The sequence below is a fragment of the Geodermatophilus africanus genome, assembly GCF_900107105.1.
GTDB lineage: Bacteria > Actinomycetota > Actinomycetes > Mycobacteriales > Geodermatophilaceae > Geodermatophilus > Geodermatophilus africanus.
On sequence record NZ_FNOT01000002.1, the window covers coordinates 283,547 to 339,480 of the forward strand.

Genomic DNA, 55,934 nt, shown 5'->3' on the forward strand with positions numbered 1-55,934 from the left:
GAGTCTCTGCGGGACCCCTGACGGCCCACCCCCGGGAGCGACCATGACCTCCACCGACCCGGGCACCGGCCCCGTCGGCCCCCAGCCCGACCCGGGCGCGCCCGTCCCGGCTCCGCAGGCCGCCGTCCCGGGTCCCTGGACGCCGCCGCAGCAGCCCGGCCCGTGGGCACCGCCGCAGCAGCCGGGCGCCGGGGGCCCACAGCCGTCGGGTGGCTGGGCCCCGCAGCCCGGTGCCTGGGCCCCGTCGCAGGGCGCCGCGCCCGCGCCCGGCGGCGTGCGGCGGTGGCTGCGAGTCGGCGTGCCGGTCGCCGTGGCCGGTGTCGTCGGCCTGGGCACCCTGGGCGGCTGGCTGGGCCGGGGCGATCCCGCCGTGGGCGACTGCGTGCAGATGGTGGGGGCGACGAGCTTCGACGTCGTCGACTGCGACTCGGCCGAGTCCGAGTACCGCATCGTCGGCATCGAGGACGAGGAGATGGACCACCCCTCCTTCATGGCCGACCCCGACACCTGCCTGGCCTTCCCCTCGACGGAGGTCGCCCTGTGGATCGGCGGGCTGGAGACCGAGCCCGGCACCGTCTTCTGCGCCGAGCCGACCGGGGCCGGGCTGTAGTCCGCCCCGCGACCTCCACCCCTGCTCCCCCCCGGAAGCAGGGGTGGAGGTCGGCTCGACTCCTGCCCGCACGGGGCGCGTGAGCCGAGCGCCGGGTGCCCCGGCCACCAGGGTTCCGGGTCAGGCGGTGCCGAAGCGCTGCTCCAGCTCCTGCACCTCCGGGAGGCCGATGAGGTCGGTGAACTCCCCGAACGACGGCAGCCCCTCGAGCGAGGGGACGCCGTCGCGGCGGAGCGTCGCCAGCAGCGAGCGCATCGCCGCCGTCGCGGCCAGCAGCGTGCCGATCGGGTAGATGACCAGCGAGAAGCCCAGCTCGGTCATCCGCTCCAGCGACAGCGGGGGGGTGCGGCCGCCCTCGGCCCAGTTGAACACCAGCGGGGCCAGCCCCGCCAGCTCCGTGGCCACGCGCTCGATGTCGGCCTCCGACGTCGGCGCCTCCACGAACAGCACGTCCGCGCCGGCCTCGGCGTACGTCCGGGCGCGGCTGATCGCGTCGTCCAGGCCGTGCACCGCCACCGCGTCGGTGCGCGCGATGAGCACCAGGTCGGGGTCGCGCCGGGCGGCAGCGGCGGCGTGCATCTTGCCGGCCATCTCGTCGACGCCGATCAGCGCCTTGCCGCTCATGTGCCCGCACTTCTTGGGCATGACCTGGTCCTCGAGCTGGACGCCGGCCACGCCGGCCTGCTCGTAGAGCTGCACGGTGCGGACGACGTTGAGCGCGTTGCCGTACCCGGTGTCGGCGTCGGCGATGACCGGGACGTCGACCGCCGCGGCGATCCGGCGGGCGTTGTCGACCATCTCGGCGCCGCTGAGCAGCCCGACGTCCGGGCGGCCGATGAGCGAGGCCGTCGTCCCGAAGCCGGTCATGTAGACGGCGTCGAAGCCGGCCTGCTCCACCAGCCGGGCCGACAGCGCGTCGTAGGCGCCCGGCGCCAGGAGCGGCGCGGGAGCCGCGAGCAGTTCGCGCAGCCGGGCCCGCGGTGCGCGGCCGCCTCCCAGTAGGTCTCCCACGTCGGCCTCCTCGTTCGTGTCCAGCCCCGCGGGACGGTCAGTGCAGGACGTTGACGCCGTCGCTCATGGAGACGAAGACCCGCCGGAACCGCAGCCCCTCGAGGTAGAAGAAGTTGCAGTTCGGAAGCGTGACCTCGGTGCCCTCCACGTCGGTCAGCTCGACGGTGAACTGCGAGGCGATCCGGCTGTTCGCCGGGTCCGCCACGTGCGTGAAGTGGATGTGCCGCATGCGCGGCCGGTAGGTCGCGAACAGGTCCTCGTACATCTGGCGCAGCTCGCTGTCGCGACCGGTGTGCGTCGAGTGGGCCGACTGGATCGTGAGGACGGCGTCCTCGGTGAAACAGTCGAGCACGCCCTCGAGGTCGTTGTCGTCGACGCAGGAGAAGTAGCGCTCGACCAGGTTCACCAGGTAGCCGTAGGTCGCGACCTGGTCGGCTGGCCGCGTGAGCGTTGCAGAGACCATGACCTGTCCTCGTTCCTCGGAGGTCGGCCGGGCGATCCGGCCGGCGTGCCGGTGCAGGACGCCGATGCGGTCGGTTGCATACAATACCGATCGCCGTGTCTCGGCGGCGTGCAGTCTGCACCCGGCGTGACGAGCCTCGCAACCGCGGGGACCGACCCGAGGTCGCCCGGACGCCCCCCTTGTGCCCCACCTCGGGCAGCCCTACGTTGCATGCAATCGTGCGGGAGGTGTGACCTGTGACACGAGGCCTGACGTCGGCGGAACGGGCGCTCGCGACCCTGCGCGACCTGATCATGGGCGGCGAGCTGGCCCCTGGCGCCCGCCTCGGTGAGGTCGAGCTCGCCGAGCGGCTGGGGGTCAGCCGGACGCCGGTGCGCGAGGCCCTGTCCCGGCTGGCCGCCGAGGGCCTGGTCGAGATCGCGCCCAACCGCGGCGCGCGGGTCGCCACCTGGACCGTGGCCGAGCTCGAGGGAGTCTTCGACCTGCGGTCGGTCCTCGAGCCGCAGCTGACCGCGCACGCCGTCCCGAACGCCACGGCGGCCGACGTCGACGAGCTGGACGACCTCGCGCGGCGCATGCACGAGGTCGGCACCCCCGGCCCGAGGCAGGAGCTGGACGCGCTGGTCCCGCTCAACCGTGCCTTCCACGACCGGCTCGTTGCGCTCGCCGCGCACCCCACGCTGGCCACCGCGCTGGCCGCGGCGATCCACCCGCCGATCGTGCGCCGCAACTTCCTGACCTACGACGAGGCGTCGCTGCGCCGCAGCCTGGCCCACCACGGCGAGATCGTCGCCGCCCTCCGCGCGGGTGACCCCGAGTGGGCCCGCGCCGTCATGACCTCGCACATCGCCAACGCCCGCGCCGTGATGGTGCGGGCCGCGCGGGTGCAGACGGCAGACCAGGTCGCCCCACGAGAGGAGTCCGCATGAGTTACCGGCTCGGTGTCGACGTCGGCGGCACCTTCACCGACGTGCTGCTGGTCGACGAGGACAGCGGTGCCACCTGGCGGGCGAAGACCGCCTCGACGCCGGCCGACCAGGCCGTCGGGGTGCTCACCGGGATCGGCCGGGTCTGCGCCGACGCCGGCATCGACATGAGCGAGGTCGCGCAGGTGCTGCACGGCACCACCGTCGCGACCAACGCGATCCTCGAGGGCAAGGGCGCGACCGTCGGGCTGGTGACGACGAAGGGCTTCCGGCAGGTGCTGCAGATCGCCCGCTCGTTCGTCCCCGGCGGGCTGGCCGGCTGGATCATCTGGCCCAAGCCCGAGCCGCTGGCCGACCTGGAGGACACCGTCGAGGTCGACGAGCGGATCGCCAGCGACGGCTCGGTGGTCCGCCCGCTCGACGAGGACGACGTCCGGCGGCAGCTGGCGCGGCTGGCCGGCCGGGGCGTGCAGGCGCTCGCCGTCTCGCTGATCAACTCCTTCGCCGACCCCGCGCACGAGCGGCGGATCGCCGAGCTCGCCGCCGAGCTGCTGCCCGGCACCCCGGTGTCGCTCTCCTCCGACGTGCTGCCCGAGCTGCGGGAGTACGAGCGGACGCTCACCACGGTCGCCAACGGCTACGTCCAGCCGCAGGTGGCGCGCTACGTGCAGCACCTCTCCGACGGGCTCGCGGACGGCGGGGTGACCGGCGAGCTGTCGATCCTGCGCAGCGACGGCGGGCTGCAGTCGGCCGGCGCCGCGGTCGCCGCGCCGGTCACCATGCTGCTGTCCGGCCCGGCCGGCGGGGTCACCGGCGCCGTCTGGGTCGCCGAGCAGTGCGGCCACCGCGACCTGATCACCTTCGACATGGGCGGTACCTCGACCGACGTCGCGCTGGTCCGCGACCTCGACCCGCGGATCGGCCGGGAGACCAAGGTGGGCGACCTGTCGGTGCGCGCCTCGAGCGTCGACGTCCGGACCGTCGGTGCCGGCGGCGGCTCGATCGCGCACGTGCCGGAGCTGACGCGGGCGCTGCGCGTCGGCCCGCAGTCGGCCGGCGCCGACCCGGGGCCGGCCGCGTACGGCAAGGGTGGGGTGGAGCCGACCGTCACCGACGCCAACGTCGTCCTCGGCTACCTGCCCTCGTCGCTGGCCGGCGGCGAGATCACCCTGGACGTCGAGGCCTCGCGGGCCGCCGTCAGCAAGGTCGCCGAGGCGATGGGGCTGGACTCGCCGGAGGCCGCCGCGGCCGGGATCGTCGACATCGTCAACGAGAACATGCTCGGCGGGCTGCGGCTGGTCTCGGTGCAGCAGGGCTTCGACCCGCGCGACTTCGCGCTGGTCGCCTTCGGCGGTGCCGGCCCGCTGCACGCCAACGCCCTCGGGAAGCTGACCGGCGCCTGGCCGGTGATCATCCCGCCGGGGCCCGGCCTGCTCTGCGCGCTCGGGGACGCGACCACCAGCCGGCGCGACGAGTCGGCCCGGACCGTGCTGCGCCGGTTCGGCCAGCTGACCGGCGCCGAGCTGGAGCAGATCCTGCGCGAGCTGGCCGACGAGGCCGGCGAGCGGCTGGCCGCCCAGGGGCTGCCCCGGGAGCAGCAGACGGTCGGCTACCAGGTCGACGTCCGGTACCACGGGCAGGGCTTCGAGATCCCGGTCGCCGTGGACCCGTCGTGGCTCGACGACAGCGGTGGGGGTGGTGCGGGCGGCGAGGGACGTGCGGCGCTCGCCCGGCTCGGCGAGGCGTTCGACGCCGAGCACGACCGGCTGTTCTCGTTCCTCCTCTCGGTCGACCACGAACTGGTCAACGCCCGCGCCACCGTCACCGGCCCGCGGCCCGACGTCGCCCCCGTCTCCCTCGAGCCGGGGGACGGCGACCCGGCGGCGGCCGTGGTCACCGAGCACCTGATCCACGTCGGTGGTGCGCGGGTGACCGCCGGGGTCTACGACCGGGCGCGGCTGCGGGCCGGAGACGTGGTGCGCGGACCCGCGATCGTCACCGAGATGGACTCCACCACCCTCGTCCTGCCCGGGCACGCGGCCGCCGTGCACGCCTCGGGCTCGCTGCTCATCACCCCGGAGGCGTGACCCATGGCCCGGATCATCCAGACCGCGACCGGCGGCGTGGAGCGGGTCGACGTCGACCCGGTGACCCTCGACCTGATCGAGAACGGGCTGCGCAACGCCCGCTACGAGATGGACGAGGTGCTGTTCCGGACGGCGCTGTCGCCGGGCATCCGCGAGCAGCACGACGAGTTCCCGCTGATCGGCGACCCCAGCGGCAAGATGGTCGTCGGCCAGTTCGGCCTCTCCATCCCCGACTTCCTCGAGGCCTTCGACGACACCGTCGAGGAGGGCGACGTCCTGCTCACCAGTGACCCGTACGCCTGCGGGGCGGCGATCAGCCACGCCAACGACTGGCTGCTGGTCGTGCCGGTCTTCCACGAGGGCCGGGTCGTGGGCTGGGCGTCGATGTTCGGGCACATGTCCGACGTGGGCGGCAAGACCCCGTCGTCCATGCCCACCGACGCCCGGACCATCTACGAGGAGGGCGTGGTCATCCCGCCGTTCAAGCTCTACCGGAGGGGCGAGCTGAACGAGGACGCGCTGCGGATCATCCTCAACCAGGTCCGCATGCCCGACTGGAACCGCGCCGACCTCAACGGTCTGGTCGCGGCCTGCCGCACCGCCGGGCGCCGGGTGGCGGAGATGTGCCAGCGGTTCGGGACGGCGACCTACCTCTCGGCACTCGACGCACTGCTGCAGCGCAACCACGACGCCATGAAGGTGCTGCTGCAGATGGTGTTCGAGGAGGGCCGGACGCTCTCCTTCACCGACTACATCTGCGACGACGGCGTCGGCAACGGCCCCTACGAGCTCAAGCTGTCGCTGACCCGCACCGGCGAGAAGGTGCACCTGGACTTCACCGGCTCCTCGCCGCAGGCGGCCGGGCCGATCAACTACTACATCAACGAGAACCTGACCCGGATGTTCTTCGGGATCTACATGATCACCGTGGCCGACCCGCAGATCCTGTGGAACGACGGGTTCTACCCGCTGGTCGACGTCACCATCCCGGACGGCTCGTACTGGAAGCCGAAGCACCCGGCGGCGCTCAACGGGCGCAACCACGGCATCGGGCGGGTGTTCGACCTCTTCGGCGGGCTGCTCGGGCAGACCAACCCGGCGCTGCTCAACGCCGCCGGTTTCTCCTCCTCGCCGCACTTCATGTACTCCGGCCACTACTCCGCAGGCTCGCGGGAGGGGGAGTGGTTCCAGCTGTACTCGATCGGCTTCGGCGGCATCCCCGGCCGGCCGCTCGGCGACGGCCCCGACGGGCACTCGCTGTGGCCGAGCTTCGTCAACATCCCCTGCGAGTACCTCGAGTCCTACTACCCGCTGCGGATCGAGACGTGGGAGACCGTCCCCGACACCGGCGGCCCGGGCCTGCACCGCGGCGGCAACGGGGTCGACGTCGCCTACCTGTTCGAGGAGCCCGGCGAGATCGCGATCCACGACGACCGCTGGCTCACCTACCCGTGGGGTGTCAACGGCGGGCACCCCGGCGCCCGCGGCCGCAAGTGGATCGACCGCGCCGACGGCACCCGCGAGGTGCTGCCGAGCAAGTGCCACGGGGTGCCGGTGTCTCGGGGCGACCTCCTGCACTTCGTCACCTGGGGCGGCGGCGGCTGGGGCGACCCGCTGGAGCGCGACCCGGAGCTGGTGGCGCAGGAGGTGCGGCGGGGGCTGGTCACGACCGCCGGTGCCCAGCGGTACGGCGTCTGCATGACCGAGGACGGCGAGGTGGACGCCGAGGCCACCGCGACGCTGCGCGACCAGGTGCGCGCCGACCGGCCCGGCGAGCTGCCGGTGTTCGACATGGGCCCGCCGGTCGAGGAGCTGCTGGCCCGCTGCGAGGAGGAGACCGGCCTGCCGGCCCCGAAGCGGCCGGCGTGGACGTCGGCGTGAGGTCCGTGGTCCACCCGGTCCCCCCGACGATCATGGCGTCATGACCGCACCGGGGACCCGAACCGTGGTCACGGCGCCATGATCGTCGGAACCGGGCCGCACGGGTCGGCGTTCTCCGGCCGGGTCGGCTGGGGGGCGCGCCCGGCGCTGCTCGTCATCGACCTGTGCCGGGCCTACACCGAGCCGGGCGGACCCTTCGCGCTGCCCGACCCGGGCCCCGCGGTCGCGGCGACGGCCGAGCTGGTCGCGGCGGCGCGAGCGCGCGGGCACCCGGTGGTGTGGACGGCGGTCCGCTACGCCGCCGGCCTGGAGGACGGCGGGTTGTTCGTGCACAAGGTGCCCGCGCTGGCCTGCTTCGTCGAGGACGCCCCGGGCGACTGGGGGGCGCTGGCCCTCCAGCCGGGCCCGGGCGAGCCGGTCGTCGTCAAGCAGTACGCCTCGGCGTTCTTCGGCACCTCGCTGGCCTCCACCCTGCATGCGGCGGGTGTCGACACGGTGGTGGTCGCGGGCGTCTCGACGTCGGGCTGCGTGCGGGCCACCGCCATGGACGCGCTCAACTGCGGCTTCCGCCCGCAGGTGGTGCGTCAGGCCTGCGCCGACCGGACCCCGGCGCTGCACGACAACAACCTCGCCGACCTCGACGCGAAGTACGCCGACGTCGTCGACCTGCCCGAGGCCCTCGCCCACCTGTAGACCGCGGCGCCGCCCGCTGCCACCCCTCGCGCCGGGCGGCACCGCTTCCACGAGCCGGGCCCCGAGCCGACCGGGGCCCGGCGGCCGGTACACCTCGTCGCACACTCGACCCCTGCTTCCTCCCGGGAGCAGGGGCCGAGGTCGGCGGGGGAACACCCCGGTGCGGAGGAGGACGCGGATGCCGAGGACCAGCGCGGGGCTGCTGCTCTACCGGCGGCACCCGGAGCGCGGGGTGGAGGTGCTCGTCGGGCACATGGGTGGTCCGTTCTGGGCGCGCAGGGACGCCGGCGCCTGGTCGATCCCCAAGGGCGAGCACGGCCCCGACGAGGAGCCCCGGGACGTCGCGCTGCGCGAGTTCGCCGAGGAGATGGGGTCCCCGGCGCCGGCGGCCGACCTCGTGCCGCTGGGCGAGGTCCGGCAGTCCGGCGGCAAGCGGCTCACCGCCTGGGCCGCGGAGGGCGACCTCGACGCGTCGGCCACGGTCAGCAACACCTTCTCCCTCGAGTGGCCGCCGCGCTCGGGCCGCGTGCAGGAGTTCCCCGAGATCGACCGCGCCGCCTGGCTGACCGTCGAGGAGGCCCGCAGCAGGCTGGTCGCCGGCCAGGTGCCGCTGCTCGACCGGCTGCTCGACCTGCTGGCCTGACCGTTCGGCAACGGTCTCGCGTCGACTCGTCCCACCCGCCCCACACCGCTCCGGGCCGGTCCGCGGCCTGGCAGGGTCCTGGCCGGGTGGAGTCACCGGGCTCCCCGACACCGAGGAGGACCCCGATGACGGCATGCGCGACGTGCGGTGCGGCCCGCCTGCAGGGCCGGTTCTGCGTCGGCTGCGGCGCGGCGCTCCCGCCGTCCCCGTCGCCGCGCCCGCGGTCGCCGCTGGCCGACGAGCTGACCCAGCCGGTGCTCCGCCTGGACCGTCCGTCGAAGCCCGCCGTGCCGGCGGTCCGAGCCGACCGGGTGGCACGACACGTCGACACGTCGACGTGTCGTGATGCGGTTCACAGCAAGCACTACGCTTGCAGGAGTTAGCAGACGGGTCGTCGTGGGCAAGACTGCAGACGTCAGGTCATCCCCGATGTCTGGAGTTCCCCAAGTCATGACCGACAACGCCAAGATCATCAACCAGCTCCGTGCCCTCGTCCTGCTGACCCAGACCGAGGAGCAGGTCGCCCGCACCCGCGTCTCGCAGGCCCGCACCGAGGCCGTGCGTCGTGAGCTGACCCAGAACGCCGACAACGCCGCCGAGCGGACCCGGGCCATCACCGACCAGCTGCGCGCCCTGGGCGGCGTGCCGGACGTCGTGACCCCCGCCGTGGGCCGGCTCTCCGCCGTCCTCAAGGCCGGCTTCGAGCAGGCCGAGCCGCTCGAGGAGGCCCTGCTGCAGGACCTCTCCCTCGAGCACCAGCTGCTCGACCGCGCCACCTACCTCAAGGTGCTCACGGAGCAGGCCGAGCTGCCGAAGGTCCGCCAGCTCGCCGAGCGGCTGGTCACGGCGCACAAGGCCACCGTCGAGTGGCTCACCGTCGTCCTCGCCGAGGAGGCCATGGGCGGCCCGGCCGCGCTGCAGGCCACCGCGCTGCAGCGGGTCGCCGGCACCGCCGCCCGCGCCGCCAACGCCCCGGTCCGCTTCTGGGCCAACCGGGTCAACGAGGTCGTCGAGTCGGTGCACCAGCGCCGCGAGCAGGCCGGCGAGCGGCTGAACGAGGCGACCGACAAGGCCTCCTCCTTCACCGACGCCGTCCGCGAGACGCTGACCGTCGGCCGCAGCGCCGCGCTGCGCCGGGCCGAGCGGATCGCCCGCCGCGAGGGCAACCGGGACGCCGCCGAGGCCGCCCGCGCCGCCCGCGAGGAGCTCGGCGACGTCAGCGCCGACGAGCTGCCGATCAAGGGCTACGACTCGCTGTCGACGCAGGACGCCGTCAAGGCGGTCAAGCAGCTCAAGACCGCGCACGACGTCCGGGTGATCATCCGCTACGAGGAGACCCACAAGGCCCGGACCAGCGTCGTCAACGCCGCGCAGACCCAGGTCGCCGCGCTGGCGAAGGAGGCCGTGGGCGTCTCCGAGTGACGTCGCACCACCTCCTCGCGAGGGCCCGTTCCCATCCGGGAGCGGGCCCTCGCGGCCGTCCGGGGAGGGGCGGCACGTGCTCGCCCGGGCGCGGTCGGTCGGGGCTCGCCCGATGGGGAGATCCCGGTCGCACCGCGTTTGACCTGCGGCGCACCCCGGGGATGGGATGCCGCATGAGCATCACACCGGACGCCCTCGAGCAGGAGTTCTCCCTGATGACGGCCGTCACCCGCCTGGACTTCCTGGCCCGGCGGGACAGCGGGGAGACCACCCTCAACACCGTGGAGGACGTCGACGCCGACGACTGGTCCTCGTTCAAGGCCGCCACCACCTCGCTCGACGTCCCCGAGTCCCTGGAGCTGCTGGCCCTCGGTGAGGTCGTCGCCCGCAAGGCCCGCGACAGCCAGCTGACCGGCTTCCGCGCCGCGCTGCGCGGCGGCGCCTCCTGGGAGCAGATCGCCACGTCGCTCGACGTCCGGCCCGAGGAGGCCTGGACCCGGTACCACCAGCTCATCGAGCGCCAGGAGCGCTCGCGGGTGCTCGACCCCGACGCGGCCGCGGCCGCCCGCGAGCTCGCCGGCACGCGTCCGCGCTGAAGAGGACCCCGTCCTCCTCGTGGAGGACCCTCCCGCCCCCCCGCCATGGGAGGACCTCGTCCTCCCCACCCCTCGCGCGCTCGGGGCGGTGCCCTGGACGGGGCCGCGGCGGGACCCTGCGCGGGGGCCGCGGGGCGCGCGGCGAGCCGCTGGACGGGGCCGGCCCCGACGGGGCGGGCAGCGGCACCCTGCAGGCGGGCCGTCCCGGCAGGCACTCGGCGCGCACGCGCCGGTTCCGCTCGGGCCGCCGATCCGCTGCACTGGCCGGTGCTGGCGTCGTCCCCGGCAGCCGCCACGGGAGCGCCGGCGCGCGAGAACCCGAGCAACCGTCCAGGAGGAACGCGATGAGCCAGGCCACCGAGACCGGCGACGTCACCGGCACCAAGGACAAGGACTACAACCTCATCTGGTTCACCGAGCAGTGCCTGAGCAACGCGCTGCGGCTGGAGACCTACATCCAGGACGCGGAGCGGGACGGCGACAACGAGCTCGCCGAGCTGTTCCGCAAGGCACAGAGCGACAGCCGCAAGGGTGCCGAGCGGGGCAAGGCGCTGCTGCGCTCCCGCATGAGCGGCTGAGTCCCGCGCAGGGGCCGGGGCCGGACGTCGTCCGGCCCCGGCCGCTGTTCGTTCCGCGGGACCGGCGTCCTTGCGGCGCGATGTCCTGGTCGTTGCCTGCCGCTGCACCGAGCCGGCCGAGGAGGGTGCGCGGATCGTCGACGGGCTGCGCGAGGTGGCGATGCCGGTCGCCGAGCACGTCGAGCCGATGCCCTACCCGGCGCCCGGCGCAGCCCCCGTCGTCCCCGGCCGGGGCCGACCGTGGTCAGGCCGCACCCGCCCCGAGAGGACCATCGGCCGTGCGGCTCAGCGGTGCAGCAGCGCGAACGTGGCGACGGCGTGCGCGACCGCCTCGCCGTCCTGCTCGACGTCGGCCTCGCACACGGTGAGGTGTGCGCCGCGGGTGCGCACCCGGCCGGTCACGAGGAGCGCGCCCGGCCGGCCCGGCCGCAGGTAGGTGACGGTGAGCTGGCTGGTCGCCGGCACCTCGCCCTCGCCCGTGGTGGTGCGCACCGCCTGGCCCATCGCGGTGTCCACCAGCGTGGCCAGCACACCGCCGTGCAGCGTGCCCGCCGGGTTCAGGTGCTCCTCGCGCACCTCGAAGGCGATCCGCGCAGCGCCGTCGTCGGCGTCCTCGACCCGTGCACCGATCCGCCCGGCGAAGCCCCCGGGGCCCGTCTGCTCGCTCATGCCGCCGCGCTACCCGTCCCGGAGCCCGCCGACGCACCGGCCGGACTCGTGCCGCGGGCGCCGGGGCCCTAGCGTCACGGGCGTCCGCCGGCCCAGCCGGCGCCGTCGGGAGGAGCAGGCGTGGGGGTACCGCAGCAGGTCCTGGACCGCTGGGCCGATGGCGAGCGGCTGTTCGCCACCGCGCTGGGCCGGCTGACCGACGAGGAGTTCGACGGCGCCTCGCTGCTGCCCGGCTGGGACCGCCGGCACGTCATCGCCCACGTCGCGCGGAACGCCGACGCGGTGGGCAACCTGCTGACCTGGGCGCGCACCGGGACCGAGACGCCGATGTACCCCTCACGGGAGGCGCGGGACGCCGGCATCGAGGAGTCCGCCGGGCTCGACCCGGCCCGGCTGCGCACCGAGCTGGTCGCCGCCACGGCCCGCTTCGCCGACGCCGTCCGCGGGCTTCCGGAGCCGGCCTGGTCGGCGACGGTGCGCACCATGCAGGACCGCGAGGTGCCGGCGTCCGAGGTGCCGTGGATGCGCTGTGTCGAGGTGACCGTGCACGCCGTCGACCTCGACGCCGGCGTGGGGTTCGCCGACGTCGACGATGCGGTGCTGGCGGCGATCTGCGAGGAGGTGCTCGCCGCCTGGGCGAGGCGCGGCGAGACGCCCGACGTCGTCGTCTTCGCCGGCGACCAGGAGTGGGGCAGCGGCGCGGTCGCCGTCTCCGGGTCGCTGCCGGTGGTCACCAGCTGGCTGACCGGGCGCAGCCGGGGCGAGGGGCTCGCCGTGGACGGCGCCCTGCCGCCGCTGCCCCGCTGGGTCTGAGGACCCCCGCGACCGGATCGCCGCGACCTCACCACCGGCCGCGTCGTCGTGCGCCGGTGTGGTCATCCGCCCGGCCGGAGACCACACCCGGCGCACACGCACCAGCGGCACCGGACACGCCGGACACTGGTGGTAACTGAACCTCACCGTCTCGTACAGTGCGGTCGTCCGGCGTCACGGGGGCGCCGGACACCGACTCCGCCTCCGGGCGCCGACGGTTGCGCGCCGCGCCGCCGGGGGTACCGGCACGGGACCTCTCGCCCAGCCCCGGAGTCGCCCGTGGACCCGACCGAACCGCCCGTGCCCGAGCTGCAGACCATGCCGCTGGGCCTCTATGACGTGGTCCAGTACGCGATCCTCGGCGCCGGGTTCGCGCTGTTCGCCTACTTCCTGTACGCGCTCACCAGCCGGGACGAGGTCTCCGCCCGGTACCGCCCCTCCTCGCACGCGGCGCTCTGCCTGGCCGCGGTGGCGACGGTCGCCTACCTGCTGCTCTACCTCGACTGGGACGGCGGCTTCCGGCTCGAGGACGGCGTGTACGTGCCGAACGAGGAGGCGCGGACGACGGAGAGCACGCGCTACATCGACTGGTCGGTCACCGTGCCGCTGCTCACCGTCGAGCTGCTGGCCGTCTGCTCGGTCGCCGGCAAGGCCGCCCGCCGGCTGCGCTCCAGCACCATGGCCGCGGCCCTCCTGATGATCGCCACCGGCTACCTGGGGGCACAGGTGCTCGACCAGGGCCGGGACCGGACCGCCCTGGTCGTGTGGGGGCTGATCAGCACCGCGTTCTTCGTCTACCTCTACGTCGCGCTCATCGGTGCGGTGCGCCGGTCTATGCCGACGATGGGGCCCGAGGCGGCGACCAGCCTGCGGAACGCGACGATCGTGCTGCTGAGCAGCTTCGGCGTGTACCCGCTGGTCTACGCCGTCCCCGTGTTCGCCGACGTCACCCCGGCCTGGTTCACCGCCATGCAGGTCGGCTACTCCGCGGCCGACGTCGTGGCCAAGGTCGGCTTCGGGGTCCTCGTGCACAAGGTGGCCAAGCTGCGCACCGCCGAGGACGTCGCGGCCGGTGTCGACACGCACCCCGAACCGGTGTGGTCGAGCAACGTGCACAAGAGCGAGGGCGTGCTGCCCGAGCTCGGCCGGGTCGCCCCGGCGGTGGTCGACCGGCTCGGCGGCGCACCGGACGGGGCAGCCGGGCGCCGGTCCGGCACGGCCGCCGGACGCCGCCGCGGGGACACCTGAGGCAGGTCCCCGGCCACCACCGGAGAAGGACCCCGTCCTCCTCACCGGAGAAGGACCCCGTCCTCACCCACCTCTCGCGGAGGACCCCGTCCTCCTCACCGCTCGCAGGCTCGCGGCGAGCCCCTGGACGGGGCCGACCCGGGACGGGGGCGAGCCTTCAGGGCAGTCGGGCGAGCAGCGCCCGGGCGAACGCCTCGGCGGCCGGGTCGACCGGCCCACCCGCCGCCGCGTCCCGCAGCCAGCCCGTCAGCGGCGCGGCCAGGGCGGGGGAGAGCGCCGCGATCCAGGCACCGGTCCCCGCCCGCGCCTCGGCCACGTGCTCGGTGCCGCCGTCGGCCGCGTGCGCGACCACCTCGGGGCGGCTGGCCAGCAGCCCGGCGACCCGCCAGTCTCCGGACGTCGTCCGGGCGGCGAGCGCCGCCAGTCGGTCGGCCGCCGTCCGCAGCAGGAGAAGGACCCCGTCCTCCTCGTGAAGGACCCCCTTGCCCCCCGCCACTCGCAAGCTCGCGGCGGGACCCTGCAAGGCGGCCGTCAGAGGCTCGCGGCGAGCCTCTGAGCGGGGCCGCCCCGGCGAGGCAGGCGGGTCACCGGCCGTCGGCTCGCGGCGCATGGGGACGTGCGGGATGCCGTCCTCGACGTAGCCCGCGCCGTTGCGCACGAAGCCGAACCGCGCGTACCAGCCCTCCAGGTGCGCCTGGGCGCCCAGCGTGATCGGGACGCCGTCGCACAGCGCGATCCCGGCCTCCATCAGCCGTGCCGCCAGCCCCTCGCCGCGGTGCGCGGCCGCGGTCGCCACCCGGCCGATCGCGCGGGTGGCGCCGTCGTCGAGGACGCGGATGGTGGCCGCGACGCCGCCGTCGTCGTCCTCGAACCACAGGTGCACGGTGGCCGGCTCGAGGTCCCGGCCGTCGAGCTCCGGGTACGGGCACTGCTGCTCCACCACGAAGACGTCGACCCGCAGCCGGCACAGCCCGTAGACCTCGGCGCCGGTCAGCTCGGCGAAGCGGGCCCTGCGCATGCGGAGCGGTGCAGCGGTCATGCGGGAGTTGTAGCCGATCGGGCAGGCCCGCCTGCCGCGGACCCGTGGTACACCTACTGGTGAGGTGTGCCTAACCTGTCCTCCGGACGACGCCGCCCCGGGGCGGCCCTGCCGGGCACGGGGTCCGGCGATCCGTCGGCGAGGAGGCCCACGTGCTCGGAGGAACCAGGCTCGGGCGGAGCACCGCCGCGGCGGCGGCCGCTCTTGTGGCTGCCGGGGCGCTGGCCGGCTGCGGCGGCGGGGACGCCGAGGCCGCGGAGACGCTGACGGTCTACAGCGCCCAGCACGAGAGCCTGGTCCGCACGATGCTCGAGGGCTTCACCGAGGAGACCGGCATCGCGCTGGAGTTCCGCGACGCCAACGACGCCGAGCTGGCCAACCAGATCGTGCAGGAGGGCGACGCCAGCCCGGCCGACGTCTTCCTCACCGAGAACAGCCCGTCGATCGACGTCCTCGACCGCGAGGGCCTGCTCGCCCCGCTGGAGCAGGCGACGCTCGACCAGGTCGGCGCGCGGTACCGGCCGTCCACGGGCAACTGGACCGGCTTCGCCGCCCGCTCCACCGTGCTCGTCCACAACCCCGCGCAGCTGCCGCAGGACCAGCTGCCGGCGTCGATCACGGACCTGGCGAACCCCGAGTGGGAGGGCCGGATCGGCATCGCCGCGGGCGGCGCGGACTTCCAGGCGATCGTCGCCGGCGTGCTGGCGCTGCGCGGCGAGGAGGCCACCCGGGCCTGGCTGGCGGGGCTGGAGCGCAACGCGAACGTGTACCCGAGCAACTCCGCGGTGATGGTCGCCGCCGACGAGGGCGAGATCGACGCCGGCGTCATGTACCACTACTACTTCTACCGGGACCGCGCCGAGAACGGGCTGAAGAGCGACGACGCCGAGCTGCACTTCTTCCGCAACGGCGACCCCGGCGCCTTCCTCAGCGTCTCCGGCGCCGGCGTCCTCGCCTCGTCCGACCAGCCGGAGCAGGCCCAGCAGCTGGTCGCCTACCTCACCGGCCCGGAGGCGCAGCAGCGGCTGGCCGAGAGCACGGCGCTCGAGTACGCCGTCGGCAACGACGTCCCCTCCGCGGAGGTGCTACCGCCGCTCGAGGAGCTGCAGGCGCCGGAGGTCGACCCGGGGTCGCTGGACCAGCAGCGGGTCACCGAGCTGATGCAGGACGTGGGGCTGCTCTGAACGCCCCCGCGTCGCCGGTCGCCGCGCCCGGGACGACGGCCCGGCCGGCCGTCCCGGGCCGGTCCCGCACGCGGTCCCCGCTGACCCTGCTGCTCGCCGCGGCGGTCGCGCTGCTCGCGCTCGTGCCGCTGGTCTTCGTCGTCGCGGAGGTGGCCGAGGTCGGCTGGGCCGGCTTGCGGGAGCTGGTGTTCCGCTCGCGGGTGGCCGAGCTGCTGGGCAACACCGCGCGGCTGGCCGGCGGCGCGGTGCTGCTGTGCGCCGTCCTCGGGGTGGGGGCGGCCTGGCTGGTGGAGCGCTCGGCGCTGCCGGGACGGCGGGTCTGGCACGTGCTGCTGGTGGCGCCGCTGGCCGTGCCGGCGTTCGTCAACAGCTACGCCTGGATCTCCGTGCTGCCCGGGCTGGACGCCTACGGCGGCGCGTTGCTGGTCGTGACGTTGTCGTACTTCCCGTTCGTCTACCTGCCGGCGGTCGCCGCCTTCCGCGGCCTGGACCCGGCGCTGGAGGACACCGCCCGCGGCCTGGGCCTCTCCGGCTGGGCGGTGTTCCGCCGGGTGCAGCTGCCGCAGCTGCGGGTGGCGGTGCTCGGCGGCGGCCTGCTCGTCGCGCTGCACGTGCTGGCCGAGTTCGGCGCGCTGCAGATGCTGCGCTACCCGACCTTCACCACCGCCATCTACGACCAGTACCGCGCCACCTTCAACGGTCCGGGCGCGACCGCGCTGGCCGGCGTCCTGCTGCTGCTGTGCCTGGGCCTGCTGCTGGCCGAGCTGCGGCTGCGCGGCCGGCGCGGCTACGCCCGCACCGGTGCCGGGGTGGCGCGCGCGGGGCGGCCGGTCCGGCTCGGGGCGCTCGCCGTCCCGGCGCTGCTGGGCCTGGGCGGGCTGGTGGCGCTGTCGCTGGCGGTGCCGCTGGGCAGCCTGGCGCTGTGGATGCTGCGCGGCTCGTCGACCGCGCTGGACCGGGCCGCGCTGCTGGAGGCCACGGGGACGACGCTCGGGCTGGCCGCCGTCGCCGCCGTCGTCACCACTGCGATGGCGCTGCCCACCGGCTGGCTCGCCGTCCGCGCCCGCGGCCGGGTGGCCACCCTGCTGGAGCGCAGCACCTACCTGGGCAGCTCGGTGCCGGCCATCGTGATCGCCCTCGCGCTGGTCACGGTCTCCCTCGAGGTGACGCCGTGGGCCTACCAGACGGTGCCCGTGCTGCTGGCCGCCTACGCGATCCTGTTCCTGCCCCGCGCGATCGTGACCGTGCGCGCCGCTGTCGAGCAGGCGCCGCGGGTCTACGACGACGTCGCCGCCTCGCTGGGCTCCTCGGCGGCCGACCGGCTGCGCCGGGTCACCCTGCCGCTGCTGGCCCCTGGCCTCGGTGCCGGCGCGGCCCTGGTGTTCCTGGCCGTGGTCACCGAGCTCACCGCCACCCTGCTGCTCGCGCCGATCGGCACCACGACGCTGGCCAGCGCCTTCTGGTCGGCCAGCAGCGCGCTGGAGTACGGCGCGGCCGCCCCCTACGCCGTGGTGATGGTGCTGCTCTCCGCGCCGGCCACCGTGCTGCTGTCCCGCGACGCCCGGCGCGGACTGACGACGTGACCCACCGACGAGGACGACTGCCATGAGCTCCCTGACCGTCGCCGGCGTGACGAAGTCCTACGGGCCGACGCCCGTGCTCACCGGCGTGGACCTGCACGTGCCCGAGGGCAGCTTCACCGCGCTGCTCGGCCCCTCCGGCTGCGGCAAGACGACGCTGCTGCGGCTCGTCGCCGGCTTCGACGACCCGGACCGCGGCACGGTCGAGCTGGGCGGCCGCATGGTGGCCGGCGCGGGCCGCAGCGTCCCCGCGCGGCGCCGGCACATCGGCTTCGTGCCGCAGGAGGGCGGGCTGTTCCCGCACCTGTCGGTCGCCGGCAACGTCGCCTTCGGCCTCCCGCGGCGGCAGCGCCGCGACGCCGGCCGGGTGGCCGCGCTGCTGGAGCTCGTCGGCCTGGACCCCGCGCTGGCCGAGCGCTCGCCGCACCAGCTCTCCGGCGGCCAGCAGCAGCGCGTCGCCCTGGCCCGCGCGCTCGCGCCGGCGCCGTCCCTGGTGCTGCTCGACGAGCCGTTCTCCTCGCTGGACGCCTCGCTGCGGGAGGAGACCCGGCAGGCGGTCGCCGACGCGCTGGGCGCGGCCGGCGCGACCGCCGTGCTGGTCACCCACGACCAGGCCGAGGCGCTGTCGATGGCCGACCAGGTGGCCGTGCTCCGCGGCGGCACGCTGGTGCAGCTGGCCGACCCGCGCACGCTCTACCGCAGCCCGCAGGACCTCGACGTCGCGACGTTCGTGGGGGAGTCGGTGGTGCTCGACGCCGACGTCCGGGCCGGCCGGGCGTACTCGCCCCTCGGCGTGCTCCAGCTCGAGCGCACCTGCCCCGACGGCCCGGTGCGGGTGCTGCTGCGCCCGGAGCAGCTGCGGCTCGGCCCGCCCGGGGGAGCCGGGCCGAACGCCCGCGTGCGCGGGGTGGACTTCTTCGGCCACGACGCTCGGGTGCGCCTCGAGCTGTCCTCGGGGATGGCGTTCAGCGCCCGGCTGGAGGGCTGGGACCTGCCGGCGGCGGGGGACGACGTGACGGTCGTCGTCCTCGGCGCGGCGCTGCCGTTCCCGAGGGACGACGTGGCACGCGTGCCGGCCTGAGGTCCCCCGGATGCCGGCTGTGGGTTAGGTGTGCCTAAGCTCACCTCCCGTGGATCTCTTCCTCTTCACGGTGGACCCCGGCTGGGGCGCCGACGTGGTCGCCGCGGGCGGTGCCGGGATCGTCGTGGACTGGGAGCGGCGCGGCAAGCACCGCCGCCAGCTCGGCGAGGGCACCCAGATCAACGGCGACACCCCCGCCGACCTCAGCCGCATGCGGGCGGCCACCGACGGCCGGCTGCTCTGCCGCATCAACGGCTTCGGCCCGTGGACGGCCGCCGAGGTGGACGACGCCGTCGCGCGCGGCGCGGACGAGCTGCTGCTGCCGATGGTGCGCACGGCCGCGGAGGTCGACCGCACCCTCGACCTGGTCGCCGGTCGCTGCGGCCTCGGCATCCTCGTCGAGACGCAGGACGGCGTGGCGCGGGCGACCGAGCTGGCCCGCCGTCCGCTGTCCCGGGTCTACGTGGGCCTGAACGACCTGCGCATCGACCGCGGTGCGCAGCAGCTGTTCACGCCGCTGGTCGACGGCACGGTGGACGCCGTCCGGGCCGTGGTGCCCGGCGCGTTCGGCGTCGGGGGGCTGACCCTGCCCGAGGACGGCGCTCCGGTGCCGGCCTGGCTGCTCGCCGCGGAGCTGGTGCGGCTGGGCGCGGACTTCACCTTCCTGCGGCGTTCGTTCACCGCCGACATGGCCGGGCGCGACCCGTTCGTCGAGGTGCCGCGGTTGCTCGCCGTCCTCACCGGGCTGGCGACGGCCACCGCCGCCGAGGTGGCCGAGCGCCGGGCCGCCTTCGCCGCCGCCGTGACCGGGGTGCCGGCGGCGCAGCCGGCGTGAGGGCCCTGGTCACCGGTGCCGGCGGCTTCGTCGGCCGGCACCTGGTCACGCGGCTGCGCGGCGACGGGTGGGACGTCGTCCCGCTGACCCGCGCTTCGGTCGACCTGGCCGATCCGGTCGCTGCTGCCGCCGTGGTGCGGGCGGCCGACCCGGACGTCGTCTTCTCGCTGGCCGCCGCGCGCCGGAAGGCGACGCCGGCGGAGCGGGCCGACACCGTCGCGGTCAACACCAGCCCGTGGCTGGTCGACGCGCTGCCCTCGCGCTGCCGGGCCGTGGTCCGGCTGGGGTCCTCGACCGAGTACGCCGCCGCGCCGGTGCCGCTGGCCGAGGACGCCGCGCTGCGCCCGCGCGGGTTCTTCGGCGCCACCAAGGCGGCCGGGTCGCTGCTGCTCCAGGCGGCCGCGGCCGAGCGGGGGGTGCGCTCGGCGGTGCTACGGGCGTTCCAGGTGTACGGGCCCGGCGACCACCCGACCCGGCTGGTGCCGGTCGTGCTGTCGGCGGCGCGCACCGGGGCGGTCGTCCCGCTGCCGGCGCGGGTGAGCCGCCGGGACTGGGTGTGGGTCGGCGACGTCGTGGACGCCTGCGTGCGGGCCGCGCTCGCCGACGACCTGCCGCCCGGCCAGGTGCTCAACCTCGGCACCGGCGTGCAGACCTCGACCGAGGAGCTGGTGTCGGTGGCGTCGCGGGTGACCGGCCGGCCGATCGCCGTGGCGGCGGGCGCGCACCCGGGCCGCGACTGGGACACCGACTGCTGGGTCGGCGACCCGGCGCTGGCGGCGTCCCTGCTGGACTGGCGGGCCTCCGTCGACCTGGCGGAAGGGCTGGCTCGTACGTGGGCCGCGCTCGCGTGACCCGGGTGGCCGTCGTCGTGCCGGTGTACCGGAACGCGGCGACGCTGGCTGAGCTGGTGGCCCGGCTGGGGACGGCGCTGGCCGGCCGGGACTGGCGGCTGCGGCTGGTGGTCGACGCCTGTCCTGCCGGCAGTGCGGAGGTCGCGCTGGCACTGGCGGGGCCGCGGGTCGCCGTCACCGGGCTGACCGTGAACGGTGGGCAGCACGCTGCCCTGCGGCAGGGTCTGGCCGACGAGCCGGACGCCGACGTGTGGGTGTGCATGGACGCCGACCTGCAGGACCCGCCGGAGGCCGTGCCGCTGCTGCTCGACCGGCTCGCCGCGGGCGACGTCGAGGCGGTGTTCGCCGGCCGTCGCGGGGCGTACGAGTCGCGGCTGCGGCGGGCGACCGGCGCGCTGCACCGCCGGGTGGCCGCGCGGCTGACCGGCCTGCCGCCGGACGCCGGCGCCTTCCTCGCCCTCGGCCCTGCCGTGCGGGCGGCCGTGCTGGCCGCGGAGGCCCCCAGCGTGGTGCTGGCCGTGGGCGTGGCCCGCCGGTCGGTGGCCAGCGTGCCGGTCGTGCGCGACGTGCGGCCGGAGGGGCGGTCGGCGTGGACGGCGCGGGCGCGGCTGGGGCAGTCGGTGCGCTCGCTGTGGTGGGCGCTGCGATCGGGCCGGGCTCGACCCTCCTGATGCGGTACCGCTGCAGCCCTGCAGCGGGGCAGACAGGCCTGGGAGTGCTCACCGTGCATGAGCCTCCGGAGGCCGCGCCGCCCCCTGATGTGGGCGCAGGGTGGCCGCGGACCCCTCTAACTCCTCCCCTCGTCCGACAACGGTGTCAAGCAGTCAGAAAATCTGTGGACAAGTCGCTGAGCTGCGAATTCAGGTGGTAGGGCATCCACGGATCGGTTAGACTTCGAACGTCTGATCGATCTGGTGGGAGGTGTCGTGAACGAGTTGACGGCCGCACTCGACGCGCTCGCCGCCGAGGACCTCAGCCCGCTGTTCGGCCCCGCCCTGCTGGATCGGCTGCGGCCGCTGCTGGTGCTGCAGCACCGGCTGGCCGCCGAGGTGGCCCGCACGGTGCGGGAGGCCGAGGTGTCCGGCGCGGCGGAGGTTGACGGGCTCAAGACGATGGCCTCCTGGCTGCGCGGGCACGCCCACCTGTCCACCTCCGAGGCGGCGCGGGTGGTGCGCGCCGGGCGGGCGCTGGCCCACCTGCCGGGCCTGGCCGCGGCGTTCGCCGCTGGGGAGGTCACCGGCGAGCAGGCCGCGGTCATCGGCCGGGTCGCCGAACCCGAGGCGCTGGCCCGCGCGGCCGAGCAGGACGTCGACCTGGCCGCGGTTGATCGAGTGCTCACCGATGTGGCACGCGAGCGGCCGCACGCGGACACCGCGAGGGCGGTGCACCACTACCTGGACCGACTGGACGAGGACGGTCCCGAACCGGATCCGACCGAGGGTCGCCGGCTGGTGCTGGCCAAGCACGCCGACGGATCCCTGTCAGGCCGCTTCGACCTCGACCCGGTCGGCGGGGAGCGGCTGCAGGCCGCCCTCGAGGCGCTCGTGCAGGCCGGCCGCAGCGCCGGTGACGCGCGCACCCGAGGCCAGCAGGCCGCGGACGCGCTGGTGCAGCTGTGCGACAACCAGTTGGCCACCGGGAGCCTGCCGACGCTGCGCGGCCACAAGCCGCAGGTCGTCGTCACGGTCGCCCTCGAGGACCTGGCCGACCCCGCGGTCGGCCGGGGGACGGCGGAGATGGGCTTCGGCGCCACCATCTCCGCGGCGCGGGCCCGCTGGCTGGCCTGCGACGGGGCGGTCACCCGCATCGTGATGGGCCCCGACGGCCTGCCGCTCGAGCACGGCCGCACGCTGCGGCTGTTCCCCGCGCACGTGCGCCGGGCCGCGGAGGTCCGCGACGGGGGCTGCGTGTTCGCCGGCTGCGGAGCGCCGACCTGGTGGTGCGACGTCCACCATCTGATCGAGTGGATGAACGGCGGCGAGACGAACCTGGAGAACGCCGCGCTGTTGTGCGAGCGGCACCACACCAAGGTCCACCACGGCTTCCGGGTCGAACGACAACCCGATGGCCGATGGCGCACCTGGCGACCCGACGGCACCGAGATCCTCATCGGACCGGGCCGCAGCGGCCTAATCCTCACCACCGCCGCCTGACCGGACCACCTGCCACCGCCGGCAGCCGACCGACGCCCACCCCTGGGCGCCGGCCGGCTGCTGGCTGCCGGGCGTCGGCACCCGCGGCAAGGGGCGGCTCCAGGCGGCCGGCCGGGCAGGTCAGCGAGTGGCCCACTCACGATGTGGTCCGCGGTGCACGGCCGCATAGACCTGGTCGCGCAGCTCGTTGGCGCGCCGGTCGGTCAGGGTCCCCGCCAGGGGGCGCAGCACCAGCCGCAGCAGCACGTTGACCTGGTCCCGCCGCAGCCCGAGCCGCCGCCGAGCGGTATCGGGGAGGTCGGTGTAGCCGGTGCTGGACAGGACGGTCACGGCCTCCAGGTCCTCGACCGCCGGGCCGAGGGAGGAGCGGACCGCGTCCCCGAGCAGCTCGGCGTCGACCGGGGCGTCGGTGACGATGGACAGGTCCCGGCGCACCGGCGGCTGCGAGGACACCGGCCGCCACGGGCGCAGGTCCAGCAGCTGTTCCGCGATGCGCGGCTCGGTCGAGCGCAGCACGCGGATGTCGGGGATGCCCTTGCGGAGCATCAGCGCGCGGTCCAGCCCCATGCCGAGCGCCAGGCCGGTGCAGCGGTCCGGGTCGAGGCCGGCGCCCGCGAGCACGTGCCCGGCGGCCAGTCCGCACTCGGCCAGCTCCACCCACCCGGCGGCGGTGCACACGTCGACCTGCAGGCCGGCCGTCGTGTACGGGTGGCGGGCAGGGGAGGTGCGCCAGCGCGCCCCGGGCAGCACGGCACCGACGACCAGCTCGACCATCTGCCGGAGGTCGCCGACGTCGAGCCGCCGCCCGACCGATCCGACCGTGGTGAGGCGCCACAGGTCCACCTGGTGGGGCGTGCCGACGTGCAGCCGGTCGATGGCGTCCCGGCGGTGGCACAGGCCGGGGAGCGCCAGGAGCACGTCGACCTCGGTCCCGGCGTTCCCGGCTCGGGCGAGCGCGCGGAGAGCGGGCGGGACGCCGGCCGTGGTGTGGCTGCGCAGCATCACCGTCTCGGCGGCGTAGCGGCTGTACCGGGCGTCCCGGGTGGTGTCGGCGGCCGCGTAGCCGAGGCGGTCGTAGTTGTCCTCCACGCTCACCAGCGGCCGGCGCCGCTGGACGTCGAGGGAGCAGCCCCAGGCGCCGGTCAGGGCGGCCAGCACGTCGTCCAGCAGCGCCTGCACCGCGTGCGGACCGCCGACGGGGTCGGACAGGTCGCGCAGCTCGAGCGCGACCGCGAGGTCGTGGGGGGACAGCAGGGGAGGAGTCACGGGAGGCCCTTCGGGGACGTCGGCGGGGAGGGAGGGGCACCCCCGGCCGACGGCTCCGCGACGGGCTACCGGCTGACCTCGGCGCCCACACGGCTGCTCGGCAGCCGGGGGCGGGCGAAGGAGGTCACAGGTCGACGGTAGCGCCGGCGGACGACACCGCGCACGCGATTTCGGCGCGGCCACGGGAGCCTCGGCCGGCGTCGTGGCCGGGCGGCTCAGCGTTCCCAGAGCTGCACGAGCAGGTCGGTCTTCGAGGCGTCGAACGCGTGCTCGTCGACCACCCGCAGCCCCGCGTCGAGCAGGAGGTCGTCGTCGTCGGTGGACACCACCTCGCCCCGGATCGCCCGGCGGACCAGCCATACCCGGTCCGCGGTCGCCGGGGCGTCGTCCGGCGGCAGCACGACGTCGGCCTGCAGCTGCGGCGCCGTCGTCCGCACGTAGTGGTCCAGGCCGGTCGCCGAGCGCTGGTCCGCCGCGACGACCGGCTCGCCGGCACGGTGCCGCTCCGCGAGCAGCGCCACGACGTCGTCCGCGCGCTCCCGGGGCTCGCGCTCGGCCAGCGGCGAGGACGCGACCAGCGAGCACGCCACCAGCAACCCGGCGACCGGCGCCCGGGCGACCCTCGGCGCCGCCAGCGCACCCACCGCCGCCAGCACGCCGAGCCCCAGCAATCCCGCCAGCAGGTAGCGCGGCAGGTACACCGGCCGCAGCTGCTCGGCCAGCTGCAGCAGCCCCAGCGGGACGAGCACCCAGCAGATCCCGACCACGCGCGCCCCGGCGCCGCGCAGCGCGCCCAGCACGGCGAGCCCCACGGTCAGGAACAGCAGCGGCCGCAGCCCGCCGGCCCACGCCTCGACGGCGAGGTCGGCCAGCGTCCCCTCGGTGTCGCGCAGGTGATCGGCGTTGCGCGCGCCGGTCCCGTTGAGCAGGTTCACCCCGACCAGTCCGACGACGGGCAGCACCGCCGCGGCGCCGGTGAGCACCACCGGCCACGCCCGCAGCCCGCGCAGCAGCAGAGCCGTGACGACGAACGCCGCCAGCACGGTGGCCGCGTACCAGTGCGCCAGCCCCATCCCGGCCCCGGCCACCCCGAACAGCAGCAGCCCCCGCGGCGCCCTCTGCAGCCAGCGCACCAGCCCCAGCAGCGCCCCGCCGGTCGCCAGCACCGCCAGTCCGTACGGGCGCGCCTCCACCGCCTGCTCCAGCAGCAGCGGGCTCGCCGCCAGCACGACCCCGGCCAGCACCCCGGCCGCGCGGGAGGTCAGCCGGGTCACCGCCCGCGTGATCGCCGCCAGCCCGCCGGCGGTCGCGAGCAGCGACAGCACCCGCAACGAGACGTCCCCGCCGGTCCCCGGCAGCAGCAGCCACGTGTGCACGACGAAGTACCAGGGCGCGTTGTACGACGGCGGGACGTCGGCCAGGTAGCTCGTCGTCCCCCGTCCCTCCACGATCGCCGCGAGGATCTCGCCGTACGGCCGGCGCCCCACCTCGGCGGTGAACAGCTCGTCGAACCACAGCCCGTGCCCCGGCAGGAGCAGCACCGTGCCCAGCAGGACGACGGCCAGCGGCGGCAGCAGCTCGAGCACCGACCAGCGGGTGGACGGTGACGGCGCGGGGACCCGTGGTGCCGGTGCGGACACCCGTTCGGCCGTCGTGCTCACGCCCAGCAGGTTAGGCGACCCTTTCTCGGGGGCCGGAGGTGTCGTCGGTCCGCCGTATCGTCCGCGGCCGAGACAGGGGAGGGGAGCGGTGACCGCAGGTCCCGGGCCCAGCCCGCCGCCGACGTCGGAGACGGTCGCCCGGCGGTTCCGCAGCCAGCCGCGCCGCGACACCCCGCACGAGCTCGCCGTCCGCCGGCGGCTGCACGCCCGTGGCGTGCGCTACCGCTGGAAGGACGGGGTCCTCCATCAGTGCTCCGGGTCGTCCTGCTCGTTGCGGGCGCGCTTCCAGAACGGGACGGCGAGCCACCACCAGGCCAGCAGGGCACCCACCACCGCGGCGGTGAACCACGCGAGGGTCAGGTCGAAGACCACGTCGGTCACCAGCAGCACCGCGCTGACGATCGCCACCGCCAGCACGGTCAGTCCGAGGGTCGCCGACCGGTTGCTGCGCCGCAGCAGCGCCTCCTTGTCCTGCTGCCGGAAGAGGACCCGGTGCTGCGCGGCCGGCGCGATGAGCAGGCCGGTCGCCACGGCGGCGGCGAGCAGCGTGACGAAGTAGACATCGCGCTGGAAGTCGGTGAGTTCGGCGCCGCGCTGCTGGAAGGGGACGACGAGCAGGAACGCGAAGAGGAACTGCACCCCCGGCAGGGCCACCCGCAGTTCGTTGAGCAGCTCCATGAGCTCGCGGTCGATGCGTTCCTTGCGGCTCTCGTAGGACGAGTCGCCGCTGCGCTGAGGACTCCGCACGTCCGTCACGCTCCTCGCCTCCCGTTCACCCGCTGTTCACCTCTGGCCGGATGGTGCCACGCCGTGGTGCGGGGTGAGCGCGGTTCGAACGCGCATCGAACCAGGACACCCGCGAGGGGGACGTGTCGATGTGGACGCCTTTGGAGCCTCACCGGCAGGAGGAGACCGGTGGCGCTGGAGGGTGGCGGGCAGCAGGCCGCCGAGGACGGCGACCCGCCGTTCCGCCCCCGGACCCCGGCGACGCCGGACGGGGCTGGCACACGACGAGGCCCGGTGGACCGGATCGGTCCACCGGGCCTCGTACGGGAGGGTCAGCCGCCGACGGCCGCGATGGCGCGGTCCACCAGGTCGTAGTGGCCCACCGCCCAGAAGACGACGCCGGCCGCGGCCAGGCCCCCGATCGTCACGGCGGCCGAGCTCACCGGGTGCTGCTTGGCGTGCGCCCAGGTGTCGCGGGCCTGGCGGCGGAACGCGGCGAAGAAGCGCCGCGCCCACTCGAACTCGGTGGACCACACCCAGAACCCGACCAGGATCGGCGGGATGGTGAGCGGCCCCGGCAGCACGGTGAGCGCCAGACCGAGCAGGACGAACAGCAGCCCGGCGAAGAACACCGCGATCCGGTAGACGGTGGCCAGCCCCGGCTTGCGCCGGACGCGGTCGCGCCATGATCCGGGCTCGACCGGACGCGGCTGGCCCAGCCCGTCGGTGCAGTCGGGGCAGCGGGTCGCGCCGCTGCCGGCGTGCGTCTGGTCGCGGGCATCGAGGGTGCGGGTCACCAGGACTCCTGGGTCGGCTCGGGGGTGCGGAGGAGCGCGGTCAGCGCTGCGCTAGTCCGCGCGCGACCTCGCTGGGCCGCTGCTGCTCACCGGCGTACGAGCTGACCACCACGAGGGCACCCGTCAGGGCCGGGATCACCCACTGCAGCTGGTCGAGCTTCGCCTGGGCCGCGGCCACCTCGGCCTTGGCCCGCTTGCTCGGCTTGGTGCCCGAGCGCGACGGCGTCCCACCGGCGTCGGACACGACCTTGCCCAGTGCCCGGCTGTACGCGGTGACGCCCAGCGCTGCTGCGGTCAACGTGGTCTTGAGCGCGCTCATGCCCGCGACGCCCTGCTGCTCGGCGACCCTCCTGCGGTTGCCGAGCAGCTGGCCGACGCTGCCGACGAGGTGCGCGCCGATGGCCGCGGCGTTGACCGGCGTCCACCGGTCCCAGCCGGCGTTGGCGACCCGGCCGGTGTCCGAGGCGCTGCCGGCCTCACCGGCGGCGGCGTTGAGCGCCACGGCGTTGGCGAGCGTGCCGCCGAACCAGGCGGACAGTCCGAGGTCGTGCAGCGAACGGGACAGGGTGTTGCGCGCCATGCTGAGCTCCTCCTGGAGAGTCTGTGGGTGGAGTCGCTCTACCCCGTCTCCGTGATCCACACGCGATGGCGCAGATCGGTTGCTCAGCCGTAGCGCAGCGCCGCCCGGCGGCGTGCCTTGGCCGCTTCCTCCTCGCGGTCCTTGGGCGGCGCGGTGGTGACCAGCGCGGCCAGCAGCCGGGCGGAGGCCTCGGCGACCTCCGCGACGGCGCGGTCGAACGCCTCCGCGTTGGCTTGGGACGGCTTCGCCGTCCCGCTGATCTTGCGCACGTACTGCAGTGCGGCGGCGTGCACCTCGTCCTCGGTGACGGGCGGCTCGAAGTTGGCCAGCGGCCGGATGTTGCGGCACATGCGCGGCAGCGTAGGAGCGCGTACCGACGTCCGGGAGCCTCAGCCGCCGAAGCCGGCCCGGTCGACCCGGCGGTGGTAGCGGGTGCCCAGCGCGCCGCCGAGCAGCGCACCGAGCAGGGCGGCCCCCGCGACCGCCGCGAGCGTCACGAGCCCGGCGGTGGTGGCGGTGCCCTCGCCGACCGGGATGCGCGGCAGCTCCAGCCGGGCGAGCACGTTGAACTGGCTGCCGATCACCGCCACGGCGCCGGAGAGCACCAGCACCACGACCAGGCCGACCAGCCACACCGCCAGGCCCTGGCGGACGCCGGCGAAGCGCGACATCCGCCCGGCCACGTACCCGCCGGCCAGGTAGGAGACGAAGAGGACGACGAGCAGCGCGACCGCCCCGCGCAGCCCGATCGCCTCGGCCGACGCGCCGTCGGTCAGCCCCAGCCCGGTGCCGGCCGCCGCCACCAGTGCCAGCAGCGGCACCGCCAGACCGGTCGCCGACAGCCAGCCGAAGAAGGCCGCCCCCCAGCTGGTGCCGCCGAACTGCGACCGCTGGACGGCGACGGCCTGCCGGGCGGTGGCCGCCCGTGCCGCGCCGTCGGCTCCCGGCAGCGGGTGGTCGGTGCGCGCCATGGCGGGCCTCCTGGGGAAGATCGGAGCCGGACGTGCGCGGGAGTGCCCGGTGCGGGCTCCGGGAAACGGCGCGCCGGGGAGGAGGCGGCGGTGGTCGTGCTGCTGGTGGACGCCGCGAACGTGGTCGGCTCCCGGCCCGACGGCTGGTGGCGCGACCGGGCCGGTGCGACCTCACGGCTGCTGGCGCGGCTGGCCCCGCTGACCGGCCGGGAGCTGCCCGCCCCCGGCGGTGGTGCGGTCGTCTGCGACGAGGTGGTGGCGGTCGTCGAGGGGGCGGCGCGCGGTGTCGACGCGCCACCCCGGGTCACCCTGGTCCGGGCCGAGGGCAGCGGGGACGACGCCCTGGCCGGGTCCGCCGCGCGGCTGGCGGGCGAGGGCCGCGAGTTGCTGGTGGTCACCGCCGACCGCGGCCTGCGCGCCCGACTGCCGGAGGGCGCCGCCGTCGCTGGTCCCGGGTGGCTGTACGACGTGCTGCCCGCATGACCCGGGAGACGGGTGGGTAGAGCGACTCCACCGACGCACCCGACCCGTCCGCGCGTCGGGGTCCACTCCCGAGCCCGAGGAGCCGCATGCCGCCGACCGACGCGCCGTCCCGCCCGCTGACCGCCCTCGTCACCGGCGCCTCGAGCGGGATCGGCCGGGCCACCGTGCACGCCCTGGCCGCCCGCGGCGCCCGGCTGGTGCTCGTCGCCCGGGGCCGAGAGGCGCTGGAGGAGACCGCGGCCGAGGCCCGGAAGAGGGGCGCGGACGACGTCCTGGTCTGCCCGGCCGACGTCACCGACGCCGACGCCGTGCAGCGGACCGTCGAGGCCGCGGTCACGCGCCTCGGCCGGCTCGACGCCGTCGTCCACTCGGCGCAGACCATGGCCTACGGCCGGGTCGAGGATGTGCCCCGCGAGGCCTTCGAGACCGTCGTCGACACCGCGCTGCACGGCACCGCGAACATCGCCCGCTCCGCGCTGCCGCTCTTCCGCCGCCAGGAGGCCGGCCACCTCGTCGTGGTCAGCTCGCTGTTGGCCTCGGTGAGCGCGCCGCTCATGGGCACCTACGTGGCGGCCAAGTGGGGGCAGCTTGGGCTGGTCCGCACCCTGCAGCAGGAGACCCGCGACGCCCCGGGCGTGCACGTCTCCGCCGTCGCCCCCGGCGGGGTCAACACCCCGATCTACTACCAGGGCGCGACCTGGGCCGGCAGTACCGGCCGGCCGCCGCCCCCGGTCTACTCGCCGGAGCGGGTGGCCCGCGCGGTGGTGGCCCGGCTCGACCGGCCCCGGCGGCTGGTGCAGTCCGGCTTCGCCAACCCGGTGGTCATCGCCGGCTTCCGGCTGCTGCCGGCGGTCTACGACGCGCTCGTCGGCCCGCTGTTCCGGGTGTTCGCCCTGGCGGGGGACGGCGCGCCGCCCAGCGAGGGCAACGTGTTCGCCTCGCGGCCGGAGCGCAACGGCAAGGACGGCCGCTGGCGCGGTCTCTGAGGCGCCGGGGCGGTCACCAGCGCCCGGACCGGTCGGCCAGCTCCTGCTCGAACGCGCTGACGATCCCCGCGGCGACGTCGCGGAGCTTGATGTTGCGCCGCTGGGAGGCGATCCGCAGCAGGCCGAAGGCCTGGTCAGCGGTGCAGCGCTCCTGGGCCATGAGCAGGCCGACCGCCTGGCCGATGGTGGCCCGGGTGTCCAGCCCGCCGAGCAGGGACTCGGCGCGGGAGTCGCTGTCGGCGATCCGCAGCGCCACCGCGAGCGCACCGGTGGCCTGCTCCGCCCAGCCGGCCGCGGTGGCCTCGTCCTCGCCGCTGAACGCCTCCGGCTCGGTGGCGTAGAGGTTCAGCGCGCCGCTGCTGCGCCCCTCGACCACCAGCGGCAGCGACAGCGACGAGCGGACGCCGAGCTGCGCGGCCCGCGCGGGGTAGGGCGACCAGCGCTCCTCGGTGGCCATGTCGCCGACCCGCACGACGCTGCCGGTGCGCATCGACTCCAGGCAGGGGCCGGCGTCGACCTCGTACTGACGCTCGTCGGCGCGGTCGGCCAGCGGCCCGGTGCTGGCCACGGTCACCCCGCTGCCGTCGCGGGTGAGCGTCAGCCCGCAGGCCTCGGCGTGCCGCACCTGCCGCGCGGCCAGCTGCACCAGGTCGCCGAGGAAGGACCTCAGGTCCCCGCCCGCCACCAGCAGGGCGAGCAGCTCGCCGTCGGCCGACCGTGTGTCCTCTCCCGCCGTCGCCACTGCCCGTCCTCCGCGTCGTGCTCCACCCGGTCGTGCCCGGCCGAGGCCATTCTCCCGCAGGACGGCCGTGCCCGGCGGCGGAAGCGGAACGCCGCCGTGAACGGCGTGTTGCCACCGCGGCAGCCCGTTGACCCCGCGCTGACGTGGGACGACGCTGGCCCTCCCCGCCCCCGGCGGGCCGAGCTCGGAGGTGCCCGTGACCGCTGATCCCACCGCCCGCCCCGCCTCTGATCCCCCCGCCCGCCCGGCCTCGCCGCGGCCCGCGCACGCGGGCGTCGACGCCGAGCGGGTCGACGCCGGCTACCTCGAGCGCCGCCGGCTGCGCACGGGGACGGCGGGCTGGCTGCTGCTGGCCGGTCTCGGCGTCTCGGCGGTCATCTCCGGCGACTACGCCGGGTGGAACTTCGGCCTCGCCGAGGGCGGGTTCGGCGGGCTGCTCATCGCCACCGTGCTCATGGCGGTCATGTACACCGCGATGGTGTTCGGGCTGGCCGAGCTCGGCTCCGCGCTGCCGACCGCCGGGGGCGGCTACACCTTCGCCCGCCGGGCGCTGGGCCCCTGGGGCGGCTACGCCACCGGCGTCGCGGTGCTCATCGAGTACGCGATCGCGCCGGCCGCGATCGCGACCTTCATCGGCGCCTACGTCGAGTCGCTCGGGCTGTTCGGCATCACCGACGGCTGGTGGGTCTACCTCGCCGTCTACGCGCTGTTCGTCGGCATCCACCTCCTGGGCGTCGGCGAGGCGCTCAAGGCGATGTTCGCCGTCACCGTCGTCGCGCTCGCCGGCCTCGTGGTGTTCCTGATCGGCGCGATCCCGCGGTTCGACGGCGACCTGCTGCTCGACATCGCGCCCACCGACGCCGCCGGCGCCTCGGCGTTCCTGCCGTACGGGCTGATCGGCGTCTGGGCCGCGTTCCCCTTCGCGATCTGGTTCTTCCTCGCCGTGGAGAGCGTGCCGCTGGCCGCCGAGGAGGCCCGCGATCCGGCGCGCTCCATGCCGCGGGGCATCGTCGCGGCGATGGGCCTGCTCGTCGTCCTCGCCCTCCTGATGCTGGTGTTCACCCCGGGCGCGGCGGGCTCGTCGGCGATCGCGGCGTCCGGCAACCCGCCGGTCGACGCGCTGGCCGGGGCCGGTGCGTCCGAGGGCCTCACGCGGGTGGTCAACTACGCCGGCCTGTTCGGGCTGGTCGCCAGCTTCTTCTCGATCATCTACGCGTACTCGCGGCAGACGTTCGCGCTCTCCCGCGCCGGCTACCTGCCCCGGGCGCTGTCGGTCACCAACTCCCGCCGGGCGCCCGTGCTGGCGCTGCTGGTCCCCGGCGCCATCGGGTTCGTGCTCTCGCTGACCGGCCAGGGCGCGATGCTGCTCAACATGGCCGTCTTCGGGGCGACGGTGTCCTACGTGCTCATGATGGTCAGCCACATCGTGCTGCGCCGTCGCGAGCCGGAGCTGCCGCGCCCGTACCGGACGCCGGGCGGGACGGCGACCACCGGCGTCGCCCTGGTGCTGGCGGCCGCCGCGGTCGTGGCCACCTTCCTCGTCGACGTCACCGCGGCGCTGTGGACGCTCGCGGCCTACGTCTGCTTCCTCGCCTGGTTCGCGCTGTACAGCCGCCACCACCTGGTGGCCTCGGCGCCGGAGGAGGAGTTCGAGTTGCTGGCCGACGCGGCGGACGACGTCCGATGAGGCGGCAGGGCACCGTCGGCGGGCACTCCTACGAGTTCCCGACGCTGGTCGAGCTGCTGGCGAAGGCGACGCCGGCCCGCTCCGGCGACGTGCTCGCCGGGTGCGCCGCGGAGTCGGCGGCCGAGCGGGTCGCTGCCCAGGCGGTGCTCGCCGACCTGCCGCTGGCCACCTTCCTCGACGAGCTGGTGGTCGGCTACGACGAGGACGACGTCACCCGGCTGGTCCTCGACACCCACGACCCGGTGGCCTTCGCGCCGGTCGCCTCGCTGACGGTCGGCGAGTTCCGTGACCGGCTGCTGGCCTGGGCGGCCGCCGGCGACGAGACGGCGATCAGCGGCCTGGCGCCCGGGCTGACGCCGGAGATGGTCGCGGCCACCTCGAAGCTGATGCGCAACGCCGACCTGGTCGCCGTCGGCCGGCGCACGCGGGTGGTGACCGGGCTGCGCAGCACCCTCGGCCTGCCCGGCCGGCTGGCCTCCCGGCTGCAGCCCAACCACCCGACCGACGACCCGCTGGGCGTCACGGCATCCATCGTCGACGGGTTGCTGCAGGGCTGCGGGGACGCCGTCATCGGGATCAACCCGGCCACCGACTCCCCGGCCCGCACGGTGGCGCTGCTCGAGCTGGTCGACGAGGTGATCGGCCGCTACGGCATCCCCACCCAGTCCTGCGTGCTGGCGCACGTGACCACCACCCTGCGGGCGCTCGAGCAGGGCGCGCCGGTGGACCTGGTGTTCCAGTCGGTCGCCGGCACCCAGGAGGCCAATCGCGGCTTCGGCGTCACCCTCGACCTGCTCGCCGAGGCCCGCGCCGGCGCACTGGCGCTGGGCCGCGGCACGGTCGGCTCCAACGTCACCTACTTCGAGACCGGGCAGGGCTCGGCGCTGTCGGCCGACGCCCACCGCGGCGTCGGCGGCCGGCCGGTCGACCAGCAGACGCTGGAGGCCCGCGCCTACGCCGTCGCGCGGCACTTCGACCCGCTGCTGGTCAACACCGTCGTCGGCTTCATCGGCCCGGAGTACCTCTACGACGGCAAGCAGGTGCTGCGCGCCGGGCTCGAGGACCACTTCTGCGGCAAGCTGCTCGGCCTGCCCATGGGCGTGGACGTCTGCTACACCAACCACGCCGAGGTCGACGAGGACGACATGGACTCCCTCATGCTGCTGCTCGGGGCGGCCGGCTGCACGTTCCTCATCGCCGTCCCCGGGATGGACGACGTGATGCTGCACTACCAGTCGCTGGCCTTCTCCGACGTGCTCACCACCCGCTCGGTGCTCGGGCTGCGGCCGGCGCCGGAGTTCGAGGCGTGGCTGGCCCGCATGGACCTGCTCGACGACGACGGCCGGGTGCGGGAGCTGACCGCCGACGCGCCCGCCGCGCGGGCCCTGCTGGCGGCGGCGTCGTCGTGAGGAGCCGAGCATGACCGACGCCCTGGACCGGCCGCTGCCGGCGAGCGACGACCCGTGGGCCGTGCTGCGGTCGGCCACCCGGGCGCGGGTCGCGCTCGGCCGGGCCGGCGACGCACTGCCGACCGCCCGGGAGCTGGAGTTCCGCGCCGCGCACGCCGCCGCCCGCGACGCGGTGCACCAGCCGCTGGACCCCGCCGTCGTCCGGGCCGCGCTGGACCCGGCCCTCGAGTTGCTGGAGGTGCACTCGGCCGCCCCCGACCGCGCCACCTACCTGCAGCGGCCCGATCTCGGCCGGCGGCTCGCGGAGGGCACGGAGCTGCCGCGGGTGGACGCCGACCTCGCGGTCGTGATCGCCGACGGGCTCTCCCCCCGGGCGGTGCACGAGCACGCCGCCGGGCTGGTGACGGCGCTGCTGGAGCGGCTGCCCGGCTGGTCGGTCGCGCCGCTGGTGCTCGCCTCCCAGGCGCGGGTGGCGCTCGGCGACGCGGTGGGGGAGGCGCTGGGCGCCCGGGCCGTCGCCGTGCTGATCGGGGAGCGGCCGGGCCTGTCGTCGGCGGACTCGCTCGGCGTCTACCTGACCTGGGCGCCGCGGCCGGGGCGGGCGGACTCCGAGCGCAACTGCGTCTCCAACGTCCGCCCGCCGCACGGGTTGTCCTACGCGCAGGCCGCCGACACCGTGGCCGCGCTGCTAGGGGCGGCCCGCGAGCTCGGCGCGTCCGGCGTGGTGCTCAAGGACGAGGGCCCGGCGCTGCCGGCCGGCGCCGGCTGAACGACGACTCGGGGCGGGACGACCGCGTCGACGTCGCCGGGCGGACGACCCAGAACGACACCCGGCGACGCCGGCGGGCGCGTGCAGTGTCGACCCGCCGGCGGCGTCGGGGAAGGGGAGCGGCCGCGGCCGGGAGTGGCGGTCGCCCTCCGTCCCGGCGCGGGTCGGCCCGGTCAGCGCACCTCGGCCGGACGCCCCGGCGACCGCGACTCGTCGTGGACCCATCACCCCACCCGGGTGCCGCTCCCGTCCGGGAACGCCGAGGGGCGGGGAGGCACCGGTGCCTCCCCGCCCCCCTCCGGGCGCCGCCCTGCAGAGCTGTCGCACTCAGGAGCTGTCGGAGTCCTGCGACTTGTCGAAGCCCCGCTTCGCCCGCGTCTCGACCGACACCGCCTCGGTCGTGCCGTGGTGGTGGTGGGCCTCCTCGATCTCGTGCACCGCCTCGTCGAGCACGGGGACGTGCACCCCCTTCCTCGGCAGCAGCAGGCGGACCAGCGGCCACAGCAGGACCAGTGCCACGATGACGTACACGATGACGGACAGCGGGTCGATCAGCCCACCGATCGCCCCGTTGCTGATCTGCAGCGCCTGCCGCAGCTCCGCCTCGGCGAACGGCCCGAGGATCACGCCGACGATGGCCGGCAGCAGCGGCAGCCCGAAGCGGCGCATCATGAAGCCGAGCGCGCCGATGACCAGCAGCATGAAGAGGTCGAACACGTTGGCGTTCGTCGCGTACGCGCCCAGGCTGGCGAAGAAGAGGATGCCCGCGTACAGGTACGTGCGCGGGATCCGCAGCAGACGCGCCCACAGCGGCGCCAGTGGCAGGTTCAGCACCAGCAGCGCCGTGTTGCCGATGAAGAGGCTGGCGATCAGGCCCCACACCAGCTCCGGCTCGCTGTCGAACAGCTGCGGCCCGGGCTGGATGCCGTAGCTCTCGATAGCGGCGAGCAGGACCGCCGCGGTGGCCGTCACCGGGATGCCCAGGGTCAGCAGCGGCACGAGCCCGCCCGCGGCCGAGGCGTTGTTCGTGGCCTCCGGCCCGGCGACGCCCTCGATGGCACCCTTGCCGAACTCCTCGGGGTGCCGGGACAGCCGCTTCTCGGTGACGTAGGAGAGGAACGTCGGGACCTCGGCCCCACCGGCCGGGACGGCGCCGAAGGGGAACCCGATCGCGGTGCCGCGCAGCCACGGCTTCCACGAGCGGCGCCAGTCCGACCGGCTCATCCGCGGGTTGCCCACCGGGATGACCTCGACCGGGCGGCGGCGCAGGTGGGCCGCGGTCCACAGCGCCTCACCGACGGCGAACAGGCCGACCGCCACGACGACGATGTCGATGCCGTCGGCGAGCTCGCCGATGCCGAAGGTGAGCCGCTGCTGGCCGGAGGTGGCGTCGATGCCGACCAGCCCGATGGCCAGGCCGAGCCCGAGCGAGGCCAGGCCGCGCACCCGGGAGCTGCCGAGCACGGAGGTCACCGCGATGAACGCCAGCACCATGATCGCGAACATGTCGGCCGGCGAGACCTCCACGGCGAGGTCGGCGACCAGGGGGGCCAGCAGGGCCAGCAGCAGCGTGGCGATGGTCCCGGCGACGAAGGAGCCGATCGCCGCGGTGGCCAGGGCCTGCGCGGCGCGGCCGGACCGGGCCATCTTGTTGCCCTCGATGGCGGTGACCACCGAGGCGCTCTCACCCGGGGTGTTCAACAGGATCGACGTCGTCGACCCGCCGTACATGCCGCCGTAGTAGATGCCGGCGAACATGATGAGCGCGGTGGTGACGTCCAGGCCGCGGGTCAGCGGCAGCAGCAGTGCCACCGCCATGGCCGGGCCGATGCCAGGAAGGACGCCGATCGCCGTGCCCAACAGCACGCCCAGCAGCGCGAAGGCCAGGTTGGTCGGCGTCAGGGCGGTGCCGAAGCCCTCCAGGAGGGAGCCGAACGCGTCCATCAGAGGATCCCCCTCAGGATGCCCGGGGGCAGCACGATGCCGAGCCCGAGGGCGAACAGGTAGAAGGAGCCGATCGACAGGGCGAAGGCGATCACGGCGTCGCGCACGTAGTGCCGGCTGCCGAGGGCGAAGGCGCTGCCCCAGAACAGGATCGCGCCCGAGAACACCCAGCCGAGGCTCTCGATCAGCAGCGCGTTGGCCAGGAACGCGGCGGCGAGCATCACGATCGTCGTCCAGTCGGTGCCGCCGGTGAGCTCGACGTCCTCACCGCCCTCGGGCTCCCCGCGGCCGCCGCGCTTCACGTCGATGGCCAGGACGACGCCGACGACGACCAGCAGCGCGCCGACGACCGTGGGGACGACAGCGGGCCCGACCGGCCCGCGGACGATCCGGCTCTCCGGCAGGAGGAGGGCCTGCACGATGACGAGGAGGCCGAGCGCCGCCAGGAACAGGGCCACTCCGTACTCGGAGCGGCCCTGTTCCTGGGCGCTGCCCCTGGGGGCAGAGGTCACGTCAGGCCCAGCTCGCTCAGCACGCCCTGGACGCGCTGGCTCTCCTCGTCGAGGAAGGAGCCGAACTCGTCACCGGTGACGAAGGAGTCGGTCCAGCCCTGGTCCTCCAGCTCCTGCTGCCAGGCCTCGCTGTCGTGGACCTGGGTGATCAGGTCGATGTGCCGCTGAGCTTCCTCGGGGGTGATGTCCGGGGCCGCCACGATGCCGCGCCAGTTGGTGAAGGTCAGGTCCACGCCCGACTCGGTCAGGGTCGGGGCGTCGACGCCCTCGACCGGCTCCTCGCTGGTGACCGCGAGGATGCGGACGTCACCGGAGGCGGCCGGCTCGGTGACCTCGCCGATGCCGGTGGCGGCGAAGGCCACGTCCCCGCCGAGGATGCCGGCCAGCAGCTCGCCGCCGCCGTCGTAGGCCACGTAGTTGACCGAGGTCGGCGTCACGCCGACCTCCTGCGCCAGCAGCATCGGCGTCAGGTGGTCCGGGCCGCCGGGGTTGGACGCGCCGCCGACGGGCGTGTTGCCCGGGTCGGCCTTCCAGGCGGCGACCAGGTCGTCGATGGTCTGGAACGGCGAGTCGGCCGGGACGACGATCGCCTCGGCCTCCTCGATCAGCCGCGCGATCGGCGTGGTCTGCTCGAGGGTGGCCTCGGACTGGTTGCTGTACTGCGCGCCCACCACGCCCAGGCCCATCTGCATGAGCATGTCGGCGTTGCCGGTCTCGTTGACCAGGCGCTGCAGGCCGACGGTGCCGCCGGCGCCCTCGAGGTTGAACACCTCGATCCTCTCGGCCAGCTCCTCCTCCTCGGCGACCTGGGCCAAGGCGCGGGCGGTGGTGTCGTAGCCGCTGCCGGGCGAGTTCGGGACCAGCACCCGCAAGCCGGTGACCGGGCCCTCCTGGGTGCCGCCACCGGAAGCGGAGCCGCCCTCGGCGGTGGTGCCGCACCCGGTCAGCAGCAGCCCGGCGGCCACGGTGCCTACGGTGAGCTTCCTCAGGGAAGCGTTGCGCATGGGTTCCTCCTGTGTGTCCGGCGGACGTCCGCCGCTCGCAAGGACGGTCGCAACGCGCGTGGTGCGTGTCACGCTTGCGTGCGCATTGGGCGTTGTGGTCGTTGTGTGCACGGCGTCGTGTTGCGCCGCCAGGACCGGCCCGGGTCCGATGGCGTGCCCCGTCCCGACCAGTCAGGAGTCCCCCGTGAACCGGCGGCTCTCGCTCGCCGGCCAGCTGCTCGCGCTGCAGGTGGTCATCGTCTGCGTCGTCCTCGTCGGCGTCGCGGCCGTCACCGTCGCCCAGTCGATGCAGCGGGCCGAGGAGGTGGAGAGCCGCCGCGCGCTGGAGATCGCCGAGACGCTGGCCAACGGAAGCGCCACCCGCACGGCGGTGGAGCTCGGCCGCACCGAGTACATCCGCATCACCGCGGAGGAGAGCCGCAGCACCTCCGGGTCCGCCGACGTCGTCGTCGCCGGGGCCGACCGGACCGTCCTCGCCAGCGCCGACCCAGGACTGCTCGGCCGGCCGCTCGACCTCGGCGCCAGCCGGGTGCTGGAGGGGCGGTCGTGGGTGGGGGACGTCGAGCTGCCCGGCGGTCACGCCGCAGTCGCCATGGCGCCGGTCTACTCCGCGCGTGGGGACCGCGTGCTCGGCCTGGTCGCGGTGCAGCGGCCCTACCCCGGGGTCCTGGGGAGCCTGGAGGCGGCCGCGCCCAACCTGCTCACCTACCTCGGGCTGGCCAGCGCGCTGGGCATCGGCGGGTCGCTGCTGCTGGCGCGCCGGGTGAAGCGGCAGACCCTGGGGCTGGAGCCGGCCGAGATCGCCGGGCTGGTCGAGCACCGCGACGCGATGCTGCACGGCATCCGCGAGGGCGTGGTCGGGCTGGACCTGCGCGGCCGGGTGACCCTGGTCAACGACGAGGCGATCCGATTGCTGCGCATCCCCGGCGACGCCCTCGGCCGCACGCTCGAGGACCTCGGGGTCGCCGAGGAGGTGCGCGCCACGCTGCTGTCCCGCGGGGTCGAGCGCGACCGCGCCGTGGGCAGCGCCGGACGGGTGCTGGTGGTCAACCGGCTGCCCCTGACCAGCCGCGGACGCCCCCTGGGGTCGGTCGCCACGCTGCGCGACCGCACCGAGCTGCTCGAGCTGCGCCGCGAGCTCGAGCTGACCCGGCACGTCACCGACACGCTGCGCGCGCAGGCCCACGAGTTCGACAACCGGCTGCACACCATCGCCGGTCTCATCGAGCTCGGCGAGGCCGAGGAGGCGGTCCGCTTCGTGCACCGGGTCAGCTCCACCCGCTCGGAGTTCGGACACGCCGTCACCGAGGCCGTCCGCGACCCGGCGCTGGCCGCGCTGCTCATCGCCAAGGCCAGCCAGGCCGCCGAGCTCGGCGTCGAGCTGCGGGTCGCGCCGGACTCCGCCCTGCCGGTGCTCAGCCCGGAGCTGAGCACCGACGTCGCCACCGTCGTCGGCAACCTCGTCGACAACGCGATGGACGCCGCGTCGGGTGCCGGGGAGCGGTGGGTCGAGGTGGGCGTGGGTCTGGTGGACGACGAGGTCGACGTCGTCGTCCGCGACTCCGGCCCCGGCGTCCCCCCGGGCATGGAGACCGAGGTCTTCCGGCGCGGGGTGTCCACCAAGGAGGGCGCGGTGCCCGGCGGACGGGGCATCGGGCTGTCCCTGGTGCAGCTGGTGTGCACCCGGCGCGGTGGCGAGGCGACGGCCAGCTCCGCGGACGGCTCGGTCTTCACCGCCCGCATCCCGGTCGGCGCGTCCTTGGTGGACGCGTGATCAGGACGCTCATCGTCGACGACGACTTCATGGTCGCGCGGGTGCACGCCGGGTTCGTGGCGGCCCTCGACGGCTTCGAGGTCGTGGGGACGGCGTCCAGCGGCACCGACGCGATCGCCGCGGTCCGGCGGCTGCGGCCCGACCTCGTGCTGCTCGACGTCTACCTGCCGGACATGACCGGCCTGGAGGTGCTCCGCCGGCTGAGGGCGGAGGGCGTGTCGGTCGACGTCGTCGTCATCAGTGCCGCGCGGGACGTCGACAGCATCCGCAGTGCGCTGCACGGCGGCGTCCTGCACTACCTGGTGAAGCCCTTCGACCGGCGGACCTTCGAGGACCGGCTGCGGGAGTACGCCACGGTGCGGGCCGACCTGGCCGCACTGGGCCAGGCGCGGCAGACCGACGTCGACCGGGTGTTCGCCGGGGCGCGCGGCGGGGGCCGGTCGGTGCCCACGACGCCCAAGGGGATCGCGCCGGAGACGCTGGAGCTGGTGCGGGAGGCGCTCGGCGCGGCAGGCTCCGAGGGGCTGTCGGCCACCGAGTGCAGCGAGCACACCGGGCTGGCGCGGGTCAGTGCCCGGCGGTACCTGGAGCAGCTCGTCGCGCAGGAGGAGGCCGACGTCCGCCAGCGGTACGGCACCGCCGGACGGCCGGAGCGGCGGTTCACCCTCCGCACGCCGAAGCGGCCCGGGTGAGCGGCGGTCGGGGACGCAACGACCGCAACGACCGCTACGGGCACAAGAGCAGCGGGTTCCCCCTCGCCACCTAGGCTCCGGCCATGACCATCGTCGTGGGCTACGTCCCCACCCCCGAGGGCGAGGCCGCCCTCGACGCCGCCATCACCGAGGCCCGGCTGCGCGACCAGCCGTTGCACGTCGTCAACAGCTCCCGGGGTGACGTGCTGGCCGACCCCCGGTTCGCCTCCGACCGGGTGCTCGACCAGGTCCGCGCCAAGCTCGACCGCGCCGGGGTGGTCTACGAGATCGATCAGCGGGTGGCCGGCCACGACGCCTCCGACGAGGTCGTGGACGCCGCCGACCGGCTCAAGGCCAGCCTGATCGTCATCGGCATGCGCCGCCGCACGCCCACCGGGAAGCTGATCACCGGCAGCCAGGCGCAGCGGATCCTGCTCGACGCGCACTGCCCGGTGCTCGCGGTCAAGGCCTCTCACTAGACGAAGGACCACCCTTCCCCCCACACCTCGCCAGCTCGGCGCGGGCCCCTGAAGGGTGGCCGTTCCAGCACGTCACCATGCTCGCCGCGAGCGGTGAGGAGGACGGGGTCGGCCCGAGACGGCCGACTGGAGGGCAGAGGTCCTCTGTCACCCCAGCAGGTCGACCCCCTCGCCGGTGCCGGTGGCCAGGTTGCGGAAGATCGTCTCCAGGCTCCGCTCCAGGTGCCCGGCGAGGGCGGCGGCCGCGGTGTCGGCGTCCCCGGCGAGCAGCGCGTCGCAGACCGCCAGGTGCTCGCTGACGGAGACCTCGACCCGGCGCGGGTCCAGGTGGGAGAGGTTGCGCAGCCGCGCGGTGTGCGGCCGCAGCTCGGCGATGGTGCGGCGCAGGTGCTCGTTGCGGGTCGCGCCCACCACCGCCCAGTCGAACCGGTCGGCCAGCTCGTAGAAGGACCGGGACCCCGCCGTCGACGGCGGCTGCTCGAGCGTGCGGGCGAACGCGTCGCGCATCGCGGCGAACTCGCGGTGCAGGTCGGCGTCGGCGGCCGCGGCCTGGGCCGCCTGCCGCACGGCCGCGGGCTCCAGCAGCGTGCGGAACTCGAAGAGGTCGCGGATGCTGCGGGCCGACACCCGGGAGACCCGCGCCCCCTGCCGCGGCACGAGGTCGACCAGCCCCTCGGCGGCCAGCCGGCGCAGCGCCTCGCGCACCGGCGTCCGGGAGGCTCCCGTGCGCGCGACCAGCGACAGCTCCGACAGCGGCGTCCCGGGCGCCAGCTCGCCGAGCTCGATCTCCTCCCGGAGCCGCCGGTGGACCTGCTCGGCCTTGCTGGCCCCCTCGGGCTGCGGGTCGACCGTCACGCCGGTACCCCGCCGGGGAAGGGCACGCCGGTCTCGCCCGACAGCCGCCGCAGCTCGGCCAGGGCGTCCCGGGCGAGGACGACCCCGCCCGCGGCCAGGGTGGCGGCCTCGGCGAGGTCCTCGACCTCGCCCGGGTACCGGACGGCGTCGGATCCCTGCGCGAGCGGCGTCGTCCGCACCTCGTCGACGAGCTGCCGCACGCGGGCGTCGAAGCCGGCGCGGTCGCCGAAGGCCTCGGGGTCGAGGGCCAGGAACAGGTGGCCGCAGCCACTGCGCGCCTCCGGCTCGTAGGGCCCGTGCACGCCGGTGCCGACGGCGCTGCCGGTGAGCGCGCCGGAGAGCACGTCCATCATGAACGCGATCGCGTACCCCTTGTGCCCGGCCATCGGCAGGACCACCCCGAGCACCCCCTCCGCCGGATCGGTCGTCGGCGCGCCGTCCGCGGTGAGTGCCCAGGACTCGGGGATCGACTCACCGCGGCTCTGCGCCAGGTAGATCTTGCCCCGGGCGACCGCGGTGTTCGCGATGTCGAGGGCGACGACCGTGCCGTCGGGCCCCGGTGCGGCGATCGACCACGGGTTGGTGCCCACGCGCTTCTCCCGCCCGCCCCACGGCGCCATCGCCGGGCTGGCGTTGGTGGTGAGGACGGCGACGAAGCCGTCCTGCGCCGCCCGCCGGGTGAACCACATGGCCGTGCCGAAGTGGTTGGAGTCGCGGACGCCGACGACGCCGACGCCGTGCTGCCGGGCCCGGTCGGTCGCCAGGGCGCGGGCGCGGTCGGTGAGCACCTGGCCGACGCCGGCCCGCCCGTCGAGCAGCACCAGCGGGCCGGTGTCGCTGAGCACCGCCGGCTCGGTGACCGCGCGCATGGCGCCCGACCGCAGCCGCGCCGCATACCAGGGCAGCCGGAGCAGGCCGTGCGAGGAGTGGCCCCACAGGTCGGCCTGCACGAGGGAGTCGGCGACCAGCGCCGCGTCGCCGCCGGGCACGCCGAGCGCCGACAGGGCCGCACTCCCGAACGCCCTCAGCGCCGCCGGGTCGAACCGTCCGTCCGTCACCACTTGCCTCCTCCGCGGGTTGTGTGCTGGGCTGTATACATATTGGCATACACAACCCGGGAGGTCGAGGGTGTTCAGCTTGGTGGTCCAGATGGAGGTGCGGCCGGGTCGGCGCGAGGAGTTCCTCGCCGGCATGGCCGACAACGCGGAGGCCGCGGTCCGCGACGAGCCGGGGTGCCTGCGGTTCGACGTGTGCTCGGTCGCCGACGACCCGCACCGCTTCGTCCTCTACGAGCTCTACACCGACGCTGACGCGTTCGCCGCCCACAAGGCGTCCCCGCACTTCGCGCGCTGGCGCCGGCTCGCCGAGCAGGTGCTCGCCGGCCAGGTCAACACCCCCGGCGAGCTGCTGGTCACCCACACCGCCGAGGAGTCCGCATGAGCCCCCAGCCCGTCCCGCCGTCGATGGTCCTGCGCCCCGAGGAGATCGAGCGCTTCGACCGCGGCAACGGCGTCGTCACCATCCCGTTCGTCGGCAAGTGGAACTGCGAGGGCAACCGGGTCGCCACCGGGATGACCGTCTTCTCGTCCGGCACCGGCATTCCGCTGCACTCGCACAACGTCGAGGAGTCGGTGCTGGTCTACGAGGGCGAGGCCACCGCGGTCGTCGGGGACGACGAGTTCGACCTGGTCGCGGGGCAGGCCACCTGGGTCCCGGCCGGCGTCCCGCACTGCTTCCGCAACCGCGGTGAGGGCACGATGACGATCTACTGGGTCTACGGCGGCCGCGACGTCACCCGCACGATCACCGCCACCGGCGAGACCTTCGAGCACCTGTCCGACAGCGACCGCGGTGCCGGACCCGCACGCCAGGGCGACCGCGCGACGCCGGCATGAGCGCCGTCGTCACGGTCAACCCGGCCACGGGCGAGCGGCTCGCCGAGTACCCGGCGTTCTCCGACGCCGAGGTGGACGCCGCCCTCGACCGGGCGGCCGCCGCAGACCGGCTGGGCCGCGCTGACCTTCGCCGAGCGCGCCACCGTCCTCCGCCGCACCGCCGAGGTCCTGCGGGCCGGGTCGGAGGACCTCGCCCTGCTGCTCACCCGGGAGATGGGCAAGCCGCTCGCCGAGGCCCGCGCCGAGGTCGAGAAGTGCGCCACCGCCTGCGACTACTACGCCGAGCACGCCGGCGACTTCCTCGCCGACGAGCCGGTGGCCACCTCCGCCGACCGCAGCTGGGTCGGCTACGAGCCGGTCGGCGTGGTCCTGGCCGTCATGCCGTGGAACTTCCCCCTCTGGCAGGTGCTCCGCTTCGCGGCCCCGGCGCTGATGGCCGGCAACGCCGCGCTCCTCAAGCACTCACCGAACACCACCGGCTGCGCGCTGGCGGTCGAGCGGGTCCTGGTCGCCGCCGGCGCGTCGGAGGGCCTGTTCACGGCTCTCGTCGTGGCCGAGCCGGACGTCCCCGCCGTCACCCGCCGGCTGATCGACGACCTTCGCGTCGGCGCGGTGACCATCACCGGCAGCGAGCGCGCCGAGCGGGCGGTCGGATCGGCCTCCGGGGACGCCATCAAGAAGTCGGTGCTCGAGCTCGGCGGTTCCGACCCGTTCGTCGTGCTCGCCGATGCCGACCTGCCGCGCGTCGCCCACCTGGCCGCGCGCGGGCGGTTCCTCAACGCCGGGCAGAGCTGCATCTCCCCGAAGCGGTTCGTCGTCGACGCCTCCGTCGTCGAGGAGTTCACCCGGCTACTGGTCGCCGAGGTCGAGTCGCTGACCGTCGGCGACCCGGAGGCGGAGGGCACCCACGTCGGACCGATGGCCCGCGAGGACCTGCTCGAGGGCGTCAACCGGCAGGTCGAGGCGTCGGTCCCGGGCGGCGCCACGCTGCTCGCGGGTGGGGAGCGGCTGGACCGGCCGGGGACCTTCTACGCGCCGACCGTCCTGACCGACGTCGCGCCCGGACAGGTCGCCTACGACGAGGAGATCTTCGGCCCCGTGGCCACGGTCATCGCCGCCGACGGGGACGACGAGGCCGTCCGGATCGCCAACGACACCCGCTTCGGCCTCGGCGCCGGCGTCTGGACGACCGACCCGGAGCGTGGCGTCGCCGTCGCCCGGCGGATCCGCTCGGGCGCGGTCTTCATCAACGCCGTCGTCGCCTCCGACGTCCGGATGCCGTTCGGCGGCACCCGCGCCAGCGGCTACGGCCGGGAGCTGGCCGCGGCCGGCATCCGCGAGTTCGTCGACGTCCGCACCTGGTGGGTCCTGGACGAGCCCGCCGTGACCGCCCCTGCGTCCGAGTGACCCACCGAGGAGAGCCATGACTACGAACCGCCCCTACCGCCTCGGCGTGATGCTCGGTGACGGCATCGGGCCCGAGATCGTCCCCGCCTCCGTGCGGGTGGTCGACGCCGCCCTCGCGGCCGCGGGGGGCGAGCCGATCCAGTGGCAGGAGCTCCCGCTCGGGGCCACCGCCATCGGGACGCACGGCAGCGCCATCCCCGACGTCACCTTGGAGGCGCTGGCCGGCCTCGACGGCTGGCTGCTCGGCCCGCACGATAGCGCCGCCTACCCCGAGCCGTTCCGGAGCCGGCTCAACCCGAGCGGCACGCTGCGCAAGCACTTCGACCTGTACGCCAACGTGCGGCCGGCGCGCGCCTTCGAGGGCGGGCGGGCGATCGCCCCGGACACCGACCTGGTGATCGTCCGGGAGAACACCGAGGGGTTCTACGCGGACCGGAACACGCACGCGGGCACCGGCGAGTACATGCCCACGCCCGACGTCGCCATCGCGATGGGGGTCTTCACCCGCCGGGCCGTCGAGCGGATCGCCCGGACCGCCTTCGAGCTGGCCCGGCGCCGGCGCCACCGGCTCACGATCGTGCACAAGGCCAACGTGCTGCAGCTGAGCTCCGGGCTGTTCACGCGGGTCTGCCTCGAGGTCGGCGGGAACTACCCCGACGTGGCGGTCGACGACTTCCACATCGACGCGATGACGGTCCACCTGCTGCGCCGGGCTGCGGACTTCGACGTCGTCGTGGCCGAGAACATGTTCGGCGACATCCTGTCCGACATGGCCGGCGAGCTGGCCGGCTCCCTCGGCATCGCGCCGTCGATCAACGCCTTCGACGACCGCTGCATGGCCCAGGCCGCGCACGGCTCGGCTCCCGACATCGCGGGGCAGGGGCTGGCCAACCCGATCGCGATGGTCCTGTCGTCGGGGATGCTGCTCGACTGGCTGGGCACGCGGCACGGCGACGAGCGGGCCGCCGACGCCGCCGTCCGTGTCGAGGAGGGCGTCCGGGCGACCGTGCGCGACGGCGTCAGCACCCGCGACCTCGGCGGCTCGGCCTCCACCGGCGAGTTCGCCGATGCCGTGGTGGCCCGGATCGAGGGGTGAGGGTCAGGGGCCGCCGTCGACGTGCAACCGGCGGGCGGCGGCCCCGGCCAGGGCGAGCGCACCGGCGGTCGCCCACAGCACCCCGGCCGAGCCGACCCCGGCGGCCAGCAGCCCGACCGCGCTGGGGATGAGCACCTGGCCCAGCCGGTTGCCGGTGAGCCGCAGCGACATCGCCCGCCCGCGCAGCCCGGCGGGGGCCATCTCCGCCAGCCAGGACATGGTCAGCGGCTGGCCCACGCCCAGCCCGAGGCCGAGCAGGACGACGAGCACCGCGGTCCCGGCGACCGGCATCGGCACCGCGACGGCCGCCATCGACACCGCCGACAGCGCGACGCTGCCGAGCATCAGCCGCCGCCGACCGGTCAGCCGCACCAGCTGCCCGAGGAAGAACCGCGAGGTCATCGAGGCGACGGCCCGCACGGTCAGCAGCAGCCCGACGGTGCCTGCGGCCAGCCCGCGGTCGGCGCCGAGGGCGGGCAGGTAGACCAGCGTGATGTCGACGGCGGCGAGCACGACGCAGCTGACCGTCAGCGCCCGCACCAGGCCGGGCAGGCGCAGCAGCGTGCCCATGCCGCCGGTCTCGGCGGCGCCGCCGGTGCGCTCGCGGACCGGGAAGCGCAGGACGGCGGTGCAGGCCAGCAGCAGGACGGTGATCCCCGTGGCCACGAGGAACACCGGGCGGGTGTCGGGGAGGGCGCCCTCCCCGCCGGCCACGGTGATCAGTGCGGGGCCGAGCGCCTGCCCGAGCGAGGCGGCGAAGGTGTAGTGGCCGAACGCGGTGTCGAAGCGCCCCGGCCCGGCGGCGTTGGCCACGGCCGCCTGCTGGCCCACGACCGAGAGCAGGTGGCCGGTGCCGAGCACCACGCTGCCGGCCACCAGCCCGGCCGCCCCGCCGCGCCCGCTGGCGAACAGAACCGCCGACAGCAGCAGCAGGACCGCCCCGGCCAGCATCACCCGCCGCTCCCCGAACCGATCGGTGGCCTGCCCCGAGGGGACGGCGAGCAGCAGCGGGACGACGGCGAACGAGGCGGTCAGCGCGCCGAGCCAGGCGGTCGGGACGTCGAGCTCGATCGCCCGGTACGCCGTCGTCGGGCGCAGCACGAAGGTGACGACCTGGGTGAGCGCCGAGTGCACCAGCAGCAGCCCGAGCAGCCGCCGTCCCCCCGGGGGCTGAGCGCTCACGCGGACCGCGCGGCGCGGTCGCGCGCGGCCAGCCGCCCGGCGGCCCGGGCGGCCAGGCTGGTCTCCACGTGCCGGCGCATCAGCTCGGTGGCCGCCGCGGCGTCCCGGTCGGAGACCGCCTCGACCAGCAGCCGGTGCTCCTCGGCCCGCTGCGCGACCTCCTCGTCGCTGCGCCCGGCGCGCAGCGCGTGCCGCCGGTAGCGGTCGGTCTTGTCCCAGAGGCCGTCGAGGGTCTCCACCAGGACGGCGTTGTGCGAGGCGCGGTAGAGGGTCGCGTGGAACCGCCGGTGGCCGGCCAGCTGGGCCGGCGACGGGTCCTCGGGGAGGGACTCGAGCCGGGCCAGGCTGTCGGCCATCTCGGCGAGGTCCGCGGCGGTGCGGCGCTGCGCGGCCAGGCCGGCGGCCAGCGGGTCGAGATCCTGCCGCAGCTCGACGAGGTCCCGCGCCTCCGCGGCGTCGAGCGGGGCGACCCGGGCGTCGCGGTGCGCGCCCAGCTCGACCAGGCCCTGCTGGGCCAGCCGCCGCAGCGCCTCCCGCAGCGGCGTGGTGCTGATCCCGATCTGCCGGGCGAGGACGGCCTGGTTGAGCACCGCGCCGGGCTCCAGCTCTCCGGTCAGGACCATCTCCCGCACCCGCGCGTAGGCCCGCTCGCTCTTCGTGGCCGTACCGTCCTCGGTCACGATCACAACCTCCGCACCGACTAGAGCTGCACATTCACTCCGGACCTGCACCCAGGCCCGATAAGGTTATAACCTACTCGCCATGACCGAGCAGGCAGCTCCCGCCACGACGGACCTCTCCGACGCGCACCCGGAGGCGCAGGTCTGCGACCCGGTGTTCCAGGCCTTCGGCGGCCGCCCGGCCTTCAGCGGGCCGATCGCCACGCTCAAGGTGTTCGAGGACAACGCGCTGGTGCGCGAGGCGGTCGAGCAGCCGGGGGAGGGGCGCGTCCTCGTCGTCGACGGCGGCGGCTCGCTGCGGTGCGCGCTGTTCGGCGGCAACCTCGCCGTCCTCGCCGCCCAGCACGGCTGGGCCGGCGTGGTGGTCAACGGCGCCGTGCGCGACGCCGACGAGATCGACGCCCAGCCGATCGGGGTGCGCGCGCTGGCCACCCACCCGCGGCGCAGCGTCAAGGGCCTGCACTCTGGTCAGGCGGGCCTGCCGGTCCTCTTCGCCGGCACGGTGTTCCGTGAGGGCGAGTGGCTCGCCGCCGACCGGGACGGCGTGGTCGTCCTGCCGGCACCCCCGGCCTGAGCGGGCCCGCGCCGGAGGACCGCACCGCCGGTCAGCGGCGGCGCAGCACCCGGGCGAGCCGGTGCCCCCGCCCGGAGGCCAGCTCCGCCGCCGTCACCGGCTCGGGGGCGTCGGCCAGCGCGGCGTGCCGCTCGCGCAGCCGGGTGCGGACCTCCTCGGGGGTGTGCGCCCGGCGCTGCCGCTCGCCGCGGGCCAGCACCACCCCGGTCGCCGCGACGCCGGCCAGACCGGCCAGGCCGAGCAGCTTCCACAGGCGCACGGCCCTAACGTAGCGCCGTGCCCGAGCTCAGCCTGGACGAGGCGGTCGACCTCACCCGCACCGGCGACGTGTGGGTCTTCCGCGGCGGCTCCGTGGCCGACCGGGCCATCCGGACTCTCACCAACGCCCCGGTCAACCACGTCGGGATGGCCGTCGTCCTGGAGGACCTGCCGCCGCTGCTCTGGCACGCCGAGCTCGGCCGCTCGCTGCCCGACGTGTGGACCGCGCAGCACCAGCGCGGCGTCCAACTCCACGACCTCGCCGACGCCGTCCGCACCTGGCGGCAGCGCTACGGGCAGCGGGCCTGGCTGCGCCAGCTGATCGGCCCGGCCGACGACGGCGGCGTGACACCGGAGATGGCGTAAGGACCCCCCTGCCCCCCACCACTCGCAAGCTCGCGGCGGGACCCTGCAGGGGGGCCGGGCGGCTGGGTTACCGGGCGGCTGCGCCGGGGGACGTCGGCCGAGACCGTGTACTGCGCCGAGCTGGTGGCGACGACCTACACCGCCATGGGGCTGCTGGACGGCCGCCGACCGCGTAACGCCTACGACCCGGGCAGCTTCTGGTCCGGCGACGACCTGCAGCTGCTGCAGGGCGCGACGCTCGGGCCGGAGATCCCGGTCGCCGTCCCGGCGGCTCAGCCCCCGCGGCGCACCCGGTAGGACGTCTGCACCATCCCGCCGGGGAAGGTCTGTGTCCGCACGTGCTCGAGCCGCACGTCGGCCGGCAGCGGTCCGAACGGCGTGTGCCCCTCGCCGATGAGCACGGGCACCCGCGACAGCGTGAGGTCGCCGACCAGCCCGGCGGCGAGGAAGTCGTGCACGGTGCGGCCGCCGTCGACGTAGACCCGGCGGTACCCGGCGGCGGTCAGCGCGGCGACCGCCTCGTCGAACGAGCGGTGCACGGTGATGCGGGCGTCGGCGTCGGGCTCGAGCGTCGTGCTGATCACGTGCACCGGCTTCCCCCGGTAGGGCCACTCGGCCAGCGGCGCGATCACCTCGTAGGTGTTGCGGCCCATGACCAGCGCGTCGACCCCGGAGACGAACTCGGCGAACCCGAAGTCGCCGCCCTCGCCGTCGTCCGGCGCGCCGCCGGGCTCGTCGCCGCCGGTCAGCCAGCCGAGGTCGCCGTCGGGACGGGCGATGAACCCGTCGACGCTCATGCCGAGGAACACCGAACCGGTGATGGGTGCGTCCATGCCGAGAGGGTGCCCGACGGCACCGGCGGAACGGGTCCTCCGACCCCGCGGTATCTCCGGGGACTGTCGTACCTCTGGACTACACAAGGCATGCGCCACATCTCCCCGGTGTTGTACGGAGCGCGGGAGAAAGCCCAGGAGGGCACCATGTCCGAGGCCATCGTCAGCAGCACCCACCCCACCCACTGGGGCCGGCCGGACATCGTCGGCGACCTGCTCGCGGTCGCCGTCACCCCCGGCGCGGCCCCGCCCCGGGAGCTCCGCATCCGCCCCGAGCTCTACCAGCGGATGCTGACCCAGCTGCCGCCCGACGAGCGCGCCGCGGTGGTCGGCCGCCGCCTGATCGGGCCGCCCCCGGGCGTGCCGGTCGTCGTCGACCCCGAACTGCCGGCGTTCCCGGGGTTCGAGGTCGTGCGCGCCCGGCCGGAGACGCCCAGCCGGCCGCACGCCGCGGCGGCCTAGCTCACCTCGCCAGCGCGGCCTGCGTCGCGCCGATCAGGACCACCGTGTCGCCGGGCCGCTCGACGGCGTCGTCGTGGGTCACGCAGACCACGACCCGGCCGGCGAGCGCCGCGCGCAGGTCGCGCAGCAGCGCCGCGGCGGTGGGCGGGTCGAGGTGCGCGGTCGGCTCGTCGAGGAGCACGACGTCGCGGTCGGCCAGCAGCGCCCGCGCCGCGGCCAGCCGGCGCCGCTCACCGCCCGAGAGCGCGGTGCCGCCAGCCCCGACCGGGGCGTCCAGGCCCGCCGGTAGCGCGGCGAGCAGCCCGCCGAGCCCGGTGGCGTCGAGCGCCGCCCGCATCCGGGCCTCGCCGTCCGGTCCGACGAGCTCGCCCCGCGGCGCGGCCAGGGCCAGGTTGGCGCGGATGCTCGAGGCGAACACGTGCGCGTCCTGCGGCAGCCAGGCGATCCGGGAGCGGACGCCGTCCCCGGTCAGCCGCGCGGCGTCGACGCCGCCCAGCGCGTAGGTGCCCGCCCGGGGCCGCAGCGCCGCGAGGAGCACGGCGAGGAACGTCGACTTGCCGGCACCGGAGGGCCCGCGCACGACGAGCCAGCCGCCGTCCGCGTCGGCCTGCGTGGTCAGGGCGCGGAGCACGTCCGGGCCGCCGGGCCAGCCGGCGACCAGGCCGTCGGTGGACAGCACGCGCACCGGCGCGGGGACGGGGAGCGGGTCGGCGGGGTCGGCCGGCACCGGCGCGGTGAGGACGGCGTCGAGCCGGTCGCGGGCGTCGGCGAGCGTGCCGCGCCGCTGCAGCGCGGTTCCCAGCCCGGCCAGCGGCTCGGCGAGGGCCAGCGGGGCGAGCGCGACCGCAGCGATCGTCGGGCCGGTCACCCCCGCCGCGGCGCCGGCAGCCGCGGCGGCCACAGCGGCCAGCGCGGTGCCCAGGACGACGACGCCCGTGCCCAGCGCACCGGCGCGGGCGCGGGTGCGGTCGGCCGCGCTCCGGTCGGCGGCGAGCGCGGCGAGGTCGGCCGCCGTCCGCCCGGCCAGGCCGTGCGCCCGCAGGTCGGCGGCGCCCTCGAGCACGGTGGTGGTCTCGCGCAGCGCGGCCACCCGCAGCGCCGCCTCGGCCCGCGCGGCGCCGGCGTCCACCCGCCGGTGGGCGAGCAGCACCAGCGCGACGGTGACCAGCAGCACCGCCGCCGCGGCCCCCGCTGCTGCGGGGGACACCAGCGCCAGCGCGCCGACGGTCGCGGCGGTCACGGTGCCCGCAACCAGGGCCGGGGGGACGACGCGCACCGAGAGGTCCTGCACCAGGCCGACGTCGCCCACCACGCGGGCCAGCGCCGAGCCCGGCGCCCGGTCCGCCGCGATGCCCTGGGCGGCGAGCGCCCGCCAGACCCGCACGCGCAGGTCCGCGGCCAGCCGCAGCGCGGCGTCGTGCGCGGTCATCCGCTCCACCCACCGCAGCCCGGCCCGGCCCAACCCGAACGCCCGGACGCCGACGATCGCCACCAGCAGGGTGAGCACCGGCGGCATCTCGGCGGCCCGCACGATCAGCCAGCCCGAGACCGCGGTGAGCGCGACCCCGGCGCCGGCCGAGGCGGTGCCGGCGGCGACCGCGCGCAGCAGCGCCCGCCGCGGCCAGCGCAGCCCGGTGACCGTCGTGCCGGTGGATGTGGCTGCGGTCGGGGTCGGCACAGCGGTGTGTGCACGTGCTGTCGTCGGGGTGGGGTTCGGTGCGGCGATGTGCGCACCTGTCGCGGACGAGGGCTCCGGAGCCCACAGATCGACGGTGCGGTCGGCGAGGGCGGCCAGCGTCGGGTCGTGGGTGACCAGCAGGACGCTCACCGTGCCGCGCAGCCCGGCCAGCACCGCGGCCACCCGGGTGGCGGCCGCGTCGTCCAGGTGCGCCGTCGGCTCGTCGAGCAGCAGCAGCCGGGCGCCGCGGCGGACCCGGACCACGGCGCGGGCCAGCGCCACCCGCTGCAGCTCGCCGGGGGAGAGGGTGGTGCAGTCCCGGCCGGCCAGGTCGGCGGCGCCGGCCCGCGCCAGCGCCTCGACGACGAGGGCCTCGCCGACCACCTCGTCCACGCCGGGCTCGGGGCTCGCGTGCCGGCGCAGCTCGTCGGCGACGGTCGCGCCGGTGCTGCGCGGGTGCTGCGGCACGTAGCCGACGCGCCCGGCCGGGACGCCGGTCACCGTGCCGCGCACCTCCGCGGCGGGGTCGGCCAGGCCGGCGAGAACCGCGAGCAGCGTCGACTTGCCGGAGCCGCTGGTCCCGCGGAGCGCCACCAGCTCTCCGGGGCGGACGGCGAGGTCGACCGGCGGCAGCGCGGGGACGGTCCGGCCCGGGTACCGCACCGAGAGCCCGATGACCCCGACGTCGGCACCGCGCGGGTCGTCCTCGTCCACCTCGACGGCGGGGGCGGGAACCGGGGCGGCCAGCACCGCGCGGGCCTCGGCGGCGGCCAGCGCGGCGTCCTCGCCGGCGTGGTGCGCGGCACCGAGCGCGCGCAGCGGGGCGAAGGCCTCGGGCGCCAGCAGGAGGGCGGTCAGCCCGACGGCCAGGTCCAGGTCGCCGTGCACCAGCCGCAGGCCGACGGTGACCGCGACCAGCGCGACCGACAGCGTGGCCAGCAGCTCGAGCACCAGCGCGGAGAGGAAGGCCAGCCGCAGCACCGACAGGGTGCGCCGGCGGGAGCCCTCACCGAGCTCGGCGAGCGCGGCGGCCTGCTCGGCGGCGCGACCCAGGCCCACCAGCACCGGCAGCCCGCGGACCAGCTCGGCGACGTGCGCGGCGATGCGGTCCAGCGCCCGGGCGGCGGCGGTCGTGCCGTCGCGGGTGGTCAGCCCGACCAGCACCATGAACAGCGGCACCAGCGGCAGCGTGACCGCGACCAGGCCGGCCGACAGCAGGTCGGTCCAGGCGAGGACGACGAGCAGCACCGGCGGCACCACCAGCGCCTGCGCCAGCGCGGGGAGGCGGGTGGCCAGCGCGGGCCCGAGCTCGGCCAGCCGGGTCGTGGCCAGCAGCGCCGCCGGGCCGGGGCCGCCGGCCGCGGCGACCGCGGCGGGGGAGTCCGCGAGCCGGGCGGTCAGCGTCGCGCGCAGCTGCTCCTCGGCGCGCCGGCCGTCCCGCGCGGCTCCGAGCTCGCCCGCCCACCCGGCGACCGCGCGCAGCACCCCGCCCGCGACGGCGAGCAGCAGCGGGCCGGTCAGCGTGCCGTCGTCCTGACCGACCGCGCGAGCCACCGCGTCCGCCAGCCCGGCGGCGACCAGCACCAGCCCGGCGACCTGGCCGAGAGCGGCGACCGCGGCGCGGACCACCGCCCCGGTCACCCCCGGCACGCCGGCCAGCGGACCGAGCGGGCCCCGGTCCGACCTCACGCGTGCGCCCCGGCGGGCTCGCCGGACTGCGGCTCGGCGGTGAGCCGCCTGCGGAACACCCAGTAGGTCCACGCCTGGTAGCCGAGCACCACGGGCAGGCCGATCCCGGCGGCCCAGGTCATCACCGTGAGCGTGTAATCGCTGACCGAGGCGTCGGCGACCGTCACGTCGAAGGCCGGGTCGATCGTCGAGGGGACGACGACCGGGTACGCGGCGCCGAACAGCGTCGCGGCGGCCGCGGCGAGCATCGCGCCCCACGCGGCGAAGGCCTGTCCCTCGCGGCCGACCCGCAGCCGGGCCCACGCCACCAGGACGGCGAGCGCGGCGACCAGCCACAGCGCCCCGGTCACCGGCGTGCCGGACCGCAGGTGCACCAGGCCGGCCCAGGCCAGCAGCGGCAGCGCGGCCACCGGCGCCCACCGCAGCGCGAGGCGCCGGGCGGCGACCCGCAGCGGGCCGTCGGTCTTCAGCGACAGGAACACCGCGCCGTGCACCACCGAGAAGGCCAGGACGGCGACCGCGCCCAGCAGCGCCGGCCAGCCCAGCCCGGAGAACGCGCCGCCGACCCGGTTCCCCTCGGCGTCGATCGGCAGCCCGAGCGTCGTGGCCCCGAGCGCCGCGCCGATGCCGGCGGCGGCGACCAGCGAGCCGCCGGTGATGACCCGGGTCCACGTCGCGTCCCAGGCCTCGGTGGAGTGCGAGTGCCGCCACTCGAAGGCGACCGCCCGGACGATCAGGCCGAACAGCACCAGCACGAACGGCAGGTAGAGGGCCGGCAGCCAGGTGGCGTACCAGCCGGGGAAGGCGGCGAACACCGCGCCGACGGCGGTGATCAGCCAGACCTCGTTGCCGTCCCAGAGCGGGCCGATGGTGCGCAGCATGAGGTGCCGCTCGGCCGGCCGGCGGCCGAGCATCGGGAGCAGCGCGGCCACGCCGAAGTCGAAGCCCTCGAGCAGCAGGAAGCCGGTCCACAGCAGCGCGACGGCGGCGAACCACAGGGTCTGCAGGTCCACGGGTCAGCTCCTCAGTAGGCGAAGGACAGGACGTCGTCGTCGGTGTCGCGGCGGGACTCCGGCGTCCCCTCGCTCGGGGTGCCGGGGGTGGGGGCGCCGTCCCCGGTCGTGACGCCGCGGCGCACGAACCGGGTGATCAGCCACAGCTCGACGACGGCCAGCGCGCCGTAGACGAGGGTCAGCAACGACAGCGACGTCCACACCTCGGCGGCGGTGACGCCCGGGGAGACGGCCTGCGCGGTGAAGAACCACGTCTGCTCGCCGACCGAGACGTCGGGGTTGGGGTGGACGACGAAGGGCTGGCGGCCCATCTCGGTGAAGACCCACCCGGTCGCGTTGGCCACGAACGGCGCGGCGACGGCGAGCAGCGAGCCGTACACGCCGATCCGCGAGGTCGGCACCCGTCCCCTCCGCGTCGCCCACAGCGCGTAGGCGGCGACGCCGGCCGACACCGCGCCCATGCCGATCATGAGCCGGAAGCTCCAGTAGCTGACCGCCAGCAGCGGCGTGTAGTCGATCTCCTCGCCGGCCAGCGCGCCGAACCGCGACGGGTCGTCGGGGTAGGTCTCCCCGTAGACCGCGGCGTACTCCTCCTGCAGCTGGTTGACCCCCGGGACGGCGCTGGAGAAGTCGCCGTGGGCGAGGAAGGACACCAGCCCGGGGATGGTGATCGAGTGGACATCGTCGCACTCGTTGGAGCCCAGCTTGCTCCAGGCGAAGACGGAGAACGGGGCCGGCGCCTCGGTCTCGCAGAGCGCCTCGGCCGAGCTCATCTTCAGCGGCTGCTGCTCGTACATCAGCTTGCCCTGCCAGTCGCCGGTGAGGGCGACGAGGACGAACGCGGCGAGCGACACCCAGCCGCCCAGCCGCACCGACCGGCGCCAGACCATGTCGTCGACCCGCCCGCCCGAGACGTCGGTGGTCGGTTGCTCGGCCAGCTCCCGGCGGCGCAGGTGCCACAGGCCGATGCCGACCAGCAGCGCGCCGGCGACCAGCAGCGCGGCGACGATGGCGTGGCTGAAGGCGGCCAGCGCAGTGTTGTTGGTCAGGACGGCGAAGAAGTCGACCTGCACCGGGCGTCCGGTGGCGTCGTCCACCTCG

Annotated in this window: 58 protein-coding genes (1 of these 58 cut by a window edge); 34 read left to right on the forward strand and 24 right to left on the reverse strand. The window is 75.5% G+C overall.

The annotated features are described in order from the left end of the window. The first annotated feature begins 43 nt into the window (after positions 1 to 43). Entirely contained in the window at positions 44 to 610 is a 567-nt protein-coding gene (locus tag BLW63_RS03975; RefSeq protein ID WP_091151713.1) for an LppU/SCO3897 family protein, read from the forward strand. Between the two features lie 120 nt (positions 611 to 730). Here BLW63_RS03975 and BLW63_RS03980 read toward each other — a convergent pair whose 3' ends face one another. Together BLW63_RS03980 and BLW63_RS03985 are read right to left on the reverse strand one after the other, a co-directional pair. Beyond that, positions 731 to 1,621: an isocitrate lyase/PEP mutase family protein gene (locus BLW63_RS03980; RefSeq protein ID WP_170856635.1), complete on the reverse strand. Its 891-nt coding sequence runs from the start codon at positions 1,619 to 1,621 to the stop codon at positions 731 to 733. 37 nt (positions 1,622 to 1,658) lie between these two features. Next, a complete protein-coding gene (locus BLW63_RS03985) occupies positions 1,659 to 2,084 on the reverse strand; it encodes a nuclear transport factor 2 family protein (protein WP_091151717.1) in 426 nt (141 codons plus the stop codon). Between the two features lie 236 nt (positions 2,085 to 2,320). On the opposite strand from BLW63_RS03985, the gene BLW63_RS03990 reads away from it, so the two are divergent. From BLW63_RS03990 to BLW63_RS04025, 8 genes are all read left to right on the forward strand, one after another. Then, complete coding sequence (locus tag BLW63_RS03990) at positions 2,321 to 3,013, forward strand: GntR family transcriptional regulator (protein WP_091151719.1); 693 nt, start codon at positions 2,321 to 2,323, stop codon at positions 3,011 to 3,013. Beyond that, positions 3,010 to 5,097, forward strand: a complete 2,088-nt coding sequence (locus tag BLW63_RS03995) for a hydantoinase/oxoprolinase family protein (RefSeq protein ID WP_091151721.1) — start codon at positions 3,010 to 3,012, stop codon at positions 5,095 to 5,097. The genes BLW63_RS03990 and BLW63_RS03995 overlap by 4 nt, the downstream gene beginning before the upstream one ends. Before the next feature lie 3 nt (positions 5,098 to 5,100). Further along, the gene (locus BLW63_RS04000) at positions 5,101 to 6,978 is read left to right on the forward strand and encodes a hydantoinase B/oxoprolinase family protein (RefSeq protein ID WP_091151723.1); all 1,878 of its coding nucleotides are present in this window, start codon (positions 5,101 to 5,103) and stop codon (positions 6,976 to 6,978) included. A gap of 78 nt (positions 6,979 to 7,056) precedes the next feature. Then, complete coding sequence (locus BLW63_RS04005; protein ID WP_091151725.1) at positions 7,057 to 7,671, forward strand: isochorismatase family protein; 615 nt, start codon at positions 7,057 to 7,059, stop codon at positions 7,669 to 7,671. 178 nt (positions 7,672 to 7,849) lie between these two features. Then, a complete protein-coding gene (locus BLW63_RS04010) occupies positions 7,850 to 8,314 on the forward strand; it encodes an NUDIX hydrolase (RefSeq protein WP_091151727.1) in 465 nt (154 codons plus the stop codon). A 450-nt stretch (positions 8,315 to 8,764) separates the two neighbouring features. Next, complete coding sequence (locus BLW63_RS04015; RefSeq protein WP_091151729.1) at positions 8,765 to 9,736, forward strand: hypothetical protein; 972 nt, start codon at positions 8,765 to 8,767, stop codon at positions 9,734 to 9,736. 173 nt (positions 9,737 to 9,909) lie between these two features. Beyond that, positions 9,910 to 10,332, forward strand: coding sequence for a hypothetical protein (locus tag BLW63_RS04020; protein ID WP_091151732.1), 423 nt, complete (start codon positions 9,910 to 9,912; stop codon positions 10,330 to 10,332). 344 nt (positions 10,333 to 10,676) lie between these two features. Further along, entirely contained in the window at positions 10,677 to 10,910 is a 234-nt protein-coding gene (locus BLW63_RS04025; protein WP_091151735.1) for a hypothetical protein, read from the forward strand. A gap of 285 nt (positions 10,911 to 11,195) precedes the next feature. Here the strand turns inward: BLW63_RS04025 and BLW63_RS04030 are convergent, their stop codons facing one another. Continuing rightward, complete coding sequence (locus BLW63_RS04030; RefSeq protein WP_091151736.1) at positions 11,196 to 11,579, reverse strand: PaaI family thioesterase; 384 nt, start codon at positions 11,577 to 11,579, stop codon at positions 11,196 to 11,198. A gap of 120 nt (positions 11,580 to 11,699) precedes the next feature. Between BLW63_RS04030 and BLW63_RS04035 the strand changes: the two genes are divergently transcribed. Then, entirely contained in the window at positions 11,700 to 12,392 is a 693-nt protein-coding gene (locus BLW63_RS04035) for a maleylpyruvate isomerase family mycothiol-dependent enzyme (RefSeq protein WP_091151739.1), read from the forward strand. Between the two features lie 279 nt (positions 12,393 to 12,671). Next, positions 12,672 to 13,640 (forward strand): bacteriorhodopsin, encoded by a 969-nt coding sequence (locus BLW63_RS04040; protein ID WP_211516987.1) that lies wholly within the window; start codon positions 12,672 to 12,674, stop codon positions 13,638 to 13,640. Positions 13,641 to 13,797: 157 nt separating this feature from the next. Here the strand turns inward: BLW63_RS04040 and BLW63_RS27755 are convergent, their stop codons facing one another. Then, positions 13,798 to 14,679, reverse strand: a complete 882-nt coding sequence (locus tag BLW63_RS27755; RefSeq protein ID WP_091151741.1) for a GNAT family N-acetyltransferase — start codon at positions 14,677 to 14,679, stop codon at positions 13,798 to 13,800. Between the two features lie 152 nt (positions 14,680 to 14,831). Here BLW63_RS27755 and BLW63_RS04050 point away from each other — a divergent pair, with 152 nt between their 5' ends. From BLW63_RS04050 to BLW63_RS04080, 7 genes are all read left to right on the forward strand, one after another. Then, entirely contained in the window at positions 14,832 to 15,863 is a 1,032-nt protein-coding gene (locus BLW63_RS04050) for an iron ABC transporter substrate-binding protein (protein ID WP_091151743.1), read from the forward strand. A 122-nt stretch (positions 15,864 to 15,985) separates the two neighbouring features. After that, a complete protein-coding gene (locus tag BLW63_RS04055; protein WP_244522340.1) occupies positions 15,986 to 17,446 on the forward strand; it encodes an ABC transporter permease in 1,461 nt (486 codons plus the stop codon). Positions 17,447 to 17,468: 22 nt separating this feature from the next. Next, complete coding sequence (locus tag BLW63_RS04060; RefSeq protein WP_091151746.1) at positions 17,469 to 18,524, forward strand: ABC transporter ATP-binding protein; 1,056 nt, start codon at positions 17,469 to 17,471, stop codon at positions 18,522 to 18,524. 49 nt (positions 18,525 to 18,573) lie between these two features. Further along, complete coding sequence (locus BLW63_RS04065) at positions 18,574 to 19,359, forward strand: aldolase/citrate lyase family protein (protein WP_091151747.1); 786 nt, start codon at positions 18,574 to 18,576, stop codon at positions 19,357 to 19,359. After that, positions 19,356 to 20,210, forward strand: coding sequence for an NAD-dependent epimerase/dehydratase family protein (locus BLW63_RS04070; protein WP_091151749.1), 855 nt, complete (start codon positions 19,356 to 19,358; stop codon positions 20,208 to 20,210). The genes BLW63_RS04065 and BLW63_RS04070 overlap by 4 nt, the downstream gene beginning before the upstream one ends. Before the next feature lie 5 nt (positions 20,211 to 20,215). Further along, the gene (locus tag BLW63_RS04075; protein WP_244522341.1) at positions 20,216 to 20,881 is read left to right on the forward strand and encodes a glycosyltransferase; all 666 of its coding nucleotides are present in this window, start codon (positions 20,216 to 20,218) and stop codon (positions 20,879 to 20,881) included. Between the two features lie 255 nt (positions 20,882 to 21,136). After that, on the forward strand, positions 21,137 to 22,363 hold the full coding sequence (locus BLW63_RS04080) for an HNH endonuclease signature motif containing protein (RefSeq protein ID WP_091151751.1): 1,227 nt from the start codon (positions 21,137 to 21,139) through the stop codon (positions 22,361 to 22,363). A gap of 120 nt (positions 22,364 to 22,483) precedes the next feature. Here the strand turns inward: BLW63_RS04080 and srmL are convergent, their stop codons facing one another. The 7 genes from srmL to BLW63_RS04115 all read right to left on the reverse strand — a co-directional run bounded on the left by srmL (position 22,484) and on the right by BLW63_RS04115 (position 28,364). Then, positions 22,484 to 23,629: a PheS-related mystery ligase SrmL gene (gene srmL, locus BLW63_RS04085; RefSeq protein ID WP_170856636.1), complete on the reverse strand. Its 1,146-nt coding sequence runs from the start codon at positions 23,627 to 23,629 to the stop codon at positions 22,484 to 22,486. 215 nt (positions 23,630 to 23,844) lie between these two features. Further along, positions 23,845 to 25,290 carry a glycosyltransferase family 39 protein gene (locus tag BLW63_RS04090; RefSeq protein WP_244522342.1) on the reverse strand — a complete coding sequence of 482 codons (1,446 nt, stop codon included), beginning with the start codon at positions 25,288 to 25,290 and terminating at the stop codon, positions 23,845 to 23,847. Positions 25,291 to 25,536: 246 nt separating this feature from the next. After that, a complete protein-coding gene (locus BLW63_RS04095) occupies positions 25,537 to 26,037 on the reverse strand; it encodes a DUF6328 family protein (RefSeq protein WP_244522343.1) in 501 nt (166 codons plus the stop codon). Positions 26,038 to 26,348: 311 nt separating this feature from the next. Beyond that, positions 26,349 to 26,813: a PGPGW domain-containing protein gene (locus BLW63_RS04100; protein WP_170856637.1), complete on the reverse strand. Its 465-nt coding sequence runs from the start codon at positions 26,811 to 26,813 to the stop codon at positions 26,349 to 26,351. A gap of 40 nt (positions 26,814 to 26,853) precedes the next feature. Further along, the gene (locus tag BLW63_RS04105) at positions 26,854 to 27,393 is read right to left on the reverse strand and encodes a hypothetical protein (protein WP_091151758.1); all 540 of its coding nucleotides are present in this window, start codon (positions 27,391 to 27,393) and stop codon (positions 26,854 to 26,856) included. 83 nt (positions 27,394 to 27,476) lie between these two features. Further along, positions 27,477 to 27,743, reverse strand: coding sequence for a DUF2277 domain-containing protein (locus BLW63_RS04110; RefSeq protein WP_091151760.1), 267 nt, complete (start codon positions 27,741 to 27,743; stop codon positions 27,477 to 27,479). Between the two features lie 39 nt (positions 27,744 to 27,782). Continuing rightward, positions 27,783 to 28,364 carry a hypothetical protein gene (locus BLW63_RS04115; protein ID WP_091151762.1) on the reverse strand — a complete coding sequence of 194 codons (582 nt, stop codon included), beginning with the start codon at positions 28,362 to 28,364 and terminating at the stop codon, positions 27,783 to 27,785. Between the two features lie 90 nt (positions 28,365 to 28,454). Here BLW63_RS04115 and BLW63_RS04120 point away from each other — a divergent pair, with 90 nt between their 5' ends. Both BLW63_RS04120 and BLW63_RS04125 read left to right on the forward strand, forming a co-directional pair. Further along, positions 28,455 to 28,847, forward strand: a complete 393-nt coding sequence (locus BLW63_RS04120; RefSeq protein ID WP_091151764.1) for a hypothetical protein — start codon at positions 28,455 to 28,457, stop codon at positions 28,845 to 28,847. Between the two features lie 86 nt (positions 28,848 to 28,933). Beyond that, entirely contained in the window at positions 28,934 to 29,833 is a 900-nt protein-coding gene (locus tag BLW63_RS04125) for an SDR family NAD(P)-dependent oxidoreductase (protein WP_091151767.1), read from the forward strand. A 13-nt stretch (positions 29,834 to 29,846) separates the two neighbouring features. Here BLW63_RS04125 and BLW63_RS04140 read toward each other — a convergent pair whose 3' ends face one another. Next, a complete protein-coding gene (locus BLW63_RS04140; RefSeq protein WP_170856638.1) occupies positions 29,847 to 30,575 on the reverse strand; it encodes a GAF and ANTAR domain-containing protein in 729 nt (242 codons plus the stop codon). A 196-nt stretch (positions 30,576 to 30,771) separates the two neighbouring features. Between BLW63_RS04140 and eat the strand changes: the two genes are divergently transcribed. The 3 genes from eat to eutC are packed head-to-tail and all read left to right on the forward strand — an operon-like array spanning position 30,772 to position 34,440. Then, positions 30,772 to 32,262: an ethanolamine permease gene (gene eat, locus BLW63_RS04145; protein ID WP_211516988.1), complete on the forward strand. Its 1,491-nt coding sequence runs from the start codon at positions 30,772 to 30,774 to the stop codon at positions 32,260 to 32,262. Continuing rightward, the gene (locus BLW63_RS04150) at positions 32,259 to 33,671 is read left to right on the forward strand and encodes an ethanolamine ammonia-lyase subunit EutB (RefSeq protein ID WP_091151770.1); all 1,413 of its coding nucleotides are present in this window, start codon (positions 32,259 to 32,261) and stop codon (positions 33,669 to 33,671) included. Before eat ends, BLW63_RS04150 begins: the two co-directional genes overlap by 4 nt. A 10-nt stretch (positions 33,672 to 33,681) precedes the next feature. After that, positions 33,682 to 34,440, forward strand: coding sequence for an ethanolamine ammonia-lyase subunit EutC (gene eutC / locus BLW63_RS04155; RefSeq protein ID WP_091151772.1), 759 nt, complete (start codon positions 33,682 to 33,684; stop codon positions 34,438 to 34,440). A gap of 327 nt (positions 34,441 to 34,767) precedes the next feature. Here the strand turns inward: eutC and BLW63_RS04160 are convergent, their stop codons facing one another. The 3 genes from BLW63_RS04160 to BLW63_RS04170 are packed head-to-tail and all read right to left on the reverse strand — an operon-like array spanning position 34,768 to position 37,900. Next, a complete protein-coding gene (locus BLW63_RS04160; protein ID WP_091151775.1) occupies positions 34,768 to 36,384 on the reverse strand; it encodes a tripartite tricarboxylate transporter permease in 1,617 nt (538 codons plus the stop codon). Then, positions 36,384 to 36,896 carry a tripartite tricarboxylate transporter TctB family protein gene (locus BLW63_RS04165; RefSeq protein ID WP_091151777.1) on the reverse strand — a complete coding sequence of 171 codons (513 nt, stop codon included), beginning with the start codon at positions 36,894 to 36,896 and terminating at the stop codon, positions 36,384 to 36,386. Before BLW63_RS04165 ends, BLW63_RS04160 begins: the two co-directional genes overlap by 1 nt. After that, positions 36,893 to 37,900 (reverse strand): Bug family tripartite tricarboxylate transporter substrate binding protein, encoded by a 1,008-nt coding sequence (locus BLW63_RS04170; protein WP_091151779.1) that lies wholly within the window; start codon positions 37,898 to 37,900, stop codon positions 36,893 to 36,895. Before BLW63_RS04170 ends, BLW63_RS04165 begins: the two co-directional genes overlap by 4 nt. A gap of 184 nt (positions 37,901 to 38,084) precedes the next feature. On the opposite strand from BLW63_RS04170, the gene BLW63_RS04175 reads away from it, so the two are divergent. The 3 genes from BLW63_RS04175 (at position 38,085) to BLW63_RS04185 (ending at position 40,845) form a co-directional block, all read left to right on the forward strand. Continuing rightward, positions 38,085 to 39,674, forward strand: coding sequence for a sensor histidine kinase (locus BLW63_RS04175; protein WP_091151782.1), 1,590 nt, complete (start codon positions 38,085 to 38,087; stop codon positions 39,672 to 39,674). Then, entirely contained in the window at positions 39,671 to 40,366 is a 696-nt protein-coding gene (locus BLW63_RS04180; RefSeq protein ID WP_091151783.1) for a response regulator, read from the forward strand. Before BLW63_RS04175 ends, BLW63_RS04180 begins: the two co-directional genes overlap by 4 nt. A gap of 83 nt (positions 40,367 to 40,449) precedes the next feature. Then, positions 40,450 to 40,845: a universal stress protein gene (locus BLW63_RS04185; RefSeq protein WP_091151785.1), complete on the forward strand. Its 396-nt coding sequence runs from the start codon at positions 40,450 to 40,452 to the stop codon at positions 40,843 to 40,845. Positions 40,846 to 40,992: 147 nt separating this feature from the next. Here the strand turns inward: BLW63_RS04185 and BLW63_RS04190 are convergent, their stop codons facing one another. Both BLW63_RS04190 and BLW63_RS04195 read right to left on the reverse strand, forming a co-directional pair. Further along, positions 40,993 to 41,700: a GntR family transcriptional regulator gene (locus BLW63_RS04190; protein ID WP_091151787.1), complete on the reverse strand. Its 708-nt coding sequence runs from the start codon at positions 41,698 to 41,700 to the stop codon at positions 40,993 to 40,995. Further along, complete coding sequence (locus BLW63_RS04195) at positions 41,697 to 42,758, reverse strand: Ldh family oxidoreductase (RefSeq protein ID WP_091152247.1); 1,062 nt, start codon at positions 42,756 to 42,758, stop codon at positions 41,697 to 41,699. Before BLW63_RS04195 ends, BLW63_RS04190 begins: the two co-directional genes overlap by 4 nt. 70 nt (positions 42,759 to 42,828) lie before the next feature. Here BLW63_RS04195 and BLW63_RS04200 point away from each other — a divergent pair, with 70 nt between their 5' ends. The 4 genes from BLW63_RS04200 (at position 42,829) to BLW63_RS04215 (ending at position 46,098) form a co-directional block, all read left to right on the forward strand. Then, positions 42,829 to 43,140: a putative quinol monooxygenase gene (locus BLW63_RS04200; RefSeq protein WP_091151789.1), complete on the forward strand. Its 312-nt coding sequence runs from the start codon at positions 42,829 to 42,831 to the stop codon at positions 43,138 to 43,140. After that, positions 43,137 to 43,595 carry a cupin domain-containing protein gene (locus BLW63_RS04205; RefSeq protein ID WP_091151791.1) on the forward strand — a complete coding sequence of 153 codons (459 nt, stop codon included), beginning with the start codon at positions 43,137 to 43,139 and terminating at the stop codon, positions 43,593 to 43,595. The genes BLW63_RS04200 and BLW63_RS04205 overlap by 4 nt, the downstream gene beginning before the upstream one ends. Before the next feature lie 120 nt (positions 43,596 to 43,715). Continuing rightward, on the forward strand, positions 43,716 to 45,002 hold the full coding sequence (locus tag BLW63_RS04210; RefSeq protein ID WP_244522369.1) for an NAD-dependent succinate-semialdehyde dehydrogenase: 1,287 nt from the start codon (positions 43,716 to 43,718) through the stop codon (positions 45,000 to 45,002). Positions 45,003 to 45,018: 16 nt separating this feature from the next. Then, positions 45,019 to 46,098, forward strand: coding sequence for an isocitrate/isopropylmalate dehydrogenase family protein (locus BLW63_RS04215; RefSeq protein WP_091151793.1), 1,080 nt, complete (start codon positions 45,019 to 45,021; stop codon positions 46,096 to 46,098). Positions 46,099 to 46,101: 3 nt separating this feature from the next. Here BLW63_RS04215 and BLW63_RS04220 read toward each other — a convergent pair whose 3' ends face one another. Beyond that, the gene (locus BLW63_RS04220) at positions 46,102 to 47,280 is read right to left on the reverse strand and encodes an MFS transporter (RefSeq protein WP_091151795.1); all 1,179 of its coding nucleotides are present in this window, start codon (positions 47,278 to 47,280) and stop codon (positions 46,102 to 46,104) included. Next, positions 47,277 to 47,960 (reverse strand): GntR family transcriptional regulator, encoded by a 684-nt coding sequence (locus BLW63_RS04225; protein WP_244522344.1) that lies wholly within the window; start codon positions 47,958 to 47,960, stop codon positions 47,277 to 47,279. The genes BLW63_RS04220 and BLW63_RS04225 overlap by 4 nt, the downstream gene beginning before the upstream one ends. Positions 47,961 to 48,042: 82 nt before the next feature. Between BLW63_RS04225 and rraA the strand changes: the two genes are divergently transcribed. Beyond that, entirely contained in the window at positions 48,043 to 48,534 is a 492-nt protein-coding gene (rraA, locus tag BLW63_RS04230) for a ribonuclease E activity regulator RraA (protein WP_091151797.1), read from the forward strand. Between the two features lie 31 nt (positions 48,535 to 48,565). On the opposite strand, the gene BLW63_RS04235 is transcribed toward rraA, so the two are convergent. Then, positions 48,566 to 48,793: a hypothetical protein gene (locus tag BLW63_RS04235; RefSeq protein WP_091151800.1), complete on the reverse strand. Its 228-nt coding sequence runs from the start codon at positions 48,791 to 48,793 to the stop codon at positions 48,566 to 48,568. A gap of 17 nt (positions 48,794 to 48,810) precedes the next feature. On the opposite strand from BLW63_RS04235, the gene BLW63_RS27760 reads away from it, so the two are divergent. Beyond that, a complete protein-coding gene (locus BLW63_RS27760) occupies positions 48,811 to 49,158 on the forward strand; it encodes a hypothetical protein (RefSeq protein WP_244522345.1) in 348 nt (115 codons plus the stop codon). 105 nt (positions 49,159 to 49,263) lie between these two features. After that, positions 49,264 to 49,455 carry a hypothetical protein gene (locus BLW63_RS27765; protein WP_244522346.1) on the forward strand — a complete coding sequence of 64 codons (192 nt, stop codon included), beginning with the start codon at positions 49,264 to 49,266 and terminating at the stop codon, positions 49,453 to 49,455. Here the strand turns inward: BLW63_RS27765 and BLW63_RS04245 are convergent. Then, on the reverse strand, positions 49,431 to 49,991 hold the full coding sequence (locus BLW63_RS04245) for a dihydrofolate reductase family protein (RefSeq protein WP_091151803.1): 561 nt from the start codon (positions 49,989 to 49,991) through the stop codon (positions 49,431 to 49,433). The two genes, BLW63_RS27765 and BLW63_RS04245, sit on opposite strands and share 25 nt — an antisense overlap. A 147-nt stretch (positions 49,992 to 50,138) precedes the next feature. On the opposite strand from BLW63_RS04245, the gene BLW63_RS04250 reads away from it, so the two are divergent. Further along, a complete protein-coding gene (locus BLW63_RS04250) occupies positions 50,139 to 50,453 on the forward strand; it encodes a hypothetical protein (protein ID WP_091151805.1) in 315 nt (104 codons plus the stop codon). 1 nt (position 50,454) lies between these two features. Here the strand turns inward: BLW63_RS04250 and cydC are convergent, their stop codons facing one another. The 3 genes in view from cydC to BLW63_RS04265 are tightly spaced (at most 35 nt apart) and all read right to left on the reverse strand, a layout consistent with a single transcriptional unit that may run on beyond the window. Next, complete coding sequence (cydC, locus tag BLW63_RS04255; RefSeq protein WP_244522347.1) at positions 50,455 to 53,781, reverse strand: thiol reductant ABC exporter subunit CydC; 3,327 nt, start codon at positions 53,779 to 53,781, stop codon at positions 50,455 to 50,457. Between the two features lie 35 nt (positions 53,782 to 53,816). Further along, positions 53,817 to 54,833 carry a cytochrome d ubiquinol oxidase subunit II gene (gene cydB, locus BLW63_RS04260; RefSeq protein ID WP_091151808.1) on the reverse strand — a complete coding sequence of 339 codons (1,017 nt, stop codon included), beginning with the start codon at positions 54,831 to 54,833 and terminating at the stop codon, positions 53,817 to 53,819. Between the two features lie 11 nt (positions 54,834 to 54,844). Further along, a protein-coding gene (locus BLW63_RS04265) for a cytochrome ubiquinol oxidase subunit I (RefSeq protein WP_091151810.1) crosses the window boundary here: on the reverse strand, positions 54,845 to 55,934 show its 3' portion. Its footprint extends 467 nt past the window's final position; the window shows 1,090 of its 1,557 coding nt (coding positions 468-1,557); the start codon falls outside the window, past its right edge; it ends in the stop codon at positions 54,845 to 54,847.

Coding starts and splice junctions, on each gene's coding strand:
- BLW63_RS03975 (WP_091151713.1), top strand. CDS start 44: ATGACCTCCACCGACCCGGGCACCGGCCCCGTCGGCCCCCAGCCCGAC.
- BLW63_RS03985 (WP_091151717.1), bottom strand. CDS start 2,084: ATGGTCTCTGCAACGCTCACGCGGCCAGCCGACCAGGTCGCGACCTAC.
- BLW63_RS03995 (WP_091151721.1), top strand. CDS start 3,010: ATGAGTTACCGGCTCGGTGTCGACGTCGGCGGCACCTTCACCGACGTG.
- BLW63_RS04000 (WP_091151723.1), top strand. CDS start 5,101: ATGGCCCGGATCATCCAGACCGCGACCGGCGGCGTGGAGCGGGTCGAC.
- BLW63_RS04005 (WP_091151725.1), top strand. CDS start 7,057: ATGATCGTCGGAACCGGGCCGCACGGGTCGGCGTTCTCCGGCCGGGTC.
- BLW63_RS04010 (WP_091151727.1), top strand. CDS start 7,850: ATGCCGAGGACCAGCGCGGGGCTGCTGCTCTACCGGCGGCACCCGGAG.
- BLW63_RS04015 (WP_091151729.1), top strand. CDS start 8,765: ATGACCGACAACGCCAAGATCATCAACCAGCTCCGTGCCCTCGTCCTG.
- BLW63_RS04020 (WP_091151732.1), top strand. CDS start 9,910: ATGAGCATCACACCGGACGCCCTCGAGCAGGAGTTCTCCCTGATGACG.
- BLW63_RS04025 (WP_091151735.1), top strand. CDS start 10,677: ATGAGCCAGGCCACCGAGACCGGCGACGTCACCGGCACCAAGGACAAG.
- BLW63_RS04030 (WP_091151736.1), bottom strand. CDS start 11,579: ATGAGCGAGCAGACGGGCCCCGGGGGCTTCGCCGGGCGGATCGGTGCA.
- BLW63_RS27755 (WP_091151741.1), bottom strand. CDS start 14,679: ATGACCGCTGCACCGCTCCGCATGCGCAGGGCCCGCTTCGCCGAGCTG.
- BLW63_RS04060 (WP_091151746.1), top strand. CDS start 17,469: ATGAGCTCCCTGACCGTCGCCGGCGTGACGAAGTCCTACGGGCCGACG.
- BLW63_RS04105 (WP_091151758.1), bottom strand. CDS start 27,393: ATGGCGCGCAACACCCTGTCCCGTTCGCTGCACGACCTCGGACTGTCC.
- BLW63_RS04110 (WP_091151760.1), bottom strand. CDS start 27,743: ATGTGCCGCAACATCCGGCCGCTGGCCAACTTCGAGCCGCCCGTCACC.
- BLW63_RS04115 (WP_091151762.1), bottom strand. CDS start 28,364: ATGGCGCGCACCGACCACCCGCTGCCGGGAGCCGACGGCGCGGCACGG.
- BLW63_RS04125 (WP_091151767.1), top strand. CDS start 28,934: ATGCCGCCGACCGACGCGCCGTCCCGCCCGCTGACCGCCCTCGTCACC.
- BLW63_RS04150 (WP_091151770.1), top strand. CDS start 32,259: ATGAGGCGGCAGGGCACCGTCGGCGGGCACTCCTACGAGTTCCCGACG.
- eutC (WP_091151772.1), top strand. CDS start 33,682: ATGACCGACGCCCTGGACCGGCCGCTGCCGGCGAGCGACGACCCGTGG.
- BLW63_RS04160 (WP_091151775.1), bottom strand. CDS start 36,384: ATGGACGCGTTCGGCTCCCTCCTGGAGGGCTTCGGCACCGCCCTGACG.
- BLW63_RS04170 (WP_091151779.1), bottom strand. CDS start 37,900: ATGCGCAACGCTTCCCTGAGGAAGCTCACCGTAGGCACCGTGGCCGCC.
- BLW63_RS04185 (WP_091151785.1), top strand. CDS start 40,450: ATGACCATCGTCGTGGGCTACGTCCCCACCCCCGAGGGCGAGGCCGCC.
- BLW63_RS04205 (WP_091151791.1), top strand. CDS start 43,137: ATGAGCCCCCAGCCCGTCCCGCCGTCGATGGTCCTGCGCCCCGAGGAG.
- BLW63_RS04215 (WP_091151793.1), top strand. CDS start 45,019: ATGACTACGAACCGCCCCTACCGCCTCGGCGTGATGCTCGGTGACGGC.
- rraA (WP_091151797.1), top strand. CDS start 48,043: ATGACCGAGCAGGCAGCTCCCGCCACGACGGACCTCTCCGACGCGCAC.
- BLW63_RS04245 (WP_091151803.1), bottom strand. CDS start 49,991: ATGGACGCACCCATCACCGGTTCGGTGTTCCTCGGCATGAGCGTCGAC.
- BLW63_RS04250 (WP_091151805.1), top strand. CDS start 50,139: ATGTCCGAGGCCATCGTCAGCAGCACCCACCCCACCCACTGGGGCCGG.